Source organism: Bifidobacterium sp. N4G05 (genome assembly GCF_002742445.1).
Lineage (GTDB): Bacteria > Actinomycetota > Actinomycetes > Actinomycetales > Bifidobacteriaceae > Bifidobacterium > Bifidobacterium hominis.
Map to the genome: position 1 here is coordinate 1 of NZ_NJNQ01000009.1, position 54,487 is coordinate 54,487.

Below are 54,487 nucleotides of genomic sequence, written 5' to 3' on the forward strand. Positions count from 1 at the left end.
TTGTTATGCTCCTTGAAAAATCCGTGTCCTATGCAGATGACGTACGCCCCAAGGCGTTACTTCATCTGCTCCTTCATGCTGTTGAGCTGCACCGCGTACGCGATCGCCATCGTGATCACGGCCATCGTGATCGCCAAGGCGGCGGCGTAGTTCGACTGGTTGCCCGCGAAGCTCAGGTTGTACGCGTACATGTTCGGCGTGTAATACGTGGTGATCGAGTTGCCAGGCACCATGTTCTGCAGAATGCTCGGCTCGTTGAACAGCTGGAACGAGCCGATGATCGAGAAGATCACCGTGATCGCGAGCGATCCCTTCAATTCGGGCAGCTTGATGGACTTGATGATCTGCCATTCGCTCGCGCCGTCAATGCTGGCGGCCTCGTACAGCGAGTGCGGGATCGTGGACAGCGAGCTGTAGAAGATCAGCATGTTGTAGCCCGTGAACTCCCAGGTCACGATGTTGCCGATCGAAGCGAGCAGCACGCTTGGGCTCAGCACGTCGAGGTTCGTGCCCAACCAGTCGTTCAGGGAGCCGACCAGACCGTATTTCGCGCCGTACATGAAGCCCCACACCAAAGTCGACACCACGGCCGGCACCGCGTACGGCAGGAACGTGCTGATGCGGAAGAACTTCGCGCCGTGCAGCTTCATGGAATCCAAAGCCAAAGCCATCGCCGCCGACAGGAACAGCATGATCGGCACCTGCACGCAGGTGAACAGCGCGACCCTGCCGACTGAGCTCCAGAACTGCTGGTCGTGGAACAGACGAATGTAGTTGCTGATTCCCACGAACTTCGTGCCGCCGATCATCTGCTTCTGGAAGAAGCTGATGTAGACCGCGTACAGGATCGGGATCACGAACACGAACACGAACACCAACGCGAACGGCCACATAAACTTCCAACCACGCCAATCCGCCTTGTGTTTATTGACACGCACGGTTGCCGAATGCAGTGGCATATTGGCAACAACTTCCGTTGCTGACATCATTCTCTCCTTCGAGACATTTTTTGATTGTTTTTGATTGCCGCGCAAAGATTTCCGAGTGTGAAACAGGTGTGGATGGGAAAGCATCCCTTTCGCGCCTGTACTTTCACTCCACGGTGGAGCCTTGATGAATCGCACCCCGATCGTTGGACTGAAGAAATTCAGATTTCGATGATCGGGCGGTACGGTTCATGCCTTCGAGGACACCCGATGGTATTCTTTTTCCTTTCTTTCTATTGAACGGCAGTGGCATGATCCTTGCTTTTGGCGCCCTTGCTTGTAGTCTGCATCTTAAAACCGAAGGATTATGACTGACAAATAATTTCGATGATTTCGACGATTTCAATAATCAAGGCACTCACCAGAACAGGCACGCGCGATTGTATCGTGTGAGGGCCTACGAAGTTGATGGTTCAGCGCATGATAGCTGAACCGCCGGGGTTGCAATTTGGCACATATTCCAGGCAATTTGTTGATAGAAATATATAGCAGAGCTGTTATTGGCGACATCGCTGTTGATTTACGTTGTAGGTTTTTCCGGTCTGTGTTGACTTCTTAGTAAAGCGTTGAAGTGTCCGATCATATGACGATGTATGTGCTTTTAGACGCGGCACATTCCTCGGGACAGCACTATATTCGCTAATGTGACTTTCTCGTTCTTTAGACAATGGATCATCAATTGTGTTGGCCGTTGCGTGATGCAGCCGCGCGTGTCTGTTATGGTGAGTGCCTTGATTATTGAAATCGTCGAAATCATCGAAATTATTTGTCAGTCATAATCCTTCGGTTTTAAGATGCAGACTACAAGCAAGGGCGCCAAAAGCAAGGATCATGCCACTGCTGCTCAATAGAAAGAAGGGAAACAATGAGGTTCTCATTAGGAAAAATAATTGCTCTCTGCGGTGCTGCGGCGATGGTTGTTCCATTGGCAGCGTGTGGAACAACTCAGTCGGAAACTCCCGATGGGAGCGGTAAGACGGTTGTTAATGTCTGGGCTTGGGATAACAATCTTAAAGCTAATGCTAAGGTTTTCATGAAGAAAAACCCTAACATTGTCATCAAATTTACCAATGCCGGTAGTGGTAAAGATGAATACAAAGCTCTGAATAATGCTTTGGAAGCTGGCAGTGGAATTCCGGATATAGCCATGATTGAATATTATGCGATTCCTGAGTATGTAATTAAGGGCTCTCTTAAAAATCTGAATGACTATGGGACTGCCAAATATAAGGATTTCTACACCCCAGGTACTTGGAATGCAGTGAATTTCAATGGCGGTATGTATGGTATGCCAGTCGACTCTGGACCAATGGCTTTTTACTATGACAAAGAGGTATTTGACAAAGCTGGCATTTCTGAGCCGCCAAGTACTTGGGATGAGTTCTATCAAGATGCAAAGAAGATTAAGCAGATTGGTTCATATATTACTAATGATCCAGGGAACGCCGGATTCTTCAATGCAATGGTCTGGCAAGCAGGTGGACACCCATATTCCACATCTAAAGACGGCACTAAGGTTACCGTCAAACTCACTACTGATAAAGGAGTGCAGAAATTCTGTGACTTCTGGCAAAAGATGATTGATGAAGGACTAATCGAAACGAAGACAAAAGATAGTTCTGATGATTGGTATCGTTCAGTTGGTTCCGGAGAATTTGCGAGCGTGATATCTGCTGCATGGGCTCCCGGCATGTTTTTAAACAATGCTTCGGAGGGTGCTGGAAAGTGGCGAATTGCTCAAATGCCAACGTGGAACGTCGGCGAGAAGGTAAGTTCTGAGTACGGCGGCTCCTCCCTTGCCCTGATGTCGTCATCCAAGAATGCGGATGCTGCGTACAAGTTTATGGAATTTGCCAGCACTAATTCTGATGCCATCATGTCCCGTGTGGACCAAGGTGGTTTTCCTGCTGATTTGAAGACCATGTCTAACGATAAATTCCTTAGCCAGACTACTATGGTGAACTCCGATGGAGACACGGTGGATTATTTTGGCGGTGAGAAGTTCAATGCTGAATTCGCCGAGGCTGCGAAGCGTGTCACATCTAAGTTCGAATTTCTGCCCTATGACGTTTATGCGCGAAGCGTTTTCACCGACACTGTCGGGGCGGCTTACACGGGACAGACCACAATGAAGGAAGGTGTGAAGGCTTGGCAGGACAAGCTCGTTGAGCAAGGAAAGAGCCAAGGCTTTACTGTGAACGAATAAGGATAACAATGGCTGGAATCAAGGACGTGGCGGCTCTCGCAGGAGTTTCCATAAGCACGGTTTCCTATGTGATGACAGGGAAACGTCCCATAGGGGCAAATACCCGTCGGAGAGTATTGCAAGCTGCGCGGGAACTTGGTTACTTGGCGAAAAACGGTGGTCCAGCTCCGTTGAGTGGTGAGACTCATTTCGTCGCGCTGAGTTCGCCCGTCCATGATTCCACCAGCTATACCAATTATTGTGCTTATTTTCTAAATTTTCTCAAAGCGGCCAGGCAACTTGGCTATGAAACGTTGCTGTTGACTGAGGAAACAGGAGATGAGCAGCTTCGCTCTATCATCGATACTGGGATGGTGGATGGTGTCGCTCTTATGGATGTGACTATGAATGATCCCCGAATTGAATTAGCTCAGCTTTCAAGTATTCCGGTCATTTCTATTGGACATCCTATGAATGAAATAAATGTGCCATGCATTGATACCGATTTTATTGAAATGGGTGAAATGATCATGCAAACGCTTTGTCGTAATGGGCACAGCAGAATTCTGTTTGCAGGGGGGAAGGAGATTGATTACGAACGAAATGGAGGTGCAAATTACCTCATTCGACTCAGGACATCAATGCATGATGCTGCTGCGCGATACAAGATTCATATAGATGAAGAGTTTACCGACGAGGATGATTTCGATGCTGCCGAAAACCTACTTGAGAGGTTCATCTCGAGTGAGAACACAGCAATTGTGACTCAAGGCGGCCCATTGTTCCTTAATAATCTTGTTGCTGCGACGCGGCAGCGTGGAATGAAGATTCCTCAAGATCTTTCGCTGATTTCAGCGGGAACATATACAGATTCCATAGGCAAGCGTCTGAGGATAGATGAATTTCCCTTAATGCCAGCAGAGTTGTGTCAACTGGGCATGAGCATGCTTGTTCGGCTTATGGATGGAACTCTAAAGGGAAAGGAAAAAGCAACATTGATTCATCCCGTATATAGGCAACGTGGATCCATAGCATCGCGTTGATGAAGAACTTGATTTAATAAGGAAACAAGATATGACTGATTTCAATCGTTCCGTCCTTCCCGACGCCGTGCGTTCCAACGGCGCGACCCCGAACCCGTGGTGGGCCAACGCGGTGGTCTACCAGATCTACCCGCGTTCCTTCCAGGATTCCAACGGCGACGGCGTCGGCGATCTGAAGGGCATCACCAGCCGTCTCGACTACCTCGCCGACCTCGGCGTGGACGTGCTGTGGCTCTCCCCGGTCTACAGGTCGCCGCAGGACGACAACGGCTACGACATCTCCGACTATCAGGATATCGATCCGCTGTTCGGCACGCTCGACGACATGGACGAGCTGCTCGCCGAGGCGCACAGGCGCGGTCTGAAGATCGTGATGGATCTGGTGGTCAACCACACGTCCGACGAGCATGCCTGGTTCCAGGCCTCCCGCGACAAGGACGACCCGCATGCCGACTGGTATTGGTGGCGTCCAGCCAGGCCGGGCCATGAGCCGGGCACTCCGGGCGCCGAGCCGAACCAGTGGGGTTCCTATTTCGGCGGTTCCGCCTGGCAGTACGATCCGAAGCGCGGCGAATACTACCTCCACCAGTTCTCCAGGAAGCAGCCGGATTTGAATTGGGAGAATCCGGAAGTGCGCAAGGCCGTCTACAAGATGATGAATTGGTGGATGGACCGCGGCATCGACGGCTTCCGCATGGACGTGATCACCTTGATCTCGAAATATCTCGATAGCCACGGACGGCTGCCCGGAGAGGTCGACTCGGAATTATCCGAAGGAGAGATAGGCGAAGAGGGATACACGAACGCGAGCCCGTTCTGTTCCGATGGTCCGCGGCTCGATGAATTCCTCGCTGAAATGCGCCGTGAGGTGTTCGAGGGCCGTGAGGGCTACATGAACGTCGGCGAGGCGCCGGGCATCACTCCGGCCCGCAACGAGTTTATTACCAATCCGGCCCACAAGGAACTCGACATGCTGTTCCTGTTCGACCACGTCAGTGTCGATCAATCCCCCGAATCAAAATGGGATACACACGCTTTTGCTCCTAAAAAACTTCAAGATAGAATGAGCAGACAGCAGGAGGCCGTGAGGGACGCCGGCTGGGCCAGCCTGTTCTTCTGCAACCACGACCAGCCCCGCGTCGTCTCCCGCTGGGGCGACGACACCGACCGCGAGTCGCGCGAGCTGAGCGCCAAGGCGTTCGGCATGCTGCTGCACATGCACCGCGGCACCCCGTACATTTACGAGGGCGAGGAGCTGGGCATGACCAACGCCCACTTCACCAGGCTGGACCAGTACCGCGACCTGGAGGCCGTCAACGCCTACCGTCAGCGCGTGGAGGAGGCGAAATGCCAGTCGCCGGAATCGATGATGGCGGCCCTCGCGCTCATCGGACGCGACAATTCGCGCACGCCGATGCAGTGGGACGCCTCCAGGTACGCCGGCTTCACCGCGCCCGACGCGGCGACGGAACCGTGGATCGGCGTGAACCCGAACCATGTGGAGATCAACGCCGCCGAGGAGTTCGACGATCCGGATTCCGTGTACACGTTCTACAAGAAGCTCATCGCCATGCGTCACAACAATGCGACCGTCGCGGTAGGCGAGTGGAATCTGCTGGACGCCGACGATGAGCAGGTGTATGCCTTCACCCGTACCGGCGGCGACGATACGATTCTTGTTGTCGTCAACCTCACCGGTAGGACGGCGCGGGTGCCGGCGGAGGTCGCGCGGTTGCTCGGAAATGGCGTGGACGAGTCGCAGGTGCTGCTCAGCACCTATGATGCCGTGCATGGCGTGAGGTCGATCGCTCGTGGCGAACTCGCTCGTTGGGAGGGAGTCGCGATTCAGCTCTGATCGACTCAAGCTGACTTCATGTTCACACTCGACCTTACCCTGGTTGAGTGTGGACATGAAGTCAATGTCAGGGGCGTGGCTATCTCCCAGAGTGGCGTCTCTTAATGGGGAAGTCGATGTCCGTCAAATGTGAATTGGAGAACACTGGCTGGTGCGGGGCCGTCTAATTTACTTGCTTTACAACGTTACTATATGTCTGCTCAGCTCTATTTGAGTTTCGCAGGCTCGTGCCGCTCATGGTGTCCTCGCTTTCCTGTGTGGAGTCGATACATATTGTAGTTTGCCGCGATGCAAGCGGATGCTTCGTTGTGTATTTATTGTCAATAAGCATTACTAAATACTGTTGCGGGATGTAAATGTAAGCATTTCTGTCTTTTGTGAATACCCTATATTTGGCTAGATTGCAACTTTTTGACATTGTTTGTAGCTTATGTAGGAATTAAATGTAAGGGAACTTGACAAAAAGAAATCGCGTATGTATGCTGTGACTATCCGGCGCAAGAAGGTGCCGGAATAATCTCACGAAGGAGAGAGATATGCGATCCCACACTCAGCGTTTGATGGTTTGCGCAGCTTCTTTCGCGGCTCTGTGCATGGGTCTTGCAGGATGCGGTTCCAATACGGCCGGCACCGGCGGGGATTCCGGGGAGGTCGTCCACCTCACCTACATGCATCGTCTTCCGGATTCCGAAGGTATGACCTTGGTCAAAGACATTGTTGCCAAGTGGAACAAGGATCATCCGAACATTCAGGTCAAGGCCACCAAGTTCGATGGCGCCGCACAAGACATGATCAAGAAGCTTGAAACCGATGTCAAGGCCGGCAATGCTCCGGATCTTGCACAGGTCGGCTACGCTGAAGTGCCTGAGGTGTTCACTAAGGGCTTGCTCGAAGACGTGACCGAAGAGGCCGCGAAGTACAAGAGCGACTTCGCCGAAGGCCCATATTCCATGATGCAGGTTGACGGCAAGACCTACGGCCTGCCACAAGATACCGGTCCGCTTGTGTACTTCTACAACCAGAAGGCTTTCGATGAGCTGGGCATCAAGGTTCCCAAAACCAAGGATGAGCTGATCGAAGCGGCAAAGACCGCAGCCGCGTCCGGCAAGTACATTATGGATTACGAAGCCGATGAGGCCGGCAACATCTTCGCAGGTTTGGCAAATGCTTCCGACCCGTGGTACACGGTCAAGAATGACGCTTGGGTGGTCAACACTAACGGCAGCGGTTCTAAGGCTGTGGCCGAAACCTTCCAGGAGCTGATCGACAACAAGGCCACGCTGACCAACCCGCGTTGGGTGCCGTCGTTCGACGCATCCCTGCAAGATGGCACGCTGATCGGCAACATCGGCGCCGCTTGGGAGGCTCCGCTATTCATGGACTCCGCAGGAGACACCGGTAAGGGTGACTGGCGTGTCGCCCAGGTCGGCGATTGGTTTGACAATGGCACCAAGACCGGCCCTGACGGTGGTTCTGGCGTCGCAGTGCTCAAGGGCTGCGAGCACAAGGCCGAAGCCATGGAATTCCTCGACTGGTTCAACACTCAGGTTGAGGATCTGACCTCCCAGGGTCTGATCGTGGCAGCCTCCACCGAAGCCGCGAAGACCCCTGAATCCTGGAACGAATTCTACGGTGGCCAGGACGTGATGAAGGAATTCGCTACTGCCAACGACAACATGGTCGCATTCAACTACATGCCGGGCTACTCCGCGGTCGCCGCAGCTATGCAGGAAGCCGCCGACAAGGCAACCGACGGTTCCGGTAAGGTGGCGGACGTGTTCCCTGTGGCACAGAAGACCTCCATCAACACCCTCAAGAACTACGGTCTGTCTGTAGCGAAGTGATCGACGTATGGAGTCAGAGATCACCCGCTCTGATTCCATAACCCTTCCAACAACGGTGTGGAGCCAACGCGGCACACGGCTTCGCACCGTTGTTCATAACATTCCTTACGAATATTCCTCCCCGTGAATATTCCCTATGAATCGATCTAGCTGATTCGACGGAGCGGCTGAAACTGGCACTCCTCTCCCGTGACGAAGATTTGGATACGGCGATTCGAACTGTGAAAGATGCCACCAACGATGAGTGGCATCCGATGCGAAAGATAGGTACATCATGACTGCAACAACGCAAGCGGCGAAACCAAAGCGCACTGAAGCGCAACGCCGCGAGAATCGAACAGGATGGGCGTTCATGGCGCCATTCGGCATACTGTTCGCCATCGTATTCATCATCCCGATTTTCTATGCCATCTACTCCAGTTTCTTCCGTCAGGTCACCGAAGGCGGTGGCGCTTACGGCGGCGGCGAATTGGTGAATAAATTCGTAGGGTTCCAGAATTTCGAATATGTGCTTACGTCCGGCGATTTCTGGTCCGGTGTGGGCAGGGTGCTGATCTACACCCTCATTCAGGTTCCGTTGATGATTGTCATCGCGCTGGCTTTGGCGATGGTCATCGATTCGTTCGTGGTCAAGCACATCACGGGCTTCCGTCTCGGCTACTTCCTGCCGTACGCCATTCCAGGTGTGGTTGCATCCATCATTTGGGTGTACCTGTATAACGGTCAGATTTCGCCGATTGTCAAAGGTCTTGCGGCCATCGGAATAAACGTTGATTTCTTCAGCAAGAACATTGTGCTCGCCTCCATGGCAAACATCACCACATGGACGTTCACCGGCTACAACATGCTGATCTTCTTGGCCGCACTGCAAGCCATTCCACATGAACTGTACGAAGCCGCACGCATCGACGGCGCAAGCGGATGGCAGATCTCCATGCGCATCAAACTGCCGAACGTGCGTTCCGCGGCACTGCTGTCCATGTTGCTGTCCATCGTCGGCACAATCCAGCTATTCAACGAACCGCAGATCATGCAGACCGCCGATCCAGGCATTTCCAAAACCTATACGCCAATGATGATGGCCATGAACACATCCCAAGGCACACTGACCCCAGGCGGCGACGGACCTGCATCGGCGGTCGCCATCGTTATGGCACTGATCGCAGGCATTCTCGCCATGGTCTACGCACTGGTCGAGAGGAAGGCGAACGAGCAATGAGCACCGCAGTCGAAACAAGAAAAGACGAACGCGCCCGCAGAAAGGCGGAACGCATGATGGAGAAGCAGCGTGAAGCAGCCGAGCATGATCTGCCACGCTCCATGCGCCCATCGCCGATTGCCAAAACCATTACCGTAATCGTGCTCGTCGTAGCACTCATCTACTTCCTGTTCCCGATCTACTGGGCTATCATCGCATCCACCAAAACCCCATCGCAGCTGACTAGCAGCAACGGATTGTGGTTTGCCGTCGGACTTGACCAGATTCCCGACGCCATCGCCACCAACTATTCGAAGCTCATGGGATGGACCCGTGGTCAATTCTGGCGTTGGGTGCTGAATTCCCTGATTTACTCCGGAGTTTCCGCACTGATCGGCACAATCATTTCGGTGATGGCCGGCTACGCCACCGCAAAATTCAACTTCCGAGGTAAGGTCATCGCCATCGGCGTGGTCATGGGATGCATGCTGATGCCGGTCGCACTACTCACCATTCCGCAGTACTCCATTTTCCACGCACTGCACCTGACCAACACCATGCTGGCGATCATCATCCCGTGTTGCGTTTCGCCATTCGGCTTCTTCTTAGGGCGCGTATACGCGCAAACCTCCGTGCCGAACGAACTCTTGGAAGCGGCACGCATCGACGGTGCCGGTGAAGCAAGAATCTTCTTCACCATCGTGCTCCGCCTGCTCGCCCCAGCCATGGTGACCATCTTCCTGTTCCTCTTCGTAGGAACGTGGAACAACTTCCTGCTGCCGTTGATGATGGTTTCCTCCGATACCCTCAAGCCGGTTACGCTCGGCCTGTACGGCATGGTATCGCTCGCCACCTTCAACGATCGCGGATCGCTGATGATGGGCGCACTGCTCGGCGTGCTGCCGGTGATCGTGCTCTTCCTCGGTCTGCAGCGCTACTGGCAGGCAGGTCTTGCGGCAGGCGCGGTCAAGGGCTGATCAGGTATCCATCTAACTCCGTGCGTGGCGTAAATGCTGCGCACGGGTGCCCGGAGCAACGGAACAACCGCAATCCGGGCACCTATCCTATTTCAGGCAGGTATATGCAATGGACGCAAAACTGCATCGCAATAATCGTGAGCAAGGATGCATCGGTATCGACATCGGCGGCACAAAAATCGAAGGTGTGCTGCTCGACGCAACAGACCGCGTCGTCGACGTTTGCCGTATGCCATCGCATTCCGGCGAAAACAACGTTGTAACCGACATCGTGCGCGTCGCACGTACACTCTCCAACGAACCGTTGCCCATCGGCATTGGCATTCCAGGACAGGTGAACTGCGCAACTGGACAGGTGCGCAACGTTGTCAATCTCGGCATCGAAACCTTGGAACTCGGCGAACGCATCAGTGAGATTATGCACGTTCCGGTTCACGTAGAAAACGATGTGAACGCGGCTGCGGTCGGAGCCACGGAATTCGTGGAACACGTAGACGGCAACGCAACCGTGGTGTTCCTCAACTTCGGCACCGGCCTGGCCGCAGGGATCGTACGCGACGGGCAAGCCGAACACGGGTACAGCGGATGCATCGGCGAAATTGGGCATCTTCCCATCGACCCGAATGGATTCGCATGCCCCTGCGGACAGCGAGGATGCTTGGAAACCGTGGCATCCGGCGGAGCCGTGGCAAAACTCTGGCCCTCCGCAAACCCGCCCATGCCTGACCTCATCCGCAAAGCGCGGCAAGGAGACGAGCATGCCAACGACGTGCTCGGCAAAGTGGCGCACGGCATGGGGGACGTCATCCAAATCGTCGCCCAAGCCTATGATCCGCAACGTATCATCATCGGCGGAGGCATGGCGAAAACCGGCAATGATCTGATCGAAGTCATTCAAGCCGAATTGAGCCGCAGGGCAGAAGGTTGCCGATTCCTGAACACACTCGACATCGCATCGAAAATCAGAATCGCAGCGGTCGATAAACCAATCGGCGCAATCGGTGCTGCGCTCGCAGCAAAACGAGCATAGCTGGGAAACCAAACAATGTAAGCGACGTGCAACAAGTCGCAGGTAATCGCACAATAATCCGCGTAAAACGGCGAATTCAGAAAGCTGAAAGGCAAATCGATGACAAATGAGAATACCCGCGAATGGGCGATCATTCCCGAACCGAACAGCATGACGGTCGGCGAAGGCGTGGTATCGCTGCCCTACGCGGGTCGTGTGAACGAATCCATTGCAATTGGCGATGGTGATTATCTGCTTGCACATCAGCTTGTTGCCGACATACGTTCCGTGACAGGGCTTGATTGGGATTACGCGACGGGTTGTATGTGGCCTGGATTCATCAGCTTGCATATTGCGGATTCGGGCGCGGCGGAAGAAGATGGCATTCCCGGTGCATATACGCTGACTATCGATACTGACGGTATTGCGATTACCGGTTACGATTTCGAAGGTGTGCGCAACGGTGTGCAGACCCTGCGTCAACTCATACGGCAAAACGGTGCCGTGCTGCCAGTACTGCAGATCGAAGATGCTCCCGCATATCAGATCAGGGGATATTACTTGGATGCGACGCGCGGTCGTGTGCCAACGCTCGCATGGCTCAAACAGTGGGCCGACAAACTCTGCCTTTACAAATACAACCAATTGCAGCTTTACATCGAGCATACGTTCGCATTCGACGGCATGAGTGAAACGTGGCGTGGTTCAAGCCCGCTCACGCCGGCAGACATACTTGAATTCGACCAATACTGTGCGAACCTTGGCATCGAACTCGTGCCGTCAGTCTCCACGTTCGGTCACCAATACGTTGCGATGCGCACGCAGGAACTGCGCGAACTCGGCGAATTCCCCGAAGGCGCAGACCGGCCGTTCAGCTTCATCGAACGCATGAGGCACCACACGCTCAACGTCGCCGACGATCGAGCCTTCGCATTCTCCACGCAACTGGTCGATTCGTACCTGCAACTTTTCCGCACGAAACGATTCAATATCTGCGCCGACGAAACCTTCGACCTCGGCAAAGGCAAGTCGAAGCAGGAAGCTCAACGCGTAGGCGTCGCAACGTTGTACGCAACATACGTGGGCAAACTCTGCGAACACCTTTCCCAGCAAGGCCATGAGCCCATGTTTTGGGGAGACATCGCCATTGAAATGCCGGAAATTCTCGAAACCCTGCCAAACAACGTCACCCTGCTGAACTGGCAGTACGAACCGAAAGCGACCGACGAGAAAATCCAACTTGTGGCGAAAGCCGGAGCCAAACAAATCGTATGCCCGGCCGTATGGGGGTGGAATGCGCTGCTCCCTCGCGTCGACGACGCGTGGAACAACATTGCACGCATCGCACGATACGGCCGCGACTGCGGTGCGGAAGGCATGCTCGTCACCGATTGGGGCGATTTTGGGCATGTCAACGATCCGCGCATGGCCGTGCCTGGCATGATATTCGGTGCGCAATATGCGTGGAATCCAACAGAAAATATTGTTGGAGATACTGACGAAAATAGTGCCGAAAATGATTTGCTCGCGCGTATTTCGCGCGTCGAATATGACGATTGCAGCGCACGGTTCGTCACATTGCTCCGTAGCGCTTCCGCGCAAGCCGTATTCACTTGGCGTGAGCTTGTGGAATATCTCGAATTGGATGATGGTACGGGAAATTGCAATACCGATGTTGCGCAAACTATCCCATGCTTGACCGAGCGTCTTGCCAATCAGGGAAACGCATTGACTTTGCGTGAGGCGCGCGATCGCATGATGCGCAATATGGCAACGACAATCGAACGAATTCCGCAAGCCAATCGTAAGCTGCAGCAATGCATGGTTGAAATTGCGCCGATTATGGCGCATATAGGAAAGCCGGGCATTGCAGCTGCCGTGCGTATCGCCATGGAAGGCCAGCTGTTGCTCAATCGAGTGGGATTCGCGCTCGCCGGCGCGCATGACGTGCGTGATGCGCATGACGTTGACGATCAGCAGCCCTCCGACTGCTGCGCGCTGGCACGCGATCTCGAATGCTGGTGCGAGGCCTATGCGAAGGAATGGGCTGTGACGAGTCAACCATCGGAACTGCATCGCATTCAGGAAACCGTGTGGAAAGCGGCCGACGAGTTGCGGCGAATCAGCAAATAAATCATCAAACAAATTCTCAAGTAATCAGCAAACGAAAACGCCAATCCAAGTTCAATGAAAGGAACATCATGACCGAAGTCATCATCGTGAAAAACGAGCGCGAAGCGGGCGATATTTACGGCCGTTCAGTCGCCGATCTCATCAAAACCAAGCCGAATGCGGTATTGGGTCTGGCAACTGGATCCAGTCCGCTCGCCGCATACCAGTCGCTCGCACGCATTGTACACAGCGAGCATATTGACGTATCGCAGGTGCGCGGTTTCGCATTGGACGAATACTTGGGATTGCCACTTGATCACCCGCAGTCGTACCATTCCACCATTCACCGCACTGTTGTGGAACCGCTTGGACTGAACCCTGATTTGGTGCACGTGCCTGGTGACGTGCTTGACGGGGCGCCGCTGAGCGACGGCGAACGCATTGCGGCTGCCGGACCTGCCTACGACAGGGCAATTGAAGAGGCTGGTGGCATCGACGTGCAGATTCTGGGCATTGGTACGGATGGGCATGTCGGTTTCAACGAGCCGGGATCATCGCTTGCTTCCGGCACGCGTGTCAAAACGCTGGTTGAACAGACACGCATCGACAACGCTCGATTCTTTGACGACGACATCAACAAGGTGCCTACGCATTGCATCACGCAGGGCATTGGTACGATTCTCAAGGCTCGTCACTTGGTGCTGCTTGCCTTCGGATCAGGCAAGGCTGAAGCTGTGGCCGAAACGGTGGAGGGTGGTGTGAGCGCGTTCTGCCCGGCGTCCGCGTTGCAAATGCATCCGCACGCCACCATTATTGTGGACGAAGAGGCTGCGAGCCGCCTACGTCACAAGGACTATTACCGTTACGCCTACGCTCACAAGCCCTCTTGGCAGCACATCTGATTGCTGCTCTGCAGTCGGTGTCCGCTAGCGTCCGGATTCTTCCATTCGCTGGAATATTCTGGACGCTTTTCGGCCTGTCATCGGGATGATTCTTCCACTCACTGGAAGTTTTTGGACAGTACGAGGGTATTTCGCCGTCCGGATTCTTCCAGTGACTGGAGGAATTGGGACTCTGAGGTGGCTGTTAGCGGGAGGATTTCTCCACCGACTGGAGGTTTTTGGACGCTGATGGGCTTGTCGGCGGGGCAATTCTTCCACTGACTGGAAGAATTGGATGCTAATTGAGGAATATGGCTGGAAGTGAGTCGGAAGGTTTGAATATGGAACAGTCTCGGGAGCGTTTTGCGAATGAGGTGGACATTGCGTTGGCGCAGTCGGCCCGCCCGTTTGCGATTCACAATGCGCGCAAAGTCGATGCGCGAGGTGTTGCGGAACATTATTGGATAGTTTCCGATGGTAGTGCGATTATCGCGACTGGTAATCGGGACGATGATTTTGCTGCGGCTTGCGCAAGCGTCGGTTTGGATGCGGAGGCTGCAGTTGGTGCCGATGCTGATTCCGGTTCGGTCAGTTCGGCTGGTTCCGGAAATTCCATGACCGGTTCGACCGGTTCCGTAACCGACGCTGCAGGCTGCATGATGACTCCCGGTTACGTCGACATTCATGCGCACGGTTCGTGGGGGAGCTCCTTCGATGATGGCGTGCAAGGCATACGCACGGCTCGCGCAGGTCATATGATGCACGGCACCACCCGCCAAGTGCTCAGTTTGATCACCAATCCGCTTGATGTGATGTGCGCCAATCTTCAAACCGTGCGTGGCATGATGAATGCTCGCCCTGACATTCTTGGCGCGCATTTGGAAGGTCCGTTCCTCGCGTTGTCTCGCAAAGGTGCGCATGATCCGGAATGCTTGAAGGATCCGGTTCCCGAATATGTTGATCGTCTTTTGCAAGCGGCAGACGGCTGTTTGCGGCAGATTACCATTGCGCCCGAATTGCCTCACGGTATTGATGCGATTCGTCGTTTTGCAGCGGCCGGAGTGGTTCCTGCGGTAGGGCATTGCGATGCCGATTATGCGACCGCTCGCAAGGGTTTTAATGCGGGTGCTGGCATTATGACGCACATGTTCAACGCGATGAATGGCTTGCATCATCGTAAGCCAGGTCCGATTCCGGCTGCCGTTGAAGATCCGCGCGTCACTATCGAGCTGATCAATGATGGTTTTCATGTGCAGGATCCGATGGTGCGTTTGGGATTCGGTTTCGCACCGCATCGCACGGCATTCGTAACCGATGCCATGGCTGCCACCGATTGCCCGGATGGTCATTATTTGCTGGGTGCGTTGGATGTGGATGTGATTGATGGTCACGCTCGGCTCGTGTCGAATGGTGCGATTGCCGGTTCCACGCTGACATTGGAAAAGGCTGTTCAGCGTGCGGTGCTCGAATTAGGATTCGCGCCCACCGACGCAGTGGAAGCCGCCACATTGACTCCGGCCAAAGCATTCGGTTTCGACCGTGCGAACCCGGTCACCAAGAAGCCGCTCGGTCTGCTAGCCCCCGGCTACGCTGCCGATGTGCTTCTGCTCGACCCCGCCACTTGTTCCGTCTCTCACGTCTGGTGCGCCGCCCACCCTCTTCGTTGAGGCGTGATTGTTGAAACGTAATTGCAAGGACCGGCTCCGTAACAGGATGCCGGTCCTTGCTGTATCTCAAGTTTTTGTTTTCAGTCTTGCGGGGTGAAACTGTCGCGTGCGACGAGACAGGTGGAGATTCGCATATGCTGGCTGATCGTGCGATTCGCGGTCAGTGCTTCGGCAAGCATGAGCGCTGCGGCTTTCGCGAGTTCGTCCTGGCTAATGTCGTACGACGACAATGCGGGAGATGTGTATTTCGCGATCTCCTGATTGTTGATGCTGATTACTTTGATATCTTGTGGCACTATCACATTTTCGGTGGCAAACGCCTGTAGCACGCCAACCGCCAATGGGTCGGCTGCAACGATCACTGCATCGGGCAGATCGTCCGCATGATCCTGCAGTAACTGACGCCCCTGCAAACGGCCGTTTTCCACAGTGAATGGGCCATTCGCATACACCAATCCCTGCACGTCCAAGTCCAAACGTAGCGTCCAATTGCGGAATGCGAACGTACGAATATCTTCCGGATATTCATGCTCGCCCATAATGTTGCCCAAGCCGCCTATGAAACCGATTCGCGAGCAGCCGGATGTCGTAAGCGCGTCAATTGCATCCAATATGGTCTGTTCCAAATCGGGTTGCACTGAATCGAACAATTCCGGCGCAGGATTGATGTCGATGAATACGCCGTGTGGAAGCTTCCTATGCAGGAGGTGCAGCGTCTTGCGATCCAATGGCGATGGGCCGATCGAAATGAATCCGGCGTATTTGTCGGCATTGGCGATCAGCGAATCCACGTCCTCATGCATGGTTACGTTCATGCGTTGCTCTTCAGCATGTTTGACGAGCGCTTCGCGCAACTCGTCGAAATACACGTCCTGCAAACCCTCGTCGGGAACGACATTGTCGAGAATCGCGACATCCTGCGGAATGGTGATGCGCTGATATTGCGGTACGTTCTTGTACCCCATTTCCAGACTAGCGTTTAGAATCTTCTCGCGGGTGGAATCCTTCACCGAAAAGGTGGGATCGTCCTTCAAAACCCTCGAAACAGTGGCTTGGGAGAAACCTACCCGTTTCGCTATCTCTCTGATAGTGGCCATTCGAATCCTCCTCGAAGCCATCGTTGGCTAAACACATTTACTAATTAATTTAGCATATATGCCTCCATCCTGCCGTATTCCCTCTAAGCGTTTTACGAGATAAAGCAATCGTGCATCAAACGAGAATCCTCTTTACTCAGCTTGCCTCGGGACGGCTTCGGGCAATGAAGTGCCCATGGTTTCGAGGCGCATGAGGAACTCGTTGGCACTCATGGCGTTGCTCAACAGTGTGCCCTCCGCAAGCGTGCCTCCGATGGAACGGATGAACTCAACCTGATCCAAGGACTCCACGCCATCGAACACCACATAGAACGCATCGCTGTCGCGCGAAATATCCAACGTGCGCTGCATGATCTGCTTCGCGCGAGGCGTATGGAAATCGCGAACCACCGTCTTGTCGAATCGTGCGAAATCCAACGGAAGATGCGCGAACGCAGCAACCTCCGAATACGTGGTGCCAGCATTGGTCAAACCCAACTCGACGTTCGACAAAGCGGCAAGATCGGCAACCTCATCATCAACTTCATCATGCGCCACATGAATGGCATGCGATCCCAACTGCAGACCGAAACGCAGCTGTGGCTGCTCATGAGTCAACTGCTCCAAGCGCTCGTGGAAGATGGATGCGCCTAATTCCGAACCATTCATGCAAATGTCCACAATATCCAATTCGGGTGCCACCTTGCGGAACGCGGTCATGTCTTTCACGCAGGTTTCCAGCACGTCGAGCGTCAGCTGCACGCTCATGTTGAGACGATGCGCTTCAGCCGTTACGAAATACGGTGCCAGCGTACGGCCCTTCGCGTCATGCACGCGCACAATCGTATCCAGCGAAGTGATACGTTTCGTATTCACATCGAAAATCGGCTGGTAGAGCACGGAAATCGTGTTGTCTTCGATCGCATGACGAAGCACGTCGGAAGCGTTGAAATAGTCTCCCGAACCATTCTGCGCGGCGAGCGTGGACGTCATGCCGTCGACTACGGGCAGATTGGAGCTCTCCGACTCGTAGATGTGCGCGCTCGCATCGGCAAGCAGCACGGCGAACCCGTCCGTCGCGTTCGAGAACGAAATGCTGCTCGACACGTCCACGGAAACCTCGCCTTCTTCGGTATACACCGGCATGACGGCAAGATTGCGCATGCGTGTGGCCAACTCCTCCACACCACTGGTTGACGTCACATCGGTTACGATCATGGCGAATTCCGCGCCGTTCACGCGCGAAAGCGTGGCGTTTTCCGGCAGCAGCTGGCTTAAACGCATGCCCACGGATCGCAGCACGGCATTGCCGATTTTGCGTCCATAATGTTCGTTGACGGTGCGCAAATGCTCCACGCTGAAATACACCACGGCAACCAGATTATGCACATTCTCGGTTTGCAGGCTCTTCAAATGCCCGATGAACGCACGATACGTGAGTGCTCCAGTCAGCGTATCCGTTTCCGATTCGGTGCGCAGCAGCGTCACTTCCTTGTTCACGCGTAACGATTCAGTAAGTATTTCGCCGCAGGTGAGCAATATCGTCTCGTCGGTCGACATGAACGGACGATTCCAAATACTGCGTTCCGTCGCGAGATAATACTGTCGCGAGCCGGTGGAAATAGGCGCGGAATAGCGGTAGGAATACCCTCTTTTATCAAGATTGTTTGCATTGCTGATGAAACAGCGCATGCGGGTGAGACCACGATTAATGCGTCTTGCCACGGTCTCTTCCGGAACTTGATTCGGCAACGGCAGCGCGTCACTCACATTCGCTATGCATTTCAACGCACTTCGGGATCGCGCGAGCCGGCTCATCGTATCGACCGTCATCAGCAACAGCGAGCAGGCGATCAGTGCCAGCATGAACACGGAAAGCACGGTGGCAGTATCCGAGCCAATATTGGCGAACTCCAGAATTTCGGGAATCCACACAATCGCCATCAAATCAGCCAAAGCCATGGCAAGAATGTGAGATAGCGAATACTCGTGCATGGCTTTACGAATCGGAATTTGTACAAAAAAGAACGTTACAATATCACAAATCAATCGAATAATCGGCACTGCAGCAGTCATAATCAGTAATGGCAGCAACCAATGCTGAAATTGATAAGGATTAATCGCAGCATTGACGGAATTCTGTCTGATAATAATCGACAGTACGTGAGAAGTATTCGCAAATAATATTTTGATCAGTGGGATTGGCGCAAGTGTGGTTCCGGCGTGAAGAATGCCGATTTTCAGACTGCGTGCGGTGATGATCGACGTGATGATGGTAACGATGATCAGGAACATGGCCACGTTGGGGAAATAGCCGGTTACCAGCAGTATGACGGTCAACGGTGGCAGCACGGTGTGTTCGGCGGCAACGCGATACGACGAACGCTTTTTGTGGTAGATCAGGCACAGCAGAAAACACAGCGACCATATGCAGATGCGCGCAGGGTCTTCCATAAGTTGCTGCACGCCTTCCTGCGCATGGAATGCGATTGCGGCCGCAATGCACAACGCATAGATGATGGCCAGAATGGTGATTCTGGCTGGTTTTCTGATACCGTCTTTTGGCTGGCTGCTGTTGATTGCCTGATGCTTTGATTGCTTCGATGTCATGATTGCCTGATTTCGTTCCCTTGTTTCACGTTGCTTCTTGCTGAAGAAGTGACGTCTGCCTGCCTATGTCTGCTTGTGCTTGCTTGCGTTGCCGCCGGCTACAGCACCGGTCCGATAATGCGCCACGGTGCGTTCGTGCCTTCCTCGGCGCTGTCCGGCTGCTCGTTTTCGTTGTTGCCCAACGATTCGTAGATATCGCCGTTCCAGATCACCTTGTCGCCTTGCTTGTACAGTACGTCTGGCTCCCATGTGGGGTAGGCCTGCTGCGAGGAATTCCAACGTGCATTGTCGAAATCGACGAGCGTGCCCGGTGTGCCTCGGAAGCCCGAGCCCAAGGTGGTGGCGAATTCGCCGTCCGTCTGTTTCATGCCGCTGCAGAATGTTTTGAGCGTGTTTGTGTTCGTATAGTTTTCGCCGCATTGCTGGTCGCGATTCAGCGACCACATGCTTAAGTGGCCCAGGCTTGTTTCTAGTGCGAACGTGTTGATTTCGCGCGCATTGTCGAGCGTGAAATACTCGTTTTTGGTGTCGTTCTGGCCGATGAGCACGGTGGCTCCCAGCAGTTCCCAGATCTGATGGTCGCTGAAGAGTTTGCCGCGACTGTACAGCAAGGTTTTGTATTGCGCGTGGGCCGCGTTCAATGAGCTTTTGATTAGGGTGGATTGTGTGATTGACGTGGATGCCACGTTGAAATCCATGGTCATGAGATTCACGGTGGAAAGCGTTACGCCAGCGTCCAGAAACGCATTCACGGTTTGCATTCCTTGCATTGTAAGGCCTTTCGCGTCAGCTGGAAGCGTCAGGCTGATGATCAGATCGTGACTGGTATCGTCTTTTCCTTTATTTTTCGCTTTTTCATTGGCGATGAGTTTTGCCACGGCTTGCGCTCGCCGGGTTGCAGTTTCGCTGTAGCCGTCGAGATTCTTGTTTTCGATATCGAAGTCGAGCGAGGTGATGTGATAGCGGTCGATCACCTGCTGGTATGCGTCGGCAAGCGCGTCGACGTCAGTGCATGCGGCGGCCAGTTCGGTACCGTTCTGGCCTCCGAAGCTGACGGTTACCGTGCGGTCGGTTTTGTAGGTTTGCGCGATACGGCTGTCAAGATCAAGCGTGGAGGCTGCCTCGTCGAGCGTGTAGTAGCCGCCCCAACTGGGCTGGCAGCCGTCGCCGGCGGTGATGAAACCGAGGGACACATTCCGGTAGACGTTGCCTACCTTGGATTCAAACTCGTATGAGGGTGTTGCGGTCACGTCCACATAGCCGCCGAACCAGGGTTCCGGCAATTTCTTAGCCGCCGTTCGCGTGAAGGTGATCCACGACCATGTGCCGGCAGCAACGAGCGCGATGCACAGTATCGCTATGAACAATCGGAGGAAGGAAAATCGCCTTCCCGGAAACAAGGGTTTCATCATTCCCTTTCATCAAGAATCGTCAAGCTACCATGCCGATGGGGGCATCGGGTGGTCGAGCGGGCTATGCCCCGCTTGGCTTCAGTGCGCAGGCGGGTGATTTTACGGGGGATTGGGTATTCCTCTCGTGCGCTGGCTCTCTTATATCTTGCTAACAGTAAGGGAGTGTAGTATGTGGCTGGTACGAAGATTTTAGGCAGTGATGTATGTTTTTGCGTCGATGAGGCGGCGCCGGCAATTCAAAGGGGTTTGAGGTGGCAAGAATAGGGGATGCTGAAGGTGGTGATCGCAAATATCAGTGGGGAGCGGAAACTTCCACACAACCGCTTGCGATTATGCATGGCAAGCCTTCGCCGACGCGCGTTGTGCTCGGTTACGTTGCCATCATCTGCACGGTTATTTCATGGCTTATCTACATGATCACGATGATTTTGTCATTGTTCGTCAACAATCCTTCGCTCACGTTACGTTTCGTGGTTGAAGGCGTGCTGTACATGACGATTGTGACCACGCTGATTTTCAGTGCGCTCGTCTATCTGGTCACACGGCAGGGCGCGCTATATCGCTTCATCCGACATGAACGCGTGCCTCGGGCGATGCTCGACGACCATTTCGCACATAACTACAACAAAGGCATCACCGTACTGATCCCATCGTATGTGGAACAGCCGAAAGTTGTCGAAAAAACAATCTGGTCGGCGGCATTGCAGGAATTTCCCGACCTTGCAGTCGTACTCCTAATCGACGATCCTCCGCATCCTAAAAATGATGAGGCGCGAGCGATTCTCAAAGCAAGCCGCGAACTCATGCCGAAAGTATTAGCCGAATTGGCGGCACCTGCGGAACGTTTCACAAAAGCGCGCGACGAAACCGCTGCGGCGCTCGCCGATCAGATGGACGCAAGGCGTAGCGTGGTCGCACGCTGTGCAGAAGACTATCGTGCGGCCGCGCAATGGTTGGAGCATAAGGCCGACACATGGCTGGTCGAAGATCATACCGACGATTTCTTCTGCAATCAGGTATTGCGCGGTCTTGCACGCGACCTGCGTTTGACGGAACAGGCGTTGAACGAATCGATCACATTGCAGCAGCATGTCGACGCGAATCGCATTCTGCAACTGTACGAACGTTTGGTGCGTATCTTCATCGCAAAAGGATGGTCTTTCGAACGCAAGCTGTACGCATCGACCTCCCGCGAAGGCAACAAGGCCATGAATCTGAATTCCTTCATCGGATTGATGGGACACTCGCTCAAACGTGTGGAAACTTCCGATGGGGTGATTTTGCGTGACGTGCGTGAGGGCGAATCTCCGGATTTCGTGATGCGCAATTCCGAATATGTGCTGACATTGGACGCTGATTCCATGCTGTTGCGCGACTACTGCCTGCGTTTGGTGTACCAGATGGAACAGCCGGGCAATGAGCGCGTGGCCGTGATTCAGACTCCGTATTCCTCGTATCGTGGTGCGCCGACGCGAATCGAACGTATTGCGGCCGCCACCACTGACATTCAGCATATGCTGCACCAGGGCATGACGTACTATGATGCCACGTTCTGGGTGGGTGCGAATGCGGTGATCCGCAAGGCCGCGCTTGACGATATTTGCGTGGTTTCGACCGAGGGCACGCGTACGGTGAAAACGTATATTCAGGATCGTACGGTAATCGAAGACACCGAATCCAGTATTGATTTGGGCTATTTCGGCTGGCATTTGGTCAATTATCCGGAGCGGTTGAGCTATAGCGCGACCCCGCCAGATTTCGGCTCGCTGGTGGTGCAGCGGCGGCGTTGGGCGAACGGTGGTCTGCTGATCATCGGCAAATTCTTCCGCATTGTGCATGCGCGGCATCAGCAGGGCAATGATGTGAAGCTGGGCGAGTGGGCGTTGCGCGTGAACTACATGGCGTCCATCGCATGGTCGAGCTTCGGCTTGATGTTCCTGTTGGCGTATCCGTTCGATCAGCGGTTGCTGAGCCCATGGGTGGTGTTCGCTTCGTTGCCGTATTTTGCCACCATGTCGAGCGATTTGAAGCGTAACGGGTATAAGCGTTCTGATATTTTCCGTATTTACGGTTTCAATATTGTGCTGTTGACGGTGAATCTTTCCGGTACGCTCAAGTCGATTCAGCAGGGCATGACGAATACGAAGATTCCGTTCGCGCGTACGCCGAAAGTCAATAATCGTACCGCTTCTCCGGCCTTGTATGTGACGATGCCGTGGGTGATCATTATTTATTCGTGCATGGTGTTCTATGCCGATACGTTTTCGCATAATTGGGGTAACGCGGTGTTCGCCGGATTCAATGCGATCGTGACGTTCTGGGCGCTGACCGCGTATATCGGCATCTGGCATTCCGTGCAAGACATGGTGGTTGGCCTGATTCGCTGGTTCTTCGTACCGATCAAGGAACCGCAGCAGGAAGCGGTCCGCAAGAAGGCCTCCTGGCGTGACGCCCTCTACTTCGGTGACCGCCAAATGATCTACGAGTCCCGCCCGCTCTAGCGCGCTCCCCGTGTCTGTCTGCACTTTCTTCAGGTTTAAAAAGCCGTGTAGCAGAAAATCTTGTCACGTGTTTGAGCCAAATCTCCGTGAGGCACTGTTGTGGGTGCCGTAAAGTAGCGGGAAAAGGGGTTTCTTATGACTCGAGATAACGATTGGAGTACCATGCAAAACAGCTCACGTCACGATATGCAGGTTGATTCGTTGGGCACGTTCGCCGCGCGCAATCCGCTGGACTCGCTTGCGGTTACAGCGCCGGGTCGTACGCGTTGTGTGAACGCCGAGAATCCCACAGGCGGCAAAGGCACGGCCGCGACCGCAGCCAGTGCACTTGGCCCGTCGCGCAAGGGCAGTCCGTGCATTCAAACCGTGAAAGCAGGGGAGAGCGTCACACTGATGGATGTGGACGGTCCAGGCGTGATCCGCCATATTTGGATGACCGTCACCGATCGCACGTCGCCTACCGGCCCAAACGTGCTTCGTAACCTGATCTTGGAATTCTACTGGGATGGCGAGGAAACCCCGTCCGTGCAATGCCCGATCGGCGACTTCTTCTGCTGCGGCCACGCGCAGGCCTGCCGAGTCAATTCGATGCCGGTGGTGGTCGTACCCAATCGCGGTTTCAACTGTTACTTCTCCATGCCGTTCGAACATGCGCGCATCGTGCTCCGCAACGATCACAATGAAGACGTTCCCGCGTTCTTCTACCAGATCGACTACACCGAATATGACTCGCTTCCGGTCGACACCATGCGTTTCCATGCGCAGTGGCGTCGCGAGCGTGTCACCGAACTTGCCCGCGACTATGTGGTGCTCGACGGCGTGCACGGTCGCGGCGCGTATATCGGCACGTATCTGGCGCTCACCGCGTTGGAAAGCCGCTGGTGGGGCGAGGGTGAAGTCAAAATGTACATCGATGGAGACGACCGGTACCCTACATGGTGCAGTACTGGTGCCGAGGATTATTTCGGTGGTGCGTGGAGTTTCGCTGATTTCGACGAGCACGGGCACATGTATGAGCAGACGTTCTGCGCGCCGTACGTCGGATTCCCGTTCTACTCACAGCGTCTCGCCTCGCATCGCGAAAGCGCGTATTGGGATGTGAATACGCCGGTGACCCGCGGATTGTATCGCTGGCACATTCCCGATCCGATTTATTTCGAACATGATTTGCGTGTGGAATGGCAGCAGATCGGTACTGAGGAGGGCGGCAATTTCGAGCGTCAGGACGACGTCGCTTCCGTCGCATACTGGTATCAGCTCGAGCCGCATGCTCCGTTCGATCCGATTGGCGATCGCCATTTCCGTCAGCCCCGCTGATTTTCGCCCCCGAACTTACGATTTTCGGTCTATCCGGTCAGTTCGGGGGCGTTGTGCTGTCTGCACGACTTGCGTTCTGTGCCTGCACAACTCGGGTTTTAACCCAATTTTGTGGGTTGTGCAGACGCGGGGTGTGGGTTGTGCAGACGGGAAATGCGACTTGTGCAGACGGGATTAGATGTCGCAACGCCTGCTGTGCCGATTATCGTGCGAACGTTCTGCGCATCCACGCAACAGCCAGTTGTGTCCAGATCTGCATGCTTGGTTCGATGCCGTTGACGCCCTGCCATGCGGTTTCCGCAGTGCCCAACGACAGTCCGTGACCGCCGTTCGGGAACAGGTGCGCCTCCACACTGACGCCAGCCTTCTTGCAGGCGTCGATCAGCATCAGTGTGTTCTCATATGGCACGACTTCGTCGGGAACGGTGTGCCATACGAACACCGGCGGTGTTTTGGTGTCAATATGGCGTTCGATCGACACGGATTCGAGCGCTTCCGGATCGTTGCGTCGCTCGCCAAGCAGCGAGTCGAAACTGCCGCGATGGGCGAGTGGACCAGACGTAATTACAGGATAGGCGAGCATCAAACCGTTCGGGCGCACCGCATCCGGGTCATAGCCATGTGCCTCAAGCACGTCATCGCTGGTGGACGTGGCGAGATTCGCAGCCAGATGACCACCTGCGGAAAAACCGATTACAGCAATCGCATCCGGATCGACATGCCACTCGGTGGCATGCTCACGAATCATTGTCATCGCATCGGCAGCTTCCAACAGCGCAACTGGAAAAACGGAAGGTTTTACCGAATATCGCAGCACAAAAGCGTTGAAACCGGCCGCAAGGAACTGCATCGCAATCGGCTCCGCTTCGCGATCGGATGTCATTTCGTAGCCGCCGCCCGGAATCACGAGAACGGACGGACGTACACGATCGGAAACGATTTCTTCACTGTTGTCAAGGCAATATCCGACGAATTTCGCTGCGCTGCCGTCGATGCCGGAAATTTCTTGTTCAAAATATTTCATATATCCATCATAGGTGGAACACGGCGCACGCTATGCAGGAACTATTTGGTCCCGCTATTTTTCGTACCTTGTGATCCGTGGGCGCAAATTGTGCAGTCGGGAGAGTGCGTCTTACGCGAGCAGCCAGTCGAGAATGTTGCGGTGTTGAATGTCTTGGCAGTCGCCGAGTCCGATGATATCCAAGGTGAGCTGCGTGATGTACGGGAGTCCTCCATACGTGAGATACCGGTCGAACAGCGCATTGTTGTTCGCAGTCGATTACAATGCATTCCGATATTCCAAGAAAGACAGCGGCAGGCCGTCTGTTTCATCGCGCGGCACGCGCGGGACGGTGAAACGTCGCTTGATTTCGTTCACTGCGTGACGCGTGCGACGGAATCCGCATTTGTGTATGGCTGCTCACATGTCCGATACATTTTTCCCAGCGAATTGACAGGAACACGCATCATTCCTCCAAGACTTGGGCGCTTATATAGAACATGTCAGCGGTTATGACGGCTGGCGAGGTTCCTGAAGAACCCCATAACTGAACCCTTCTTCTCTCTTCTCTCTCAGCCGGCGGCCCTTCTTCCGCCGGCTTTCTTTTTCTGAACAGGATTCATGCGATTTGCGATTGATGCCGTTCTGAATGTGTAAAAAGAAACGGCCGACCGCGCTTATTGGCATATGGTCGACCGTTGCGATGTTTGTGATTATGCAGTGGTTGTGTGTGGTTGTGCGGTTGTGTGCTAGCGTTCGTGAGTTAGCAGCGCTCGTACGAGAATCTGCGCAGACGTTCGAAGCATTCCACGCTTTCCTCAAGCCATGGCATGCCGATCACGAACACATGGCCGAGTGTCTCGTGGCGGCGTGGCTTCGGGTCGAACAGTTCGAAATCGGCTCCCTTGCGTGCCAGTGCGGCGGCGAGCGCCAGATTATCGGCCTCAAGGAAATCGTCGCCACAGGTCACGATGAACAATGGCGGCAGGTCGACGTTGAACGCCAGGCCTTCGGCGGTGAGGAACTTCGGGTCGGCGGCTTCGATGCCGTCGAAGAATTCGACGCCAAGCATCTGTTCGAGGCCGGTGCGGCGGTTCGGATCGTAACTAACGGTCAACTTGCTGCCCATGGTTTCCAATGATGCGGAACTGTACGCGCCGCACACGGGAGCCGCACCTGCGAATCCAATGCCGGAAGGCTCGTCAATGCCGAATGCGGCCGCAGCTTCGGCGTTGTTCTCAATCGCCAGCGTCAGCATGGTCAATGCGCCGCCAGCTGAATCGCCGGTGAGGAACACGGCGTTCGGGTCGACCGGATAATCCGCCAAATGTGCCTTGATCCAGCGCAATGCCGCTTGAACATCCGCCAACTGACCCTTCAGATCGGTCTGCGGGGCCGGGCGGTAATTCAGTGAGAACACGGCGAAGCCCGTTTCGGCCAGATGCACGTTGAAATTGCGGTTCAATTCCTTGTATCCATAGGTGAAACCGCCGCCATGTATATCGATGTACACCGGCAGTGTATGCCCGCAACGTAGCACCGCGTCATGTGGCAGATACAGGTCGAGCAAATGCCCTCTGCACTGCCCGGCTTCCGCATCGTAGCCGCCGTCGGGAAGGTAAGGAATATCGTCGATTACGTCGATGCTTTCCGGTGTGTGCCACAGTTCGGAACGCGGGGTGTCAACCGCGATTGCACTGAAACGCATGTCGAGAATGCCTTGAAGTCGTGCTTCGGAAAGTCCTGCAAGATCGACGGTGGTTTCCGTCCAACGTTCCGCATGCTTGATCATCTCGTCGGTAAGACCATATTTTTCCGCATATTGCGCGATGATCGCCTGTTCATCCGCCATCATTGCCGTCCTTTCGTGATTTTTCATACGATTGCGGTCGTTGCCGTCGTCGGAATGCCGCACTTCGATATATCGTACCGGTTCGATACGGAAAGCGCTACCGCAATCATCCATATTTCATTGCGTTCACAGCGAATTTATGCAACGATGCATGTGTTGATTTTACTGCGATTGCGACACGCCGAAATCACCTACGTTGCATCGAAAAACGGTTCGCATAGAATGAGTCGCGTTTGCGAATCCGAACAGGGGTTTCGACCGAGAGAGACGGCAACGGGACGCTCGACGAACGACGGACGTGAATCGTAACGGCAACGAACAGCCGTAAGAGCAACGAATCAACGCAACAACAGCCCACGAAAACCTAAATACCCAAGCAAACAATCTGAAGGAACGCTACGTATGTACGTCGATCCGAATCGAAATACAGAAGCAGGCAACCTCAAATGGATCCTGCCATACTGCAAACCCGACCTGCCGCGAGTTGCCGGCGCGATAGTGCTATTCTGCGTCAACAACACCATGGCTCTCATCATTCCGCTATTGTCGGGCCTCATTGTGGATCGTGTGATCGTGCAAGGACACGTCGACGAACTGACACGACTGTGCATCATGATGATCGTGTTCACCATCGTGCGCGTCGCCTCACGCTACGGCTATCAAATGTGGATGGAACGTTTCGGACAGAACTCCGTATTTCGTCTCGTCAGCGACGAATACGAGAAACTGCACGAACTTGACTTCACATATTTCAACCACACACGCACCGGCGACATTATGAGCCGCATGACCTCCGACACCGACGCCATCCGCCACGCGTTGAGCTGGGTGAGCTACCAGGTGCTCGACTGCGTGGTCATGTTCGTCGGCGCGCTCGCCATGATGTTTACCATCGACTGGCGTCTCGCGCTCGCGCTCGCATGCGTCACGCCGTTCATTTTCATTCTTACGCGCGGACTTTCCACGCACGCAAGGCCGCTGTTCTTCGCCATCCGCAACTCGCTTGCCGAAATGAATTCGATGGTCGAAGAAAACATCGAAGGCAACCGTGTGATCAAAGCGTTCGTACGCGAACCGTACGAAACCGAAAAATTCGACGAACGCAACGACGATTACATGCAACGCAACATGGCTCAGGCCTACAACAGCCGCAAATACATGCCGTGGCTTGATGCTCATGTACGGTAAGGAAGCAAGCAACCGAAAACAAGAGATAGACCGCCAGCACTACACTATTCCGAACCAAAGACCAAAAGATAAGCATTGTGGGAAAATCTAAACTTTTGGATTTTCCTACAATGCCAACTACGGCGGAATCCCTCCCACTCCTTATATCTTTCTGTATACATTGAATTTGTATTTAGTAAAATGCAGACAACACCACGGATCGGCTTTTGGTTGGACAATTCCAACCAAACACCACAGCAGACAGCAGAAAACATTCTGAACGCTAGGAAGCCGGTATGATTGTTACATATAAGGGGAAGAAAAATTTCTTTTAGGTACTTGCTTTCCTAAAACTGATGTGATACAATGATTTAATCCAGAAAAGGAGTAAAAAATATGCGGCAAGGTATTCTTAAATAAAACTATAATCAAATAGTGGGAACAAAGGATTATGATAGCTCCTTTTGTAGGGGCTTAGTTTTTTGTACCCAATTCAAGAATACTTTTGCCTTATCAATTTTGACATATCCCCAAAAACAGCAATCACAAACAGGTGTATGCTGTATATGTGTATGTCCGCAACTTATAATCCCCAGTGGTAAAAGTATTTTACTGCTGGGGATTTTTATGCCCTTTGGGGCTGTAAAGGGGGGACAATCACATGAAAATAATCAATATTGGAATTCTTGCCCATGTAGACGCTGGAAAGACGACCTTGACGGAGAGCCTGCTATATGCCAGCGGAGCCATTTCAGAACCGGGGAGCGTCGAAAAAGGGACAACGAGGACGGACACCATGTTTTTGGAGCGGCAGCGTGGGATTACCATTCAAGCGGCAGTCACTTCCTTCCAGTGGCACAGATGTAAAGTTAACATTGTGGATACGCCCGGCCACATGGATTTTTTGGCGGAGGTGTACCGCTCTTTGGCTGTTTTAGATGGGGCCATCTTGGTGATCTCCGCTAAAGATGGCGTGCAGGCCCAGACCCGTATTCTGTTCCATGCCCTGCGGAAAATGAACATTCCCACCGTTATCTTTATCAACAAGATCGACCAGGCTGGCGTTGATTTGCAGAGCGTGGTTCAGTCTGTTCGGGATAAGCTCTCCGCCGATATTATCATCAAGCAGACGGTGTCGCTGTCCCCGGAAATAGTCCTGGAGGAAAATACCGACATAGAAGCATGGGATGCGGTCATCGAAAATAACGATGAATTATTGGAAAAGTATATCGCAGGAGAACCAATCAGCCGGGAAAAACTTGCGCGGGAGGAACAGCAGCGGGTTCAAGACGCCTCCCTGTTCCCGGTCTATTATGGCAGCGCCAAAAAGGGCCTTGGCATTCAACCGTTGATGGATGCGGTGACAGGGCTGTTCCAACCGATTGGGGAACAGGGGAGCGCCGCCCTATGCGGCAGCGTTTTCAAGGTGGAGTATACAGATTGCGGCCAGCGGCGTGTCTATCTACGGCTATACAGCGGAACGCTGCGCCTGCGGGATACGGTGGCCCTGGCCGGGAGAGAAAAGCTGAAAATCACAGAGATGCGTATTCCATCCAAAGGGGAAATTGTTCGGACAGACACCGCTTATCCGGGTGAAATTGTTATCCTTCCCAGCGACAGCGTGAGGTTAAACGATGTATTAGGGGACCCAACCCGGCTCCCTCGTAAAAGGTGGCGTGAGGACCCCCTCCCCATGCTGCGGACGTCGATTGCGCCGAAAACGGCAGCGCAAAGAGAACGGCTGCTGGACGCTCTTACGCAACTTGCGGATACTGACCCGCTTTTGCGCTGCGAGGTGGATTCCATCACCCATGAGATCATTCTTTCTTTTTTGGGCCGGGTGCAGTTGGAGGTTGTTTCCGCTTTGCTGTCGGAAAAATACAAGCTTGAAACAGTGGTAAAGGAACCCACCGTCATTTATATGGAGCGGCCGCTCAAAGCAGCCAGCCACACCATCCATATCGAGGTGCCGCCCAACCCGTTTTGGGCATCCATCGGACTGTCTGTTACACCACTCCCGCTTGGCTCCGGTGTACAATACGAGAGCCGGGTTTCGCTGGGATACTTGAACCAGAGTTTTCAAAACGCTGTCAGGGATGGTATCCGTTACGGGCTGGAGCAGGGCTTGTTCGGCTGGAACGTAACGGACTGTAAGATTTGCTTTGAATACGGGCTTTATTACAGTCCGGTCAGCACGCCGGCGGACTTCCGCTCATTGGCCCCGATTGTATTGGAACAGGCATTGAAGGAATCAGGGACGCAACTGCTGGAACCTTATCTCTCCTTCACCCTCTATGCGCCCCGGGAATATCTTTCCAGGGCTTATCATGATGCACCGAAATACTGTGCCACCATCGAAACGGTCCAGGTAAAAAAGGATGAAGTTGTCTTTACTGGCGAGATTCCCGCCCGCTGTATACAGGCATACCGTACTGATCTGGCCTTTTACACCAACGGGCAGAGCGTATGCCTTACAGAGCTGAAAGGATATCAGGCCGCTGTCGGTCAGCCGGTCATCCAGCCCCGCCGTCCAAACAGCCGCCTGGACAAGGTGCGCCATATGTTTCAGAAGGTAATGTAAAGATACATAATCGTCAAGACGGCAACAATCAGAAGTTATGGAGGGTAACAATGGAATATAGTAAGGAAGATTTATTACAGCTTTGTCGGCAAGATTGACTTGCCCGAATAACCGCCCGACCTATCCGACACAATGGCCAAGTGTCGGATAGGAACGGCAAAATTTTTTGCACTTCTATTGCTTCTTTATCACACATAAGCAGACGGATTGGGATTCTCGCTGCAGCTGATCACGCTCGGCCTCGGCGGATTCCTGGTGATCACCGGGCGCATGACGCTTGGCGATCTCGTGGCGTTCAATTCCTACCTGTGGATGATCGACGGGCCGGTGCGCCAATCCGGATGGCTGATCAACGACTGGCAGCGTTTCAACGCATCCTGCATCAAAATCCGCAAACTGCTCACCTCTCAGTCGCACATCACGGAAAAGCCGGGAGTCGGCGCAAAAGCGAATACCGCGACTACGAATGCGAACAACGCCAACAATGCCAACGGTGCAAACGATGCAACTGGCAACATCTCGCAATCGCAGGCGACGTTTACAACGTCGGCGACACAAGCGGCGCAGACAACACAGGTAACGACTAACACGACCCGCATCGCCGGAAGCATCGACTTCCAGCATGTCAGCTTCGCCTTCCCCGACGAACCGAACACCCCCGTGCTTGAAGACGTGGATTTCCATGTTCCGGCAGGTGCCAAACTTGGCATTCTCGGCGAAACCGGCGCGGGCAAATCCACCCTTGTCAACCTCATCTCCCGCTTCTACGACCCCACCGAAGGCCATGTGCTCATCGACGGCGTCGACGCGCGAGACTGGCCGCTTGCCGCACTGCGCTCGCAAGTCTGCGTCGTCGCGCAAGACACGTTCCTGTTCTCCGACACCATTGGCGGCAACATCAGCTTCGGTGTGGGCGAACAGCGCGAATACGACGAACAGTACATTCGCCGCATGGCCACCATCGCTGGCGCGGACGGCTTCATCCGTAGCATGCCGGAAGGTTACGATACCGTGGTTGGAGAGCGCGGCGTCGGCCTTTCCGGCGGGCAAAAACAGCGCCTGAGCCTCGCCCGTGCGCTTGCGGACAATCCGTCGATCCTCATCATGGACGATACGACCAGCGCCGTCGATATGGAAACGGAAGCGGAAATCCAGCGCCATCTGCGCGAACTGGACGAACAGAAAACCATCGTCACCATCGCACATCGTATTTCATCGGTGAAAGATTCCGATCTGATCCTCGTGCTTGAGCATGGCCGCATTGTGGAGCGCGGCACGCATGACGAACTGGTGGCCGCGCACGGCCGATATTGGGAGATCTACTACAAGCAGCTCGGCTTGCAGGCGGGTCGTTCGCAAGGTTTCGAAGCGTAGGCGCGGGAAAGCAGGAAAGGGGGAAAACCCATGGCAAAACGTAACACATACCGCGAAGATGAAGAGCTGGAAGAACAGATCAACCTGCATGATATTCTGCGCATCGGCGTCTATGTAAAGCCGTATATGTCACGAATCATACGCATTCTTGCCGTCGTCGTCATGATGAGCTGCATTGCGGTAGTCGTGCCATATTTGACGAAAATCATGATTGACAGCGCGATTCCGTCGAAAAATCTCACCTTACTTGGTGAATTAACGGGGTTGATGGCCGTACTTATTGTGATTTATGAGTTTGGATTGCGTTATCGTACCGTCGAAATTACTCGCGTCGGTCAGCTCATGTTGAAAGACATGCGCCGCGATATTTTCACGCATATTCAGACGCTGCCGTTCAGCTATTTCGATTCGCGTCCGCACGGCAAAATCCTGATTCGCGTGGTCAATTATGTGAACACTCTTTCCGACACGTTGAGTTCCGGTTTGATCAATGTGATTTCCGACGTGTTCACGTTCCTGATCACCTTGGTGGTCATGTTTGTGGTCGATTGGCGGCTTGCGCTGTTCAGCCTGGTGCTCTTCCCGTTCCTGATCGCGTGGGTGCTGGTATTGCAGCATTTCCAGCGCCGCGCGTATCAGGTGTTGTCGAACAAGCAGAGCAATCTCAACGCGTTCATTCACGAGTCGATCGCCGGCGTGAAAACCACGCAGACCTTCGCTCAGGAGGCGGCGCAGTTCAAAACCTTCCAGGAGCAGCAGAACGACGTGCGCACTTCGTGGATGAAGGCCGTGCACATCCAGTTCCTCATGTGGCCGGGCATTCAGACCATTTCCGTCATGACGATCGCGTTCATCTACTATGTGGGCGTCACGGGCTTCGGCGCGGTGAACGTTTCCACCGGCGTGCTGATCGCGTTCGTTGGCTATGCGAATAATTTCTGGAATCCGGTGATCAGCATCGGCAATTTCTACAATCAGCTGATCACCTGTTCCGCATATCTTGAGCGTATTTTCGAAACGCTTGACGTGCAGCCGGAGATTCGTAACGCGCCTGACGCGACTGAACTGCCGCAAATCGAAGGTCGCGTCGATTTCAACGATGTCATCTTCCGTTACGAGCCTGACGGTCGCAATATTCTCAATCTGGTCGATCTGCATGTTGAACCAGGCAGCACCGTTGCGTTGGTTGGCCCGACCGGTGCCGGCAAAACCACGATTATCAACCTGCTGTCGCGTTTTTACGACGTTGCAGAAGGGTCGGTGACGATTGATGGGCATGACGTGCGTTCGGCCACATTGGAATCGTTGCGTCGGCAGATGGGCGTCATGCTGCAGGATACGTTCATTTTCTCCGGCAATGTGCGCGAGAACATTCGTTACGGCAAGTTGGATGCGACCGATGCTGAGATCGAAGCGGCCGCGAAGGCGGTGCATGCGCACGAGTTCATCATGGATTTGCCGAACGGATATGACACGGTGGTGGAGGAGCGTGGTTCCACGCTTTCCGCAGGTCAGCGCCAGTTGATCGCGTTTGCCCGCGTGCTTCTGGCCGATCCGCGTATTCTGATTCTCGACGAAGCCACGTCGAACATCGATACGCGTACCGAAGAGGCGCTTCAGGCCGGATTGAACCACCTGCTGAAGGGACGCACGAGCTTCATCATCGCGCACCGACTGTCCACCATCGAGAACGCAGACATGATCTGCTACATCGACCATGGGCAGATCGTAGAACAAGGCAACCACGCCGAGCTGCTTGCCAAGCGTGGTGCCTATTATCGCCTCTACGACTCCCAATACGCCATGATTAGGCCTGATCAGGGCTTGGGCTGATTAAGGCTGACTGGGCTAATCCGTCCGGGCTGGTTTGACTCGATTGGCTTGATTGCCCCGTGCGATATTCGTACGATTCGCGGAATGCGCATGCGATTCGTGCGATGATTGCACCTTTGCTTTGCCGAAATGCATTTGCCGAAATCCTGTTGCTGAACGTTTCCTGAATGCCTGTAGACACGCATGCACGCTATGCCCTGTTTTCCGCCTAAGCTAGTGGAGGTACGTCAAACGATACACGTTAATAAGCAGGCGGTATCCGAAGCGCGAAGGAGATGGCAATGGCAGCCAGCATGTTGAACCCCCTACTTCCTCGTCAGGATGGACGTCTCGAATGGGGTAACGGTGTGGTGTCCATGCTGTTCGACATTGCAGGGGATTCTCCCGTCCGCCTATGCAACGTTGTAGGACGAGGCATGATCCCCATTGACGGTCGCCTGTCCGACGATGGAAAGCCTGTAGTGGAAAAGGATCCCCGCCCGATCGTGGAAGTGCTCGCCGCGAACACCGGTTCGCAAGACAACCGTCTCGCATTGATTGCCACGGTCGCCGGCAGCAAGCTACGCTTCGTTTCCGCGCTCGCGTCCGAGCCTGGGCAGGGTTCCGACGATCCGTTCCGTTTGGAGATCACGCAGTTCGCGTCGTATGCCGATCTTGAGCCGAAAGGCCGCGAATTCGAGCCGACCGCCAGTGAGCGCGATGCGGCTGCCTCTGCTGTGAATCCCACACCCGTAACGGTTTGTGCCGACCCGCATGAGGGCCTGGTGGTCACCTCCGTGTTCGAAGCGTTTTCTAATCTTTCCGCGGTGCGCACGTACACGCGTCTGCAGTCCGCCAAACAACTGCCGATTGAAGCGGTGTCGTCGCTGAACCTGACCGTTCCCATGCGCGTCAACTGCGGCAAAATCCATCGTTCGAATATTTTCTGGGGTGACGCCGCCTGGGCCGTGGAAAACGATTGGCGCGTCCGCCCGCTGCGAGACACCCAGGTGCGTAACCGCAACCAGAAAATCAATCCAGGCCAGTCCAGCTCGAGATTCGCCATGAGCTCCACTTCCACATGGAGTACGGGCGTGCATGAACCGGCCGGTATCGTACAGGTCGAGGGTTCCATGCGCCGTGCCCGCGACTTCTCCGTAATGTGGCAGATCGAGTACAATGGTCCGTGGGAGTGGGAGGTCGGTGAGGATGATCCCGGTCTGCACATCAGTGCATTCGGCCCGGAATATCAGGATCACGGCTGGTTCACCAATCTCGGTGAAGGCAACGATTTCGAGTCGGTTCCCGTGTCGTTTGCCATTGCCGCAGGCGATTGGCAGCAGGCCGTCGCCGAAATGACGTTGCAGCGTCGCGCATTACGCATTGCCAAAGCCCGCGAACTGGGCCGCATCAAGCAGTTCGAACGTACGCAGGGTCTTGTGATCTACAACGATTACATGAATACGCTGTTTGGCGATCCTCGTATTGAGAAGGAGCTGCCGCTGATCGAAGGCGCGGCAAGCGTTGGCGCGGATATTTTCTGCATCGACGCCGGCTGGTACGACAGCACCGACGGCGGCTGGTGGGACATGGTCGGCGAATGGCAGGCCTCCACCAACCGTTTCGGCGACACTGGTTTGCGTGGTCTTGCCGAAAACATCCGTGCGCACGGCATGGGCTTGGGTCTGTGGCTCGAACCTGAAGTGATCGGCGTGAAATCGCCGCTGGCAAGCACGCTGCCGGATTCCGCGTTCTTTCAACGCCATGGCGTGCGTGTGTGTGATTCGGGTCGTTATTTGCTTGATTTCCGTTCCCCCGAAGCACGCAAGCATGTTACACGTACCGTTGACCGTCTAATCGACGATTTCGGCGCGGTGTTCTTCAAGTTCGACTACAACACCACTCCCGGCGTCGGCACTGATTTGAATGCCGAATCCGTTGGCGACGGCTTGTTTGAACATTGCCGCGCATATTTGGATTGGCTAGACGATTTGCGTCGCCGTCACCCGGACGTGATGATCGAAAATTGCGGTTCCGGCGCCATGCGTGCCGATTATGCGCAGTTGTCCCGCTTGGATCTGCAATCCACTTCCGACCAGTGCGATCCGCTGATTTACGCGGCCATCGCGGCCGGCGCAGGTATGACGATTCTGCCGGAACAGCAGGGGAATTGGAGCTACGCCCAGCAGGAGATGGACGATGAGACGGCCGTCTTCACGCTTGCCACGGGCGTGCTCGGCAGACTGTATCTGTCTGGTTTCATCGATCACATGACCGAGCCGCGTCTTTCGCTCGTTCGTGACGCCATCGCCTTACATCGTTGTGTACTTGCCGATCAGCAGCATATGGTGCCGTTCTGGCCGTCCGGACTTCCCGATTTCGACGGCGATTGGCTTACCGTCGGTTTGCGCCATGTCGAAACGGATATGCGCGACGTGTATGTGCGTGGCGAAAACGCATGGAACGAGCAGACTGCCGAACAGAACAGCCAGCAGCCTCAGCAGGAAGACGAACCCGATTACATCATCGTATGGCGTCGCGGAGGCACCCCCTCGGTGAACATACCGCTGGAAGCCGGCAAAACCATCGAACAGGTTTTCCCGAATCCCGCCGAACCGGATCATGCGCCGGATGCCGAGCCGTGGACCATCGAACGCATGGATCCGGAAACGGTCCGTCTGAACGCAACCACGTCCAAGCGTCCCTCCGCCCGAATCTTCGCGATTCGCCGCCGCGGTTGATCGGGGCTGAGCCAACCAATCGCTAAAATGGCGTATTTTCCAGCTATCGTGCGTTCCGCTGCAATCGGGCGCGGAACGCACGATAGCTATATGATCGCGGTCGTGGATTCACGTTCGACCAACTGATATCCGATGGTTGCGCGGCTCGGCGGCAGCACCGTGCCTGCATCATTGGAATTTCCGGCATTGCTGGAATTACCATTCACTTCGCCGCGTTCGATCCGTTCGACGATCATATCGACCGCGAATTTGGCAAGCTGGTCGAGATCCACTTGGATGGTGCTCAGCGAAGGGGTGGTGTAGGTTCCAGAAGTCACGCCGTCGAATCCGATCACCTTCACGTCTTGTGGCACATGGATGCCATAGTCGGCGAGGCCGCGAATCACGCCGAATGCGGCGAAATCATTGGCGCAGCACACTCCGTCGAACGCGATTGCGGGAATCTTGTCGGTCGTTTCGATCGATTTGCCCGTAATCTCGCCGCTTACATTGTTGAAATCGGCGGTTCCGGCCGTGCCTGTTTCGCGGTCTCCGGCACCCGCGCCGGCTCCGCAGTCCGCCCTTCGTGCCGCCATAATCCGTTCGGCGATCGCGTGCCCGGCGGTAATGCCGTCGTCGGAGCAACCGCCTTCGAACACCATGGTTTCGTCATATGGCAATCCTGCGTCCAGCAACGCCGCGCACGCCCCCCGAAGTCGCAGTGCGAACGCATTCTGCGCATGCGCTAACTCGGCGCGCGGCACGAACGTATGCCCGACAATCGCAATATTCCGGCATCCCTGGGCGATCAGATACTGCATCGCAGCGCGTTCGCCCTCCTCGTTGGGAAAATTCACGGCATCCACGGTTGGCGTTTCCTCGCATGCGTCGAGCAGTACGAGAGGGCGCCCGCCGTTGAGTTTGGCGAGCGGTAGATTCGTGCCCAATCCGGTGGCATGCAGAATCTCACCGTCGAAGAGCTGCCCGGAGAACGGATTGCTGGTCAGAGCGTGTTCGGCCGCGTCCGGTGAATATTGGGTTTGCTCAATGAATGGCGTGAGTCCGCGTGATGTGATCTCGTGGCTCAAAGCTTGCGTCAGTTTCGAATAGAACGGCGAATCGAATTCGTTGACGATGATGTGAATAATGTTGCTGCGACCTGATTTGAGCATGCTGGCTGTCAGATTGATGCGATAGTCGAGTTTTTTCGCTGCTGCCAATACTTTGGCTCGGGTCGATTCCTTGACGCCGGCTTTGCCGTGCAGTGCGTTCGATGCGGTCATGGGGGAGACTCCGGCCTGATTTGCCACGTCTCGCAACGTCGGTTTGCCGCTTGTCATGCGCCGCTCCTTACAGCCAAGTTTTTCTGTAACGATATTATATATGATGATTTTCTAGTAATCGTTGAAATTTCAAAGAATCACCAATATCTTATCATGATTGTGATTTCTGAAATATGTTATAAAATATGTAACGGTACATATCTGAAGTTTTCCAGGATGATGAAGTCGAACAAGTAAGTCAAGGATGACGTCAGATACTGTAAACGACACGCTTTTCTAACGTTGTACAAGGAGAAGGCAATGGCGATTACCGAGGATTTGCCAAAAGTATGGCGACCGCCAATGGGCTGGAACAGCTGGGATTCCTACGGCACCACCGTCACTGAAAGCGAAGTGCTTGCCAACGCACGATTCATGGCGGAACACCTGAAAGACGCCGGCTGGGATACGATCGTCGTCGACATCGACTGGTACGACCCGACCGCCCGCGCACACGGTTACAATGCCAATGCGCCGCTGATCCTCGACGAATACGGACGTCAACTGCCCGACCCTGAACGATTCCCCAGCGCTGCAGACGGGCACGGTTTCGCACCGCTTGCCGAACAGATCCACGCCATGGGACTCAAATTTGGCGTACATATGATGCGAGGCATTCCGCGCTTGGCGGTCGACAACAATCTGCCGGTCAAAGGCACTCCATACACGGCGCAAGAGGTGGCGGACCTTAACCACGTGTGCAAGTGGAATCCAGACAATTATGGGCTGAACCATAACCACTCCGGAGCTCAAGCTTGGTATGACGAACAGCTCGACCTGTTCGCCTCATGGGGGCTTGACTTCCTCAAAGTCGACGACATGCAAACGCCATTCCACAGCGCGGAAATCGCCGCCTACCATAACGCCATCGCCAAAGCTGAAGCGAAATACGGTCGCAGCATCAGCCTGTCGCTCTCGCCGGGCGGTTGGGTGAGCACCGGCTACACCGAATTTCTGCGAGACAGCGCGCAAATGTGGCGTATCAGCGACGATTTATGGGATCGTTGGGAAGACATCTACCAGCAATTCCCGCGTCTTGCGAGGTGGGCGCCGTTCCAGACCACCGGTCATTGGGCTGACGCCGACATGCTGCCGTTGGGGCATATTGGATTGCGGGCCGAACGTGGCGACGATCGCCAAAGCCGCCTCACCGAAGATGAAAGCCGCACGTTGCTTGCCCTCTGGTGCATGGGACGCAGCCCACTTATGGTAGGCGGCGACCTGCCGACCAGTACCAGCGAAACCATTGAACTGCTCGCCAATCCGGCATTGCGCGAAGTCACCGCAGGATCCACCAACAATCACGAAACCGTGTACGAACGCATCTTCGAACGTTGGGATGACGAAAACTCCTACCTTGGGGATCTCGTGGTGTGGGCCGCCGATGCGGCCGACTGGGCGGATGGCACTCCTTCCGCGCATTCGGGCGGACATTATGCAGCCATCTTCTGGACCGGCGATCGCGACTACGAACTGCCGGCAACCATCGAACTGCAATCCATCGTCGGATTAAGCCAACGCAACGATCCGTGGACGATTACCAATCTGTTTGACGACGAAACCAACGCAACTGGCGAAACTGATGTAACCGGCGCACGTATCGAAGGTGAGGGCGAAGATCGAGTCATCCGCGGAACCATACCAGCGCATGGCGTGCTCTGGTTCGCACTCGACCCGCGCTGACGGCAACCAGCAGTCGCTATAAATCGCCATCAATCATCAAATTTCCAACAAAACTCAATAACAAACCACCAACCAAACACAACAAGGAATGCCATGACCGACACCATCATCGCAACCCTCAACAAGGCAGGTGTGCGCAACATCAGCACCGACCTGTGGGGCATCTTCTACGAAGACATCAGCTACTCCGGCGACGGCGGACTCAACGCCGACCTCGTACAGAACGGCGCATTCGAATACAATCGCGCCGACTCCTCCGACTGGAGCAACTACAGCTTCTGGCGCAAAATCGTGCCCGCCGGCTCCTTCGCAGCCTTCGACGTGCTCACCGACAATCCGGTAGCCGAAGAAAACCCGCACTATGCGTCCGTTGAAGTCGAACAGGCGCCGGCTTCGCTTGAAAATATCGGCTGGGACGGCATGGTCTTCCGTGCCGGCGAAACCTACGATTTCTCCGCATGGATGCGTATTTCCAACAATTGCGAAGCTTCCGCACTTCCCGTCACCGTCGCTCTGATTGACGACGATGGAAATGCGATTGCAGAACAAGATATCACCGTCGATTCCAACGATTGGCGTAAGCAAGAGGTTTCGCTGACGGTTTCCGGTGAAAGCAATGCCATCGTTGTACATGAAGGCGCTTTGCGACTCACCTTCACCACGGAAGGTACCATTGATCTTGATTTCGTTACCCTCGAACCACGCACCACCTACAACGGGCTCAAGCATTTCCGTCCCGATTTGGTCAAGGCGCTCGCCGACCTGCAGCCGCGCTTCATGCGCTTCCCGGGCGGCTGCATCACCCACGGTCTTGGCATGGATAACATGTACCACTGGGATCGCACCATCGGTGATGTTGAGCATCGGCCGCACAATTTCAACCTGTGGGGATATCACCAGTCGTTCCGTATCGGCTACTACGAGTATTTGTGCCTGTGCGAAACCATTGGCGCGAAGCCGCTACCGGTGCTGCCCGCTGCCGTGAGCTGCCAGAACACCAGCCAAGGTCCGGTGCCGATCGCGCAGAAAGACATGCCGGCATACATCGATGAAGTGCTGCATTTGGTCGAATTCTGCAATGGCGACGCCGCAACCACCGAATGGGGTGCCAAGCGTGCCGCCATGGGTCATCCGGAACCGTTCAACCTTGAATATTTGGGCATTGGCAACGAAGATCTTATCGATGACGTGTTCAAGAACCGCTTCCAGCAGATCTTCGACGAGGTCAAGGCCGCCTACCCGGATATTGTTGTGGTTGGCACGGTCGGTCCGGCTCCGAGTGGCCCCGACTATGAGGCTGGTTGGCAGTATGCACGTGAAGCCGGTATTCCCATTGTTGACGAGCATTCCTACCAGTCTTCCAGCTGGTGGTTCCACAATCTCGACCACTACGACACCACGGATCGTGAAGGCCCGAAGGTGTACTTGGGCGAGTATGGTTCGTGGAACACACAGCTGATCAACGGTCTTTCTGAAGCGGCGTTCATGGGTCGCATGGAATTGAACGGCGATGCAGTGGTTATGTCTTCGTATGCGCCGCTGTTTGCCAAGAACGGGCATCACAGCTGGAATCCTGATCTGATCTACTTCGACAACGAACGTACCTACCTGCCGTACAGCTACTGGGTGCAGCAGATGTATGCCACCACCACGTCCGATACCGCATGGCCGGTTGCAGTGGAAGGCAAGACCACGCTGCGTCGCGAACTGCCGTCGACGGTCGGCTTGCGTTTGGAAGGCGCTGCTCACGCCGACATCACCGACTTCAGCGTCGACACTGCTGATGGTCGCCATATTGAGCTTGAAGACTGCCATTACGCGGGCAACGGTCCGAAAGCCACGAATCTGAACATCGACGCCGACGCCTACACCATCAACGCCACCATCACCTATTATCAGGGTCGTTGGGGTCTGCAGCTGGTGCACGGCGACATCAACGGCAAGAACCACAACATCACGTCGTTCGGCCGTGCCTTCGAAATCAAGGTGGTGCGCGACGGCACCGCCTACAATCTCGACGGCACCGAATGGTCCATGGACGAAGTGTTCCCCGGAACCGTGTGGCAGGTGCGCATCGAAGTGACCGATCGTGGCGAAAGCATGAAGCTGTATATCGATGGAGAGCTTGTTGCGCAAGGTGTTGAAGAGCCGGAAGAGCCTCGTCGTACCGTCACTGTGGCTCGTAACGATGCCGAGGGAGTCACTTACGTGCGTATCGTCAACGCGCTCGATGCCGAAGCTGAAGTGGATGTGACTCAGGTGCTTGACGAGCTTGGTGTTTCCGCGGAATCCCGCGCTTCGGCAACTGCCACTGTGCTTGCCGGAGCCGACCCGTACGCTGGTGAAATCGGCAAGTCCTCACCAACCGTTCCAGTCGGAACCTCGCTTGACCTGACCAGCGGCATCTACACCGCCCCCGCCTGGTCCTTCACCACCCTCACCCTCCATGACTAATCGCGGAAAGCGTTTCAGCGCTACATCGCAAAACATATAGAGGTGCGTTGGTTAATCCCACTGCCATCGATGAATAACGCGGCTTCCGAAGCAAGACTGCCATCGAGCGTAGGCTGGAGGCATGAGCAAACACCATCGTGACCGCAGCTGGGCGCCAGCACCGCAACCACTTCCCGAGAACGCGCACGTTATCGACAACCACACGCATGTGGCGTCCGTCGTGCCGTTCTCGCGGGCCATGAGCCATGAAGCCCAAGAAAAAGGCCAACCGGAAGTCCCCGTATACAGCGTCGACGAACTGCTGAACCAAGCACAACAAGTCGGCGTCGAAGGCGTCATCGACTGCGGATGCGAACTACCGAACCTCATGACCGCCATCGACATGGCACGTGAACACCCCCAAACCGTGCACGCGGCCATCGCCATACATCCCAACGAATCCGTGCTCCACGGTCATCGCGGAGTGCCCGGACCAGACGGCCTTCCGCTCAAATACAAACCCTGGCACGACACCAACTTCGAAGACGCCATGGCCGAAGTACACCGTCTTGCCATCACTTACCCCAATCGGGTTGTGGCCATAGGCGAAACCGGCATGGATCTCTTCCGCACCGGCGAAGCCGCCAAAGAACTCCAGCGGGAAGCTTTCCGCGCGCACATCGCGCTCGCCAAGGAACTCAATCTGCCTATGCAGATCCATGACCGTGACTCGCATAAGGAAGTTATCGAAACGTTGCTGGCGGACGGCGCTCCCGAACGGACCGTGTTCCACAGCTATTCCGGTGATGCCGAAATGGGTGAGATAGCGCGCGAAAACGGTTGGTATCTCAGTCTTTCGGGCACATCCAGCTATAAGGGCAACGATGGTATCCGCGAGTCGGCACGCATTGTCGGGCTCAGTCATGTCATGGTCGAAACCGATGCCCCCTACCTAAGTCCGATGCCGTATCGTGGCCGCACCAACGCGCCGTACATGATCCCCTACACCCTGCAGTCGTTGGCGAATTATCTCGATAAACCGCTGACGGAAGTCGCGCAGGCAACACGAAAGACTACGCGCGAAGTGTACGGAATCTGAACAAATTCCGAAAATCGGCAAAGCGGAAACGATTTGTCCGAAAATGAGAGAGAATAAGAGAAAAACAAAAGGGAAAAAACCCACAGGAAGTCTACTTCTTTCGAGATCAAGAATCGCAAGAAACAATGTGAAGATTTGACAAGACTTCGTACGGCTCCTAACGTGCCTTTTTGCGTTTATTTTGGGGAGTGGGTTGGAAGGCCCGCCACTTGGAGGTAGCGTTATGGCTAACGAGCCTAACGAGGATGAGCCGCTGTTTCACGCAGCCACATACACGCAGGCGCCGAAGGTTTCGCACAAGGTGCTGACCAAGGAAGAGCGACAGGAGCTGATCAAGCAGCACGAGGAGAAGCAGCAGGAGGCCGCCAAACTTGACCAGGTGGCCAGCAAAGGTCCCATCGGCCGCTGGTGGAGCCGTCTGCAATCCGGGCCAAACAAAATCACGCCTGCCATGGCGATCGTGGCGTTGGGCGTGGTATATGGCGATATCGGCACCTCGCCGCTGTACACCATGCAGACGTTCCTCAACGGGCAGGGCGGACTCGCGCACGCTGACCACGAGGCCGTGCTCGGCGTGCTTTCGTTGGTGTTCTGGTCAATCACACTCATCACCACTGTCAAATACGTGCTGATTGCCATGCGCATCGACAACAAGGGCGAAGGCGGCATTTTCGCGCTGTACTCGTTGATTCGCAAGTACGGTGCATGGCTTGCGATTCCCGCCATGCTCGGCGGTGCCGCGTTCCTCGCCGATTCCGTGCTCACCCCAGCCGTGTCCATCAGCTCGGCAGTGGAAGGTTTGGAAACACTACCGGCTTTTGAAAAACTTTTTACCGAAAACAAGCAGCTGACCCTGATGATCACCGCGGCCATCATTCTGATACTGTTCTCTGCGCAGTCGCGTGGCACTGAGCGTATCGGCAAGGTGTTCGGTTCGGTCGTGCTTATCTGGTTCTCGTTCCTAGCGGTTGTCGGCTTGGCGAACCTCAGTCAGTATTGGGGCGTGTTCGCGGCGCTCAACCCCTTGTACGGTGTCAGATTCCTGTTCAGCAGCCATAATGCCGCTGGTCTTGCCATCATGGGTACGGTGTTCCTGTCAACCACCGGTGCCGAAGCGCTTTATTCCGACATGGGTCACGTTGGACGTGGCAACATCTATTTCACGTGGCCGTTCATCAAAATCGCGCTTGTGCTCTGTTATTTCGGCCAAGGCGCATGGATGCTCAATCATTGGGATGATTCGGCTTATGCCCGCACGCACGGTTTGAACCCGTTCTTCGAAATGATGACGCCCAGCGTGCGTTACGTGGCCGTCGTGCTTTCCGTGGTCGCGGGCGTTATCGCCTCGCAGGCATTGATCACCGGCGCGTTCACGATGGTGTCTGAAGCCACCCATCTGAACTGGATGCCGCATCTTCAGGTTCGTTACCCGGCCCGTACCCGCGGCCAGCTGTACATTCCTGTGGTCAATGTGGTGCTTTGCGTTTCCACGCTGTTGGTTTTGGCGCTATTCCGCGATTCCGAGCATATTTCCGCGGCGTATGGCCTGGCGTTGACCATCACAATGATCACCACCACCATTCTGCTTGCCGTCTACATCTGGCATTCAGGGCGTCGTATCGGAGCGGTCGTATTCACCGTGCTGTTCCTTGCGATTCAGTTCATGTTTTTCTTCGCTTCCATGGCGAAGTTCCTGCATGGTGGCTGGTTCACAATGCTGCTTACCTTCGCGATTCTGCTGGTCATGTATACGTGGAACGAAGGCACGAAGCTGGAACGTGCGCAGCGTCGTCATATGCAGCCCGCCGAGTGCCTGCCGGTGCTGGAGCGGCTGCATGATGACGATACGATTCCGTATTTTGCCGACAATATCGTTTACCTCACGTCGGATCCGGAGATGAAGCGTATCGATACCGATATCTTCTTCTCGATTTTCGCCGACCATCCAAAACGTGCCCGCGCTTGGTGGGCGGTTTCTGTCGAGACCGCTGATGAGCCGTTCACTCGCGAGTATTCGGTTGAGAATTTCGGCACGGATTACATGTTCCGTGTTCGCATTCGGCTTGGTTTCAAGGTTTCTCAGTCGATTCCGGCTTACATTCATCAGATCATGAACGATTTGTCGAAGTCGGGGGATCTGCCGAAGCAGGAAAGCCGTTATCCGAAGCTTGATGCTGATCCGAATATCGGTCCGATTCGATATGTGCTGATTCACAAGGCGCTTATGCCTGAGTCGAAGGTATCGCAGCGTGGCGCGATTTCTTTGGAAATCAAGTATGCGATCCGTCGTCTTGCGGGATCTCCGGTCAAATGGTTCGGCCTTGCGCCTTACAATCCACTGATTGAGATACAGCCGCTGTTCCTCGCGACTCAGCGTCCTCCGCGGCTAAAGCGTGTGTGAAACAAGCCGTGAAACGGGCTGCATGATGATGATGATCGCTTCTGCCATCGTCGCGCAGCCCGTTTTCGTAGGGACATTTTGTAGGTTTTGCACGGTCTTATCGCGAAGAATCGTTGGAATCACGCGGTTTTTTGCACGCTATAAGCAATGTCGATAGCCATATGCGCGCGTTGCAGCACAAGCCCTGTAGAGTAATCAACCATGTGCAGATTACTTGGATTCGCGGCAGCCGGAAGCAACACCAGTCTCAATGGTGTGCTCGGCATGCAGACCGTACGCGATTTCCGTGATCTGAGTGAAATCCACAACGATGGCTGGGGCTCCGCGCTGGTCACCGTGCCGAGCGAGTCGCCGTACCTACGTGACGGTGGCGCTCCCACTCCGGAAACCGGCACCGCCATCTACAAGAACACGATCGCGGCCCGCCATGATCCGATTTTCGACGAGCTCGCCAACGCTCCGGCCCGTGGAGGCCTGTGGCACCTACGTTTGGCCAGCTCGAACCTGCCGCTGATTCTCGAAAACCAGCAGCCGTTCTACGCCAACGGATTGAGCTTCATCCACAATGGCGATATTTCCGACGATCAGGGTCGCAACATCATCACCAACCGTGCGTTCCCAGTCGATCCGAATATCGTGCAGTCCACCGGCGGCCGTTCCGATTCCGCCATTTTCTTCGCAGTGATTCTGCAGTACATCGGTTTTGGTTTCGCGCTCGACGAGGCGGTCGCGCAGGCTGTGCGCGAACTGCGCAAAAGCTATCCGAAATCCAGCTACAACTGCATGATTCAGAGCCAAGACCAGTTCATCGCTCTGTGCGCGGCCGGTCGTGAGGTCACGTCCAAGCGCATTGTGGAAATCTACGACCAGTACGGACGTGGCGACCAGGCGCATGACTATCGTGTGATGCGCTATCGTGCGCTCGGCGAATCCGAAGCGGATCAGGCTGCAGGCCAGCTGAAGGGCGTGGTTGTGGCCAGCTCCGGTTTCGATCAGCGTGCCGAAGATGGCTGGACTCGTTTGGAAAACGATCGGATGATCGTCGCTTCTAACCGTACCGGCGCATTTCGCGTGCGTTCTATCTGAAATTCGTAAGCTGAAATCCGTACTTGGGAATTTTCGACCGTAATTTTCGACTGTAATTTTCGACTGTAATTTTCATCTGGGATTTCTGGACATTTTTTCGACCGGATTCAGCATGCGGCAATCGTCATACAGCGCCTAAGATAGGCGGTATGACAACCGGATATATTCCTACACTCGCCCAAGTTGACGAACTGCATCGAAAAATCGCGCAATCGCAAGCCGCATACGATTTGATTCACGGACATTGCGTAGTCGTTGCCGACATCGCACGTCGCATGGCATGCAGGCAGAACGCACTTTTCACCCGTCGATGCACGCTACCGGACGACGCCCCCGAAAAAGTGGGCGATTTCGGCCTTAGGCTTACGCAAGATGGCAATGGAGACGAATCGTTCGGCATGCTTCGCATTCCTTCCATTCCATCATCGGACGGGCTTACGGGCGGAACCGTTCCGCCAAGGCTGATCGATGAGCATCTGGTGGTGATCGGTGGTCTGCTGCATGATATCGGCACGTATTTTCTGCTCAAACAAGATGGTTCCGACGGTGGGCCGCTGAAATTCGACGGTCCGAATTACGTGCGGCATGGGCTTAAAGGCTACGAATATTTGTTGAATGAGGGTGTTGACGAGTCCATCGCGCAGTTCGCGCGCAACCACACCGGTGTGGGACTCACCAAAGAAGCGGTGGAATCGCAAGGATTGCCGCTGCCTCCGGCCGACTATGTGCCCATGAATCTTGAGCAGGAAGTGGTGATGGTGGCCGACAAGTACAACAGCAAGTCGATTCCGCCGAAGTTCCTGACTGCCGAAGCCTATGCGCGCAAAGCGGCCCGTTTCGGCGAAAGCAACAGGCGCGAATGGCTGCGGCTGCTCGAACGATACGGCGTGCTTGACGTCACGCCACTTGCCGAGCAGTACCACATGCGTATCGCGGAGTAGGGCAGACCGCTTTCAGAACACGTAAGCCCTTTGGGATTTGGCTAAAACCAGAATTCCAAAGGGCTTACCTATGGGCGCGCGAAAGAGTCTATGTTCGCGCGCCCGTTGCACTAGGCGGCTAGTCAAGTTCCACGCTGTGCTCCATCGCATCGGCGACCTCCGGATTGGTGGTCACCACGATGATGGCGCGCTTGCGATCGGTATCGCGCTTGAACTTCTTCAACAGATCCAACACCACGGCCGCATCGTCGGCATTCAATCCAGCGGTCGGCTCGTCGGCGATGATCACCTCAGCCTCGCAGCTTAGCGCACGAGCGATGGCCACGCGACGCTGGTTCAGTTCGCTTACTTCGCCGACTGCCAGGCCGGACGTCACCTCGTCGAAGCCCACGCGCTTGAGCAGTTCGCGGGCGATCACAGGCTTCGGCTTGAGGAAGTTGCGGTTCGATGCATCCATGGCGTAGAGCACATTGCCTTCCGCGTCGAGATCGGGGCGGAAAGCGAAACGTTGCGGAATGAATCCGATGCGGTGTCCCAGCACTTCGACCGGTTCGGTGTCGCTCAGGTTGGCGCTTTTGTGCATCACATTGCCGCGGTCCGTGCGCACCATGCCGACCATGGTGGCCAGCAATGCCTGATGCTGTTCGCGATCCTCCGCGTCCACAAGCACCGCATGCGTGGAGCCTGCATGGAACGACAACGACAGGTCGTCAAGAATATTGCGGCCGGTCTTGCGATTGGTCACGGTCACATGATCGAGCGCGAATGTCGGATTCGTTTTGAAGAAGAACGCATCCTTTTTGCGATTGCGCTTGATTTCATTGTCGAGCTGTGACGAAACGCTGGTCACGGAATCGGCTTTCACCGTTTCATGCGATTCCAGTACGGTCGGTTCGTCGGAAGAGCGCAAAGCGAGTGTTTCCTTCACTTGATTCGCGTTACCCGCCACCACGTCCGAATCGTCATCCTCGGTATCCGCAACGTCATTTGCAGCGTCGGCGGTTTCGTCGGCATCTGCGGTATCGTTGTCTGCAACCGCTGCAGTGTCGTCGTCATTTGCATCGTCGGAAGTCGCAGCATCGTCATTTTCCGCAATTTCGATATCTGCATTGTCATCGTCGTACATCACCGTAAAATCGATGGATTCAATGGAATCTGCGGAAGATGCGTCATCTGCAATATCGCCGATCGCAGTATCATCGACGGTCTCGCTTGCCTCGGCTTCAGCGGTCTCGTCAACCACGGTCTCGTCGATGTTTTCGTTCTTATCGTTCATATTGTCGCTCATGCCGTCACCTCCGAGCGTTCCTCAAACAGTTGGTTCAAGTTGAAGCAGGCCACGCGCACGAACGCCACGATGCCAAGCGCCAGGCATGCGCCCAAGCCGCACCAGATCACATTCCACACTGAAGCGGACGTGATCGCCACAGTCTGCCCGCCGGCCCACGCGGTGCCGATCGGCTTCGCCAATAGCGCGCCGGCAACCAAACCGATGATCCAACCCGGAACCGTCATCATGAACGTTTCCAGCATGAACTGCCATCCCAAACGGCCCTTGGTCACGCCGGTGATCATCGCCATGCCGATCTCGTCGCGCCGACCGCCGACTGCCGCCCACACAATCAATGCCAGCAACGCGATTCCGCCGACGATCGTCACGGCCAACAGCACGATGCGTGCGGCCGAAGCGGCGGAATCAAGCGGCTCAATCGACTTCTTATAGGCGGTAAGCGACGGCGAGGTGATCTCGTACGTCTTCGTGTCCAACTTGGCCTTCTTCACCGCGCGCACGAACTTGTCGTACGTGGAAGGATTCGCCAGCGAGAACACGATATTGAGATTCGGAACGCCCCATCCCGTGGCCCCCGTCGTGTCAAGCCCGTTCTTGGCGAAGTTGAGATACGTCGTGTAGATCACGTTTTCACGATTGTCCTTCGCGTATTTTGCGTCGGAACCGTTGCCCTCAGGCACGTCGCTGTCATATTCGTAAATGCCGCGCACGGTGAATGTGTACGTTTCGGAAGCCTTCGACGGATTGCCGACCGTCACCTTGTCGCCGACCTTGAGATTGTTCTTATCGGCTAGCGCCTGCGAAATGAGTACGCCGTCGCTCTGCGTCTTATAGCTCAGATGCTTGCCCTTGACCACTTTGTAGTAGCCGTAATCGTTGATTTTCGTGGCATCCAACGTGTAGAACGCTTGCAGGGTCAGATTGCCGCCGGTCTTGTCTTCGCTGGTATCGCTTTTCGCGGCGATCGCCTGCAACGACTTGCTTTCACGCACCGGCACTGACGTTGCCAATGTGTATTCGAAGGTCACGCTGCTGTTCTGTGCGGCCGTTGCGTACGTGCCGTACTTTTCCCACGTCAAGTATTTGTCGGTATAGCTGGAATCGGCGCCGTCGCGCTTGGCTTTGGTTTGCGCGGTCGGCCGAATTACCGCAGTGGCTTTCTGCGACTGGTATGTTTCATTATTGGCGGTGTTGTCTGCTCGTATGACTGCCAGATCCACGGCAGCCGAGAAAGACACCAGTAGTGCGAGTAGGGCGATCAGCGCGGTGCGCCATTTGACGCGGCCGAGCGCCGCCCATGCGTTCTTGAGAACGAACATGCGGTACTTCTCCAGTTCTCTGTTATTGCGCGCCGGCGCATGCCGACGTCAGCGTTGGCCGGGACGCGCGCTCCGCAGCAAGGCAGGCCCGTAGCGCATGGTGCGTCCCGTGAAATTATCTTGGGCTTCCAACGTGATTGTTTTCTTGCGCAACACTGTTATACCCCTGCATGAAGTCTGAATGATTCCTGAAAATCGACCGTTGGGCATGGTTGCGGCGCTCGCTATGATGGAATTGATGACTTCCGAACAGATTACAAATGCCGGTTCCGTTACGGCCGATCATGACTCGATTCAGACGCATGCGCAGACTCGGTCTCGGCAGAACAGCTTGGCCACGGGCGGCCCGTCCGAGCGGAAATGTGATCTGCGATGGCGTCCCGCTATGCTGCATTCGGCGTCGCTCCGCGCGTTATTGCCGTGGCTTACGTCGATTATCGGCATCGTGTCCGCGTTATGCTTGGTGATTGCGTGGTTCCCCTCCACGGTGTGGAATACGCCGATTGCCAGCAGCGATGCCCCCGCGCATTACTATTTCATTCGCCGCCTGCTTGACGAAGGTTTGGGGGCGGCATTGCATTTGTGGCCTCATAATTCGTTTTATCCGCCGTTATTCCACATTTGCGCTTATTTCGTGATCAAAATCGCGGTGCTGTTCGGCGTGCAATGTTCGATTTACGCGGCATTCAATATCACGTGGATCATCGCTTCGGGCGTGATTTTTCCTTCCGGAATGCTGGTATTGTGCAGGTATTTTCTACAACGTTGGAATCGCGGCAATCCAATTTCCAATCCAATTTCACGTATTTCCAATCCAATTTCACGTATTTCGCAAGCATCGCCTACTTCTGAATCGTCGTCCGTATCTGAATCGTCGAATGTTTCAAACCAGCATGCATCGTCAGCTGTAAATCAGCAATATAACGCCACTCTCGACGCTACTTTCGTTCTGCAGAATCTGCTTGGACTGTTCGTGCCGGTGCTTGCCGTCAGCTCGGTGTGCCACCCGTACGGACTACTGAATGCCGGCCCGCTGATCGCATTCGGTTTCGCCACTTCGCTGCTGCCGTTCTTTATCGCTGCCACGTTGCGCTTGTTCGATGAGATCTCCGCACGCGAGCATATAGTGAAATGGCTTGCGATTACTGCAATTGCAGGCGTGATCTGTTTGGTTGCGCACCCGCGTATTGCATTCACGTACGCTCTGATTTTGGTGCCTTTCATTGTGTTGCGTTTGCCGTGGAAGCTGATTCTTGGCGCGTTTATCGCCATGTGTGTCGGCGCGGTGGCGTTTGTGGCTCTGATGCTCACGTCGTTCAAATCGGATCGTTGGGCGAATCCCGCTTCCTGGTTCCACAGTCATCAGCCGTCCAAGAATTTGTGGGAGTCGATTTCGTTCTGTTTCGCGGATGGTCTTGACGGTTTTCCTGCGATTCTGTTCGCATTATTGCTGATTGCGGGAACCGTTGCCGCTTTTGTTTGCGCCTCCCGCCGCACTGTTGTGCGCTTTTCGGATTCGCTTTCGGTTGCTGTTTCCACTGTGGCTCCCGCTTTTTCCGCTGATGCTGATGCTTTGGCTTCCGATACTGCGGTTCCCGCTCCTGCTGTTTCCCCGGTTCCCACTTCCGGTCTGCCGGCTGTCTCGTGTTCCGATGCTGCTGACGTCTCCTTATTCGAATCGTCCGAACCATCTCGACCTCGCCGCAACGATCGCCTGCGTGACGTGATCGCGTTGATGGCCGCATTTCTGCTGGTCACACTGGTTTATGTGTGCACGGTCACGTTGGTTGGCGCGCTGCCGAATATCATCAGCGCTCCTTGGTATCGCGATGAAAACCGTATTGTGACCATGCTTCCGCTGGTTGCGTTGCCGTTGCTTGTCATTGGCGTCAACGCGTTTTCCGAATGCGTTTCCGCGTGCGCCACATCCGCTTCTTTCGCTCTTTCTGCATCTTCCTTCTCCGCGAAGAATAGTGTTTCTTCTTCTTCCGTTCCTTCTCTTTCTTCTGGGCCTGCTGTTTCTTCCGTGAAGAGTGTTTCTTTCATTTCTAATTGGATCGGCCCAATCGCCGCATTCCTCGTAGTTGCGATACTTGCGGTTTCCGCGCAGATCGTATGTCCGTCTCGCACTGCAGTTCGTGACGCGATCATCGCGCATTCCAGCTTGGATCAAAGCGACCCCAACGAGCAGCTCACCGAGCAGAAGATCATTGTGCTGCGCAAGGTCACGGAACGTACTGGCACTCAGGCCACCATCATTTCCGATCCGCTGAACGGTTCGATGTATGCGGAGACGCTGTTCAACGCGAACATGCTGTATCCGATCATCAATGCGCGCACCGATGTGTCATCCGCTCCGTTCGGCAAAGTGGAGACCGCGTTTGCTTCCGGCGATGTGCAGCAGGTGCTTGGCACGGTATGTCCGCTGACCGACGCTCCGAAGTACTTTCTTACGATGGGCGACCAAGCGCAAAGCTTGCAGTCGTTCCCGTATCGCGCCCAATACGATTCCTTCCATAATGAGGAATTGATTGATGCGTATGTGGATGACGGCACGTTGGTGAAGGTTGCCGATTATTCGCAGTATGGCCAGGGTTGGGCTCTCTACCGTTTCGGTTGCGCCGATTAATCGATTTTTGGCTGCGCTGCCTTGTTCTGCCGTCGCCTGCGCGCACATATGTGAGGCCGCACTTTCGATCAGTTGAGATCTGAATTTGTTCAGATCAACGATCTGGGTGCGGTTCTTTTTTTATTGCTTCCCTTTCTTCCTCTGCTTGCTTCTTCTCTTTTCCATCTCGACTGATGTGTGGATGGCTGGTTGCGGAGTCGGTTGCAGATGTGGTGTCGTGGTGCCGACACGCCCGGGTGTTGGCTTGCGGTGGAGTGTTTTGAGGTTTTTCCGACGGTCTTTTGCCGCGCGATGGTGTTCCTTGCCCGCTTTTCCCGTGTTTTCGACACGCCGGTGGAGTCCAGTGTTTTCAATGGTTTTCATGGTGTTCGTGGATGTCCGATTTGCGTTGCCGGCCGTTGTGCTGTAGGTTTATCTCTTGCTGCCGCTCAGCGAGTGGTTCCCCGGCTGGGGTTCCCTGAGGTGGGTGAGTGGTGGTGGTTTGAGAACTCAAAAGCGTATTTGTACTACTTCTTTATAGTCAATGATTGCCAGTCCGTCTTACGGCCCGCGTGTTTGGCGTGGGTGCCGGGAGGCCGGTCAAACGGGACGGGGTTTTTGCGGACAGTCCGTTTTCCTTATAAACGGATGTCGGTTTCTTTGTTTTTGAGAGTCACATGTTGGTTCTCTTCATGAAAGGTTTTTTGTGGAGGGTTCGATTCTGGCTCAGGATGAACGCTGGCGGCGTGCTTAACACATGCAAGTCGAACGGGATCCAGGCAGCTTGCTGCCTGGTGAGAGTGGCGAACGGGTGAGTAATGCGTGACCGACCTGCCCCATACACCGGAATAGCTCCTGGAAACGGGTGGTAATGCCGGATGCTCCAGCCTTCCGCATGGTGGGCTGGGAAAGATTTCATCGGTATGGGATGGGGTCGCGTCCTATCAGGTAGTCGGCGGGGTAACGGCCCACCGAGCCTACGACGGGTAGCCGGCCTGAGAGGGCGACCGGCCACATTGGGACTGAGATACGGCCCAGACTCCTACGGGAGGCAGCAGTGGGGAATATTGCACAATGGGCGCAAGCCTGATGCAGCGACGCCGCGTGCGGGATGACGGCCTT

General features: G+C 54.9%; 32 protein-coding genes, 1 rRNA gene and 3 pseudogenes. 26 read left to right on the plus strand and 10 right to left on the minus strand.

The annotated features are described in order from the left end of the window. Nucleotides 1-56 precede the first annotated feature (56 nt). Nucleotides 57-986, minus strand: a complete 930-nt coding sequence (locus tag CE153_RS08160; RefSeq protein ID WP_374110568.1) for a carbohydrate ABC transporter permease — start codon at nucleotides 984-986, stop codon at nucleotides 57-59. 865 nt (nucleotides 987-1,851) lie between these two features. On the opposite strand from CE153_RS08160, the gene CE153_RS08165 reads away from it, so the two are divergent. The 10 genes from CE153_RS08165 to CE153_RS08210 all read left to right on the plus strand — a co-directional run bounded on the left by CE153_RS08165 (nucleotide 1,852) and on the right by CE153_RS08210 (nucleotide 15,757). Beyond that, the gene (locus CE153_RS08165) at nucleotides 1,852-3,192 is read left to right on the plus strand and encodes an ABC transporter substrate-binding protein (protein WP_099571543.1); all 1,341 of its coding nucleotides are present in this window, start codon (nucleotides 1,852-1,854) and stop codon (nucleotides 3,190-3,192) included. An 8-nt stretch (nucleotides 3,193-3,200) separates the two neighbouring features. Next, on the plus strand, nucleotides 3,201-4,214 hold the full coding sequence (locus CE153_RS08170) for a LacI family DNA-binding transcriptional regulator (protein WP_039199446.1): 1,014 nt from the start codon (nucleotides 3,201-3,203) through the stop codon (nucleotides 4,212-4,214). A gap of 31 nt (nucleotides 4,215-4,245) precedes the next feature. Further along, entirely contained in the window at nucleotides 4,246-6,069 is a 1,824-nt protein-coding gene (locus CE153_RS08175; RefSeq protein WP_099595835.1) for a glycoside hydrolase family 13 protein, read from the plus strand. A gap of 536 nt (nucleotides 6,070-6,605) precedes the next feature. Next, nucleotides 6,606-7,913: an ABC transporter substrate-binding protein gene (locus CE153_RS08180; RefSeq protein ID WP_099595836.1), complete on the plus strand. Its 1,308-nt coding sequence runs from the start codon at nucleotides 6,606-6,608 to the stop codon at nucleotides 7,911-7,913. 274 nt (nucleotides 7,914-8,187) lie between these two features. Continuing rightward, complete coding sequence (locus CE153_RS08185; protein WP_072043673.1) at nucleotides 8,188-9,132, plus strand: carbohydrate ABC transporter permease; 945 nt, start codon at nucleotides 8,188-8,190, stop codon at nucleotides 9,130-9,132. Continuing rightward, nucleotides 9,129-10,088 carry a carbohydrate ABC transporter permease gene (locus tag CE153_RS08190; RefSeq protein WP_099595837.1) on the plus strand — a complete coding sequence of 320 codons (960 nt, stop codon included), beginning with the start codon at nucleotides 9,129-9,131 and terminating at the stop codon, nucleotides 10,086-10,088. Before CE153_RS08185 ends, CE153_RS08190 begins: the two co-directional genes overlap by 4 nt. A 109-nt stretch (nucleotides 10,089-10,197) precedes the next feature. After that, nucleotides 10,198-11,118 carry an ROK family protein gene (locus CE153_RS08195; RefSeq protein ID WP_099595838.1) on the plus strand — a complete coding sequence of 307 codons (921 nt, stop codon included), beginning with the start codon at nucleotides 10,198-10,200 and terminating at the stop codon, nucleotides 11,116-11,118. A gap of 99 nt (nucleotides 11,119-11,217) precedes the next feature. Then, complete coding sequence (locus CE153_RS08200) at nucleotides 11,218-13,230, plus strand: beta-N-acetylhexosaminidase (RefSeq protein WP_099595839.1); 2,013 nt, start codon at nucleotides 11,218-11,220, stop codon at nucleotides 13,228-13,230. A 68-nt stretch (nucleotides 13,231-13,298) separates the two neighbouring features. Then, nucleotides 13,299-14,111 (plus strand): glucosamine-6-phosphate deaminase, encoded by an 813-nt coding sequence (gene nagB, locus CE153_RS08205; protein ID WP_099571539.1) that lies wholly within the window; start codon nucleotides 13,299-13,301, stop codon nucleotides 14,109-14,111. 290 nt (nucleotides 14,112-14,401) lie between these two features. Next, on the plus strand, nucleotides 14,402-15,757 hold the full coding sequence (locus CE153_RS08210) for an N-acetylglucosamine-6-phosphate deacetylase (protein WP_099595840.1): 1,356 nt from the start codon (nucleotides 14,402-14,404) through the stop codon (nucleotides 15,755-15,757). Nucleotides 15,758-15,837: 80 nt separating this feature from the next. On the opposite strand, the gene CE153_RS08215 is transcribed toward CE153_RS08210, so the two are convergent. From CE153_RS08215 to CE153_RS08225, 3 genes are all read right to left on the minus strand, one after another. Further along, nucleotides 15,838-16,854 carry a LacI family DNA-binding transcriptional regulator gene (locus CE153_RS08215; RefSeq protein ID WP_180753462.1) on the minus strand — a complete coding sequence of 339 codons (1,017 nt, stop codon included), beginning with the start codon at nucleotides 16,852-16,854 and terminating at the stop codon, nucleotides 15,838-15,840. 132 nt (nucleotides 16,855-16,986) lie between these two features. Beyond that, nucleotides 16,987-19,443 carry an EAL domain-containing protein gene (locus CE153_RS08220; RefSeq protein WP_099595842.1) on the minus strand — a complete coding sequence of 819 codons (2,457 nt, stop codon included), beginning with the start codon at nucleotides 19,441-19,443 and terminating at the stop codon, nucleotides 16,987-16,989. 98 nt (nucleotides 19,444-19,541) lie between these two features. After that, nucleotides 19,542-20,855, minus strand: a complete 1,314-nt coding sequence (locus CE153_RS08225; protein WP_099595843.1) for a chitinase — start codon at nucleotides 20,853-20,855, stop codon at nucleotides 19,542-19,544. A 251-nt stretch (nucleotides 20,856-21,106) separates the two neighbouring features. Between CE153_RS08225 and CE153_RS08230 the strand changes: the two genes are divergently transcribed. Together CE153_RS08230 and CE153_RS08235 are read left to right on the plus strand one after the other, a co-directional pair. Continuing rightward, nucleotides 21,107-23,356: a glycosyltransferase family 2 protein gene (locus tag CE153_RS08230; RefSeq protein ID WP_099595844.1), complete on the plus strand. Its 2,250-nt coding sequence runs from the start codon at nucleotides 21,107-21,109 to the stop codon at nucleotides 23,354-23,356. Nucleotides 23,357-23,542: 186 nt separating this feature from the next. Then, nucleotides 23,543-24,673, plus strand: a complete 1,131-nt coding sequence (locus tag CE153_RS08235) for a glycoside hydrolase family 172 protein (protein ID WP_099595853.1) — start codon at nucleotides 23,543-23,545, stop codon at nucleotides 24,671-24,673. Between the two features lie 202 nt (nucleotides 24,674-24,875). On the opposite strand, the gene CE153_RS08240 is transcribed toward CE153_RS08235, so the two are convergent. Next, entirely contained in the window at nucleotides 24,876-25,697 is an 822-nt protein-coding gene (locus CE153_RS08240; RefSeq protein ID WP_099595845.1) for an alpha/beta hydrolase, read from the minus strand. 742 nt (nucleotides 25,698-26,439) lie between these two features. Continuing rightward, nucleotides 26,440-27,531: an alpha/beta hydrolase gene (locus CE153_RS08245; protein ID WP_180753463.1), complete on the minus strand. Its 1,092-nt coding sequence runs from the start codon at nucleotides 27,529-27,531 to the stop codon at nucleotides 26,440-26,442. A 399-nt stretch (nucleotides 27,532-27,930) separates the two neighbouring features. On the opposite strand from CE153_RS08245, the pseudogene CE153_RS08250 reads away from it, so the two are divergent. The 6 genes and pseudogenes from CE153_RS08250 to CE153_RS08275 form a co-directional block, all read left to right on the plus strand. Beyond that, a pseudogene (locus tag CE153_RS08250) lies at nucleotides 27,931-28,701 on the plus strand (ABC transporter ATP-binding protein); the annotation flags it as partial. Nucleotides 28,702-29,356: 655 nt separating this feature from the next. After that, entirely contained in the window at nucleotides 29,357-31,276 is a 1,920-nt protein-coding gene (gene tet(W) / locus CE153_RS08260) for a tetracycline resistance ribosomal protection protein Tet(W) (RefSeq protein ID WP_039199418.1), read from the plus strand. A 201-nt stretch (nucleotides 31,277-31,477) separates the two neighbouring features. Beyond that, a pseudogene (locus CE153_RS09185) lies at nucleotides 31,478-31,712 on the plus strand (ABC transporter ATP-binding protein); the annotation flags it as partial. Nucleotides 31,713-31,870: 158 nt separating this feature from the next. After that, nucleotides 31,871-32,650: pseudogene (locus CE153_RS08265) on the plus strand (ABC transporter ATP-binding protein); the annotation flags it as partial. A 30-nt stretch (nucleotides 32,651-32,680) separates the two neighbouring features. Then, a complete protein-coding gene (locus tag CE153_RS08270) occupies nucleotides 32,681-34,483 on the plus strand; it encodes an ABC transporter ATP-binding protein (RefSeq protein WP_099595846.1) in 1,803 nt (600 codons plus the stop codon). 275 nt (nucleotides 34,484-34,758) lie between these two features. Continuing rightward, nucleotides 34,759-37,203 (plus strand): glycoside hydrolase family 36 protein, encoded by a 2,445-nt coding sequence (locus CE153_RS08275; protein WP_442861973.1) that lies wholly within the window; start codon nucleotides 34,759-34,761, stop codon nucleotides 37,201-37,203. An 86-nt stretch (nucleotides 37,204-37,289) separates the two neighbouring features. Here the strand turns inward: CE153_RS08275 and CE153_RS08280 are convergent, their stop codons facing one another. After that, nucleotides 37,290-38,522 (minus strand): LacI family DNA-binding transcriptional regulator, encoded by a 1,233-nt coding sequence (locus CE153_RS08280; RefSeq protein ID WP_099571524.1) that lies wholly within the window; start codon nucleotides 38,520-38,522, stop codon nucleotides 37,290-37,292. A 285-nt stretch (nucleotides 38,523-38,807) separates the two neighbouring features. On the opposite strand from CE153_RS08280, the gene CE153_RS08285 reads away from it, so the two are divergent. The 6 genes from CE153_RS08285 (at nucleotide 38,808) to CE153_RS08310 (ending at nucleotide 48,147) form a co-directional block, all read left to right on the plus strand. Then, the gene (locus CE153_RS08285; RefSeq protein ID WP_099595855.1) at nucleotides 38,808-40,187 is read left to right on the plus strand and encodes a glycoside hydrolase family 27 protein; all 1,380 of its coding nucleotides are present in this window, start codon (nucleotides 38,808-38,810) and stop codon (nucleotides 40,185-40,187) included. 93 nt (nucleotides 40,188-40,280) lie between these two features. After that, complete coding sequence (locus CE153_RS08290) at nucleotides 40,281-42,641, plus strand: alpha-L-arabinofuranosidase C-terminal domain-containing protein (RefSeq protein ID WP_099595848.1); 2,361 nt, start codon at nucleotides 40,281-40,283, stop codon at nucleotides 42,639-42,641. Between the two features lie 121 nt (nucleotides 42,642-42,762). Continuing rightward, the gene (locus CE153_RS08295) at nucleotides 42,763-43,719 is read left to right on the plus strand and encodes a TatD family hydrolase (protein WP_099595849.1); all 957 of its coding nucleotides are present in this window, start codon (nucleotides 42,763-42,765) and stop codon (nucleotides 43,717-43,719) included. Nucleotides 43,720-43,942: 223 nt separating this feature from the next. Then, entirely contained in the window at nucleotides 43,943-46,120 is a 2,178-nt protein-coding gene (locus CE153_RS08300) for a KUP/HAK/KT family potassium transporter (RefSeq protein ID WP_099595850.1), read from the plus strand. A gap of 201 nt (nucleotides 46,121-46,321) precedes the next feature. Beyond that, nucleotides 46,322-47,206, plus strand: a complete 885-nt coding sequence (locus CE153_RS08305) for a class II glutamine amidotransferase (protein ID WP_039199409.1) — start codon at nucleotides 46,322-46,324, stop codon at nucleotides 47,204-47,206. A 149-nt stretch (nucleotides 47,207-47,355) separates the two neighbouring features. Beyond that, nucleotides 47,356-48,147, plus strand: coding sequence for an HD domain-containing protein (locus tag CE153_RS08310; protein ID WP_039199407.1), 792 nt, complete (start codon nucleotides 47,356-47,358; stop codon nucleotides 48,145-48,147). A 118-nt stretch (nucleotides 48,148-48,265) separates the two neighbouring features. Here CE153_RS08310 and CE153_RS08315 read toward each other — a convergent pair whose 3' ends face one another. Both CE153_RS08315 and CE153_RS08320 read right to left on the minus strand, forming a co-directional pair. Beyond that, the gene (locus CE153_RS08315) at nucleotides 48,266-49,435 is read right to left on the minus strand and encodes an ATP-binding cassette domain-containing protein (protein ID WP_099571521.1); all 1,170 of its coding nucleotides are present in this window, start codon (nucleotides 49,433-49,435) and stop codon (nucleotides 48,266-48,268) included. Beyond that, a complete protein-coding gene (locus CE153_RS08320; protein ID WP_099595851.1) occupies nucleotides 49,432-50,757 on the minus strand; it encodes an ABC transporter permease in 1,326 nt (441 codons plus the stop codon). Before CE153_RS08320 ends, CE153_RS08315 begins: the two co-directional genes overlap by 4 nt. Nucleotides 50,758-50,938: 181 nt before the next feature. Here CE153_RS08320 and CE153_RS08325 point away from each other — a divergent pair, with 181 nt between their 5' ends. Beyond that, nucleotides 50,939-53,386, plus strand: coding sequence for a DUF6541 family protein (locus CE153_RS08325; protein WP_236824517.1), 2,448 nt, complete (start codon nucleotides 50,939-50,941; stop codon nucleotides 53,384-53,386). Nucleotides 53,387-53,506: 120 nt separating this feature from the next. Here the strand turns inward: CE153_RS08325 and CE153_RS08895 are convergent, their stop codons facing one another. Continuing rightward, nucleotides 53,507-53,749 carry a hypothetical protein gene (locus tag CE153_RS08895; RefSeq protein ID WP_180753464.1) on the minus strand — a complete coding sequence of 81 codons (243 nt, stop codon included), beginning with the start codon at nucleotides 53,747-53,749 and terminating at the stop codon, nucleotides 53,507-53,509. Between the two features lie 319 nt (nucleotides 53,750-54,068). Between CE153_RS08895 and CE153_RS08335 the strand changes: the two genes are divergently transcribed. Next, nucleotides 54,069-54,487 (plus strand): 16S ribosomal RNA (locus tag CE153_RS08335); the annotation flags it as partial.

Coding starts and splice junctions, on each gene's coding strand:
- CE153_RS08315 (WP_099571521.1), bottom strand. CDS start 49,435: ATGAGCGACAATATGAACGATAAGAACGAAAACATCGACGAGACCGTG.
- CE153_RS08305 (WP_039199409.1), top strand. CDS start 46,322: ATGTGCAGATTACTTGGATTCGCGGCAGCCGGAAGCAACACCAGTCTC.
- CE153_RS08180 (WP_099595836.1), top strand. CDS start 6,606: ATGCGATCCCACACTCAGCGTTTGATGGTTTGCGCAGCTTCTTTCGCG.
- CE153_RS08215 (WP_180753462.1), bottom strand. CDS start 16,854: ATGGCCACTATCAGAGAGATAGCGAAACGGGTAGGTTTCTCCCAAGCC.
- CE153_RS08325 (WP_236824517.1), top strand. CDS start 50,939: ATGATTCCTGAAAATCGACCGTTGGGCATGGTTGCGGCGCTCGCTATG.
- CE153_RS08210 (WP_099595840.1), top strand. CDS start 14,402: ATGGCTGGAAGTGAGTCGGAAGGTTTGAATATGGAACAGTCTCGGGAG.
- CE153_RS08295 (WP_099595849.1), top strand. CDS start 42,763: ATGAGCAAACACCATCGTGACCGCAGCTGGGCGCCAGCACCGCAACCA.
- CE153_RS08220 (WP_099595842.1), bottom strand. CDS start 19,443: ATGACATCGAAGCAATCAAAGCATCAGGCAATCAACAGCAGCCAGCCA.
- nagB (WP_099571539.1), top strand. CDS start 13,299: ATGACCGAAGTCATCATCGTGAAAAACGAGCGCGAAGCGGGCGATATT.
- CE153_RS08245 (WP_180753463.1), bottom strand. CDS start 27,531: ATGATGGCGGATGAACAGGCGATCATCGCGCAATATGCGGAAAAATAT.
- CE153_RS08285 (WP_099595855.1), top strand. CDS start 38,808: ATGGGCTGGAACAGCTGGGATTCCTACGGCACCACCGTCACTGAAAGC.
- CE153_RS08190 (WP_099595837.1), top strand. CDS start 9,129: ATGAGCACCGCAGTCGAAACAAGAAAAGACGAACGCGCCCGCAGAAAG.
- CE153_RS08320 (WP_099595851.1), bottom strand. CDS start 50,757: ATGTTCGTTCTCAAGAACGCATGGGCGGCGCTCGGCCGCGTCAAATGG.
- CE153_RS08300 (WP_099595850.1), top strand. CDS start 43,943: ATGGCTAACGAGCCTAACGAGGATGAGCCGCTGTTTCACGCAGCCACA.
- CE153_RS08290 (WP_099595848.1), top strand. CDS start 40,281: ATGACCGACACCATCATCGCAACCCTCAACAAGGCAGGTGTGCGCAAC.
- CE153_RS08200 (WP_099595839.1), top strand. CDS start 11,218: ATGACAAATGAGAATACCCGCGAATGGGCGATCATTCCCGAACCGAAC.
- CE153_RS08170 (WP_039199446.1), top strand. CDS start 3,201: ATGGCTGGAATCAAGGACGTGGCGGCTCTCGCAGGAGTTTCCATAAGC.
- CE153_RS08280 (WP_099571524.1), bottom strand. CDS start 38,522: ATGACAAGCGGCAAACCGACGTTGCGAGACGTGGCAAATCAGGCCGGA.
- CE153_RS08895 (WP_180753464.1), bottom strand. CDS start 53,749: ATGAAAACCATTGAAAACACTGGACTCCACCGGCGTGTCGAAAACACG.
- CE153_RS08195 (WP_099595838.1), top strand. CDS start 10,198: ATGGACGCAAAACTGCATCGCAATAATCGTGAGCAAGGATGCATCGGT.
- CE153_RS08165 (WP_099571543.1), top strand. CDS start 1,852: ATGAGGTTCTCATTAGGAAAAATAATTGCTCTCTGCGGTGCTGCGGCG.
- CE153_RS08175 (WP_099595835.1), top strand. CDS start 4,246: ATGACTGATTTCAATCGTTCCGTCCTTCCCGACGCCGTGCGTTCCAAC.
- CE153_RS08225 (WP_099595843.1), bottom strand. CDS start 20,855: ATGATGAAACCCTTGTTTCCGGGAAGGCGATTTTCCTTCCTCCGATTG.
- CE153_RS08270 (WP_099595846.1), top strand. CDS start 32,681: ATGGCAAAACGTAACACATACCGCGAAGATGAAGAGCTGGAAGAACAG.
- CE153_RS08310 (WP_039199407.1), top strand. CDS start 47,356: ATGACAACCGGATATATTCCTACACTCGCCCAAGTTGACGAACTGCAT.
- CE153_RS08185 (WP_072043673.1), top strand. CDS start 8,188: ATGACTGCAACAACGCAAGCGGCGAAACCAAAGCGCACTGAAGCGCAA.
- CE153_RS08240 (WP_099595845.1), bottom strand. CDS start 25,697: ATGAAATATTTTGAACAAGAAATTTCCGGCATCGACGGCAGCGCAGCG.
- CE153_RS08235 (WP_099595853.1), top strand. CDS start 23,543: ATGCAGGTTGATTCGTTGGGCACGTTCGCCGCGCGCAATCCGCTGGAC.
- CE153_RS08160 (WP_374110568.1), bottom strand. CDS start 986: ATGTCAGCAACGGAAGTTGTTGCCAATATGCCACTGCATTCGGCAACC.
- CE153_RS08275 (WP_442861973.1), top strand. CDS start 34,759: ATGGCAATGGCAGCCAGCATGTTGAACCCCCTACTTCCTCGTCAGGAT.